At 71.9% G+C, this 57,671-nt stretch carries 47 protein-coding genes (2 of these 47 only partly in view); 16 read left to right on the top strand and 31 right to left on the bottom strand.

The annotated features are described in order from the left end of the window. From topA to WHN02_RS06860, 6 genes are all read right to left on the bottom strand, one after another. Positions 1 to 2,329: the 5' portion of a type I DNA topoisomerase gene (gene topA / locus WHN02_RS06885; RefSeq protein ID WP_434742569.1), read on the bottom strand. 524 nt of this gene lie to the left of the window's left edge; the window shows 2,329 of its 2,853 coding nt (coding positions 1-2,329); its start codon is at positions 2,327 to 2,329; its stop codon lies off the left edge, out of view. 364 nt (positions 2,330 to 2,693) lie between these two features. Then, entirely contained in the window at positions 2,694 to 3,422 is a 729-nt protein-coding gene (locus WHN02_RS06880; RefSeq protein WP_434743850.1) for a hypothetical protein, read from the bottom strand. After that, positions 3,419 to 3,958 (bottom strand): hypothetical protein, encoded by a 540-nt coding sequence (locus WHN02_RS06875; RefSeq protein WP_350894310.1) that lies wholly within the window; start codon positions 3,956 to 3,958, stop codon positions 3,419 to 3,421. The genes WHN02_RS06880 and WHN02_RS06875 overlap by 4 nt, the downstream gene beginning before the upstream one ends. A gap of 108 nt (positions 3,959 to 4,066) precedes the next feature. Then, complete coding sequence (locus tag WHN02_RS06870) at positions 4,067 to 6,451, bottom strand: sodium-translocating pyrophosphatase (protein WP_434742568.1); 2,385 nt, start codon at positions 6,449 to 6,451, stop codon at positions 4,067 to 4,069. Between the two features lie 317 nt (positions 6,452 to 6,768). Then, the gene (locus WHN02_RS06865; RefSeq protein ID WP_434742567.1) at positions 6,769 to 7,206 is read right to left on the bottom strand and encodes an ATP-binding protein; all 438 of its coding nucleotides are present in this window, start codon (positions 7,204 to 7,206) and stop codon (positions 6,769 to 6,771) included. Further along, entirely contained in the window at positions 7,203 to 7,559 is a 357-nt protein-coding gene (locus WHN02_RS06860; RefSeq protein ID WP_434742566.1) for an STAS domain-containing protein, read from the bottom strand. The genes WHN02_RS06865 and WHN02_RS06860 overlap by 4 nt, the downstream gene beginning before the upstream one ends. Positions 7,560 to 7,722: 163 nt before the next feature. Here WHN02_RS06860 and WHN02_RS06855 point away from each other — a divergent pair, with 163 nt between their 5' ends. From WHN02_RS06855 to WHN02_RS06845, 3 genes are all read left to right on the top strand, one after another. Next, on the top strand, positions 7,723 to 10,272 hold the full coding sequence (locus WHN02_RS06855; RefSeq protein WP_434742565.1) for a DEAD/DEAH box helicase: 2,550 nt from the start codon (positions 7,723 to 7,725) through the stop codon (positions 10,270 to 10,272). A gap of 101 nt (positions 10,273 to 10,373) precedes the next feature. Then, positions 10,374 to 10,583, top strand: coding sequence for a hypothetical protein (locus tag WHN02_RS06850; protein WP_434742564.1), 210 nt, complete (start codon positions 10,374 to 10,376; stop codon positions 10,581 to 10,583). Positions 10,584 to 10,833: 250 nt separating this feature from the next. Beyond that, positions 10,834 to 11,412: a hypothetical protein gene (locus tag WHN02_RS06845; RefSeq protein WP_434742563.1), complete on the top strand. Its 579-nt coding sequence runs from the start codon at positions 10,834 to 10,836 to the stop codon at positions 11,410 to 11,412. A gap of 193 nt (positions 11,413 to 11,605) precedes the next feature. Here the strand turns inward: WHN02_RS06845 and WHN02_RS06840 are convergent, their stop codons facing one another. The 5 genes from WHN02_RS06840 to WHN02_RS06820 form a co-directional block, all read right to left on the bottom strand. Next, positions 11,606 to 12,094 (bottom strand): Rv3654c family TadE-like protein, encoded by a 489-nt coding sequence (locus WHN02_RS06840; RefSeq protein WP_434742562.1) that lies wholly within the window; start codon positions 12,092 to 12,094, stop codon positions 11,606 to 11,608. Next, a complete protein-coding gene (locus WHN02_RS06835; protein WP_434742561.1) occupies positions 12,091 to 12,450 on the bottom strand; it encodes a TadE family type IV pilus minor pilin in 360 nt (119 codons plus the stop codon). Before WHN02_RS06835 ends, WHN02_RS06840 begins: the two co-directional genes overlap by 4 nt. Positions 12,451 to 12,494: 44 nt before the next feature. Further along, complete coding sequence (locus tag WHN02_RS06830; protein WP_350894319.1) at positions 12,495 to 12,662, bottom strand: DUF4244 domain-containing protein; 168 nt, start codon at positions 12,660 to 12,662, stop codon at positions 12,495 to 12,497. Between the two features lie 24 nt (positions 12,663 to 12,686). Beyond that, positions 12,687 to 13,268: a type II secretion system F family protein gene (locus tag WHN02_RS06825; RefSeq protein ID WP_434743849.1), complete on the bottom strand. Its 582-nt coding sequence runs from the start codon at positions 13,266 to 13,268 to the stop codon at positions 12,687 to 12,689. A gap of 263 nt (positions 13,269 to 13,531) precedes the next feature. Beyond that, positions 13,532 to 14,359 (bottom strand): hypothetical protein, encoded by an 828-nt coding sequence (locus tag WHN02_RS06820; RefSeq protein WP_434742560.1) that lies wholly within the window; start codon positions 14,357 to 14,359, stop codon positions 13,532 to 13,534. Positions 14,360 to 14,565: 206 nt separating this feature from the next. Between WHN02_RS06820 and WHN02_RS06815 the strand changes: the two genes are divergently transcribed. Next, the gene (locus WHN02_RS06815) at positions 14,566 to 14,856 is read left to right on the top strand and encodes a hypothetical protein (RefSeq protein WP_434742559.1); all 291 of its coding nucleotides are present in this window, start codon (positions 14,566 to 14,568) and stop codon (positions 14,854 to 14,856) included. 279 nt (positions 14,857 to 15,135) lie between these two features. Here WHN02_RS06815 and WHN02_RS06810 read toward each other — a convergent pair whose 3' ends face one another. Together WHN02_RS06810 and ssd are read right to left on the bottom strand one after the other, a co-directional pair. After that, positions 15,136 to 16,341 (bottom strand): TadA family conjugal transfer-associated ATPase, encoded by a 1,206-nt coding sequence (locus WHN02_RS06810; RefSeq protein ID WP_434742558.1) that lies wholly within the window; start codon positions 16,339 to 16,341, stop codon positions 15,136 to 15,138. After that, the gene (ssd, locus tag WHN02_RS06805; protein ID WP_434743848.1) at positions 16,341 to 17,396 is read right to left on the bottom strand and encodes a septum site-determining protein Ssd; all 1,056 of its coding nucleotides are present in this window, start codon (positions 17,394 to 17,396) and stop codon (positions 16,341 to 16,343) included. Before ssd ends, WHN02_RS06810 begins: the two co-directional genes overlap by 1 nt. 395 nt (positions 17,397 to 17,791) lie before the next feature. Between ssd and WHN02_RS06800 the strand changes: the two genes are divergently transcribed. After that, complete coding sequence (locus WHN02_RS06800) at positions 17,792 to 18,733, top strand: hypothetical protein (RefSeq protein WP_434742557.1); 942 nt, start codon at positions 17,792 to 17,794, stop codon at positions 18,731 to 18,733. Positions 18,734 to 18,773: 40 nt separating this feature from the next. Here WHN02_RS06800 and WHN02_RS06795 read toward each other — a convergent pair whose 3' ends face one another. Then, positions 18,774 to 21,038, bottom strand: a complete 2,265-nt coding sequence (locus WHN02_RS06795; RefSeq protein WP_434742556.1) for a hypothetical protein — start codon at positions 21,036 to 21,038, stop codon at positions 18,774 to 18,776. Positions 21,039 to 22,078: 1,040 nt separating this feature from the next. Here WHN02_RS06795 and WHN02_RS06790 point away from each other — a divergent pair. Then, positions 22,079 to 22,882, top strand: a complete 804-nt coding sequence (locus WHN02_RS06790; protein ID WP_350894324.1) for an HAD family hydrolase — start codon at positions 22,079 to 22,081, stop codon at positions 22,880 to 22,882. Between the two features lie 37 nt (positions 22,883 to 22,919). Here the strand turns inward: WHN02_RS06790 and WHN02_RS06785 are convergent, their stop codons facing one another. Then, positions 22,920 to 23,666 carry an oxidoreductase gene (locus tag WHN02_RS06785; protein ID WP_434742555.1) on the bottom strand — a complete coding sequence of 249 codons (747 nt, stop codon included), beginning with the start codon at positions 23,664 to 23,666 and terminating at the stop codon, positions 22,920 to 22,922. Positions 23,667 to 23,967: 301 nt separating this feature from the next. On the opposite strand from WHN02_RS06785, the gene acs reads away from it, so the two are divergent. The 3 genes from acs to WHN02_RS06770 all read left to right on the top strand — a co-directional run bounded on the left by acs (position 23,968) and on the right by WHN02_RS06770 (position 29,833). Continuing rightward, positions 23,968 to 25,959: an acetate--CoA ligase gene (gene acs / locus WHN02_RS06780; protein WP_434742554.1), complete on the top strand. Its 1,992-nt coding sequence runs from the start codon at positions 23,968 to 23,970 to the stop codon at positions 25,957 to 25,959. A gap of 339 nt (positions 25,960 to 26,298) precedes the next feature. Then, positions 26,299 to 28,734 (top strand): immune inhibitor A domain-containing protein, encoded by a 2,436-nt coding sequence (locus WHN02_RS06775; RefSeq protein WP_434743847.1) that lies wholly within the window; start codon positions 26,299 to 26,301, stop codon positions 28,732 to 28,734. 166 nt (positions 28,735 to 28,900) lie between these two features. Further along, positions 28,901 to 29,833, top strand: a complete 933-nt coding sequence (locus WHN02_RS06770) for an alpha/beta fold hydrolase (RefSeq protein ID WP_434742553.1) — start codon at positions 28,901 to 28,903, stop codon at positions 29,831 to 29,833. Between the two features lie 32 nt (positions 29,834 to 29,865). Here WHN02_RS06770 and WHN02_RS06765 read toward each other — a convergent pair whose 3' ends face one another. Beyond that, entirely contained in the window at positions 29,866 to 30,231 is a 366-nt protein-coding gene (locus tag WHN02_RS06765; RefSeq protein ID WP_434743846.1) for a hypothetical protein, read from the bottom strand. Further along, positions 30,228 to 33,983, bottom strand: a complete 3,756-nt coding sequence (locus tag WHN02_RS06760; protein WP_434742552.1) for an SseB family protein — start codon at positions 33,981 to 33,983, stop codon at positions 30,228 to 30,230. The genes WHN02_RS06765 and WHN02_RS06760 overlap by 4 nt, the downstream gene beginning before the upstream one ends. Before the next feature lie 153 nt (positions 33,984 to 34,136). Here WHN02_RS06760 and mycP point away from each other — a divergent pair, with 153 nt between their 5' ends. Beyond that, entirely contained in the window at positions 34,137 to 35,399 is a 1,263-nt protein-coding gene (mycP, locus tag WHN02_RS06755) for a type VII secretion-associated serine protease mycosin (protein ID WP_434742551.1), read from the top strand. A gap of 93 nt (positions 35,400 to 35,492) precedes the next feature. Here the strand turns inward: mycP and WHN02_RS06750 are convergent, their stop codons facing one another. Together WHN02_RS06750 and WHN02_RS06745 are read right to left on the bottom strand one after the other, a co-directional pair. Then, positions 35,493 to 35,786, bottom strand: a complete 294-nt coding sequence (locus tag WHN02_RS06750; RefSeq protein WP_434742550.1) for a WXG100 family type VII secretion target — start codon at positions 35,784 to 35,786, stop codon at positions 35,493 to 35,495. Positions 35,787 to 35,833: 47 nt separating this feature from the next. Further along, positions 35,834 to 36,154, bottom strand: coding sequence for a WXG100 family type VII secretion target (locus WHN02_RS06745; protein ID WP_434742549.1), 321 nt, complete (start codon positions 36,152 to 36,154; stop codon positions 35,834 to 35,836). A 263-nt stretch (positions 36,155 to 36,417) separates the two neighbouring features. Between WHN02_RS06745 and eccE the strand changes: the two genes are divergently transcribed. The 4 genes from eccE (at position 36,418) to rarD (ending at position 40,226) form a co-directional block, all read left to right on the top strand. Beyond that, on the top strand, positions 36,418 to 38,226 hold the full coding sequence (eccE, locus tag WHN02_RS06740) for a type VII secretion protein EccE (RefSeq protein ID WP_434742548.1): 1,809 nt from the start codon (positions 36,418 to 36,420) through the stop codon (positions 38,224 to 38,226). Positions 38,227 to 38,281: 55 nt separating this feature from the next. Then, positions 38,282 to 38,665 (top strand): phage holin family protein, encoded by a 384-nt coding sequence (locus tag WHN02_RS06735; RefSeq protein ID WP_350894333.1) that lies wholly within the window; start codon positions 38,282 to 38,284, stop codon positions 38,663 to 38,665. Between the two features lie 107 nt (positions 38,666 to 38,772). After that, a complete protein-coding gene (locus WHN02_RS06730) occupies positions 38,773 to 39,261 on the top strand; it encodes a GNAT family N-acetyltransferase (RefSeq protein ID WP_434742547.1) in 489 nt (162 codons plus the stop codon). Then, the gene (gene rarD / locus WHN02_RS06725) at positions 39,258 to 40,226 is read left to right on the top strand and encodes an EamA family transporter RarD (protein WP_434742546.1); all 969 of its coding nucleotides are present in this window, start codon (positions 39,258 to 39,260) and stop codon (positions 40,224 to 40,226) included. The genes WHN02_RS06730 and rarD overlap by 4 nt, the downstream gene beginning before the upstream one ends. Here rarD and WHN02_RS06720 read toward each other — a convergent pair. Continuing rightward, a complete protein-coding gene (locus WHN02_RS06720) occupies positions 40,219 to 40,908 on the bottom strand; it encodes an anti-sigma factor family protein (protein ID WP_434742545.1) in 690 nt (229 codons plus the stop codon). The two genes, rarD and WHN02_RS06720, sit on opposite strands and share 8 nt — an antisense overlap. After that, positions 40,905 to 41,399 carry a sigma-70 family RNA polymerase sigma factor gene (locus tag WHN02_RS06715; protein WP_434743845.1) on the bottom strand — a complete coding sequence of 165 codons (495 nt, stop codon included), beginning with the start codon at positions 41,397 to 41,399 and terminating at the stop codon, positions 40,905 to 40,907. The genes WHN02_RS06720 and WHN02_RS06715 overlap by 4 nt, the downstream gene beginning before the upstream one ends. 238 nt (positions 41,400 to 41,637) lie before the next feature. Here WHN02_RS06715 and WHN02_RS06710 point away from each other — a divergent pair, with 238 nt between their 5' ends. Next, positions 41,638 to 43,782 (top strand): PhoX family protein, encoded by a 2,145-nt coding sequence (locus tag WHN02_RS06710; protein ID WP_434742544.1) that lies wholly within the window; start codon positions 41,638 to 41,640, stop codon positions 43,780 to 43,782. Between the two features lie 118 nt (positions 43,783 to 43,900). On the opposite strand, the gene WHN02_RS06705 is transcribed toward WHN02_RS06710, so the two are convergent. Further along, a complete protein-coding gene (locus WHN02_RS06705) occupies positions 43,901 to 44,680 on the bottom strand; it encodes an IclR family transcriptional regulator (protein WP_434742543.1) in 780 nt (259 codons plus the stop codon). 153 nt (positions 44,681 to 44,833) lie between these two features. Here WHN02_RS06705 and WHN02_RS06700 point away from each other — a divergent pair, with 153 nt between their 5' ends. After that, positions 44,834 to 46,195, top strand: a complete 1,362-nt coding sequence (locus WHN02_RS06700) for an MFS transporter (RefSeq protein WP_434742542.1) — start codon at positions 44,834 to 44,836, stop codon at positions 46,193 to 46,195. Here the strand turns inward: WHN02_RS06700 and WHN02_RS06695 are convergent. The 9 genes from WHN02_RS06695 to WHN02_RS06655 all read right to left on the bottom strand — a co-directional run. Then, positions 46,093 to 47,178 carry a polyprenyl synthetase family protein gene (locus WHN02_RS06695; protein WP_434742541.1) on the bottom strand — a complete coding sequence of 362 codons (1,086 nt, stop codon included), beginning with the start codon at positions 47,176 to 47,178 and terminating at the stop codon, positions 46,093 to 46,095. The two genes, WHN02_RS06700 and WHN02_RS06695, sit on opposite strands and share 103 nt — an antisense overlap. A 103-nt stretch (positions 47,179 to 47,281) precedes the next feature. Next, on the bottom strand, positions 47,282 to 48,856 hold the full coding sequence (gene nuoN, locus WHN02_RS06690; RefSeq protein ID WP_434742540.1) for an NADH-quinone oxidoreductase subunit NuoN: 1,575 nt from the start codon (positions 48,854 to 48,856) through the stop codon (positions 47,282 to 47,284). A 52-nt stretch (positions 48,857 to 48,908) separates the two neighbouring features. Beyond that, positions 48,909 to 50,441: an NADH-quinone oxidoreductase subunit M gene (locus WHN02_RS06685; RefSeq protein ID WP_434742539.1), complete on the bottom strand. Its 1,533-nt coding sequence runs from the start codon at positions 50,439 to 50,441 to the stop codon at positions 48,909 to 48,911. Positions 50,442 to 50,505: 64 nt separating this feature from the next. After that, the gene (nuoL, locus tag WHN02_RS06680) at positions 50,506 to 52,458 is read right to left on the bottom strand and encodes an NADH-quinone oxidoreductase subunit L (RefSeq protein WP_434743844.1); all 1,953 of its coding nucleotides are present in this window, start codon (positions 52,456 to 52,458) and stop codon (positions 50,506 to 50,508) included. 20 nt (positions 52,459 to 52,478) lie between these two features. Next, a complete protein-coding gene (nuoK, locus tag WHN02_RS06675) occupies positions 52,479 to 52,796 on the bottom strand; it encodes an NADH-quinone oxidoreductase subunit NuoK (protein WP_350894341.1) in 318 nt (105 codons plus the stop codon). Between the two features lie 40 nt (positions 52,797 to 52,836). Further along, positions 52,837 to 53,607 carry an NADH-quinone oxidoreductase subunit J gene (locus WHN02_RS06670; RefSeq protein WP_434742538.1) on the bottom strand — a complete coding sequence of 257 codons (771 nt, stop codon included), beginning with the start codon at positions 53,605 to 53,607 and terminating at the stop codon, positions 52,837 to 52,839. After that, positions 53,604 to 54,269, bottom strand: coding sequence for an NADH-quinone oxidoreductase subunit NuoI (gene nuoI, locus WHN02_RS06665; protein ID WP_434742537.1), 666 nt, complete (start codon positions 54,267 to 54,269; stop codon positions 53,604 to 53,606). Before nuoI ends, WHN02_RS06670 begins: the two co-directional genes overlap by 4 nt. 1 nt (position 54,270) lies before the next feature. Beyond that, complete coding sequence (gene nuoH / locus WHN02_RS06660; protein ID WP_350894344.1) at positions 54,271 to 55,623, bottom strand: NADH-quinone oxidoreductase subunit NuoH; 1,353 nt, start codon at positions 55,621 to 55,623, stop codon at positions 54,271 to 54,273. After that, positions 55,620 to 57,671: the 3' portion of an NADH-quinone oxidoreductase subunit G gene (locus WHN02_RS06655; protein ID WP_434742536.1), read on the bottom strand. The gene runs 390 nt beyond the window's last position; 2,052 of the gene's 2,442 nt are visible here — the last part of the coding sequence; its start codon lies off the right edge, out of view — the gene reads right to left on this strand; its stop codon occupies positions 55,620 to 55,622. The genes nuoH and WHN02_RS06655 overlap by 4 nt, the downstream gene beginning before the upstream one ends.

Raw genomic sequence — 57,671 nt, 5'->3', positions numbered from 1 at the left:
ACCTGCCGTTGTTGGCGAGCACCTCGGCACCGTCGGGTGCCACGCCCACCACTCGGGGGAGGGTGAGCAGCTTCAACGCCTGGTCGAAGGTGAGCGAGTCGGGCGACTGGGAGCGCAGCAGGGACGACTTGCGTTCGCCGCTGGAGACGTACGGGCCGAACCGGCCGGACTTGAGCACGATCGGCTCCCCGGTGGCCGGGTCGTCGCCGAGCTTGCGCTCGCCGCTGCCGCCGAGGAACAGCTCGTGCACCTTCTCCCGGGTCAGTTCGTCGGGGGCCAGCCCCTCGGGAATCGGTGCCCGGTCGCCGGGGGTACCGCCCTCCTCGCCCTCGGCGGGGGCGGCCGGCTGTGCGCCCGGCACCTCCCGTTGCAGGTAGGGGCCGTACCGGCCGACCCGGACCACCACCTCGCGGCCCTCGTCGTCGGTGAAGAGCGGGATCGAGTTGACGCTGCGGGCGTCGATCTCGCTGAGGTTCTCGGTGACCAGCTTCTTCAGCCCACCGGACCGGGCGATGGCCTGGTCACCGGCGCCGTTGCTGCTGCCGAAGTAGAACGAGGTGAGGAAGTCGACGGCGGCGTGGTCGCCTCCGGCGATCTCGTCCAGCTCGTTCTCCATGCTGGCGGTGAAGTCGTAGTCGATCAGGCGGGGGTAGTGCCGTTCCATCAGCCCGATCACCGCGAACGCCAGGAACGACGGGATCATAGCCTGACCGCGCTTGACGACGTACCCGCGGTCCTGGATGGTCTGCATGATCGAGGCGTACGTGGAGGGACGACCGATGCCCAGCTCCTCCAGGGCCTTGACCAGCGACGCCTCCGTGTACCGGGAGGGCGGCTGGGTGTGGTGTTCCTGGGCGGCCAACTCGTCGGCGGTCAGCGGCTGGTCCTTGACGAGGTTGGGCAGACGACGCTCGGCGTCCTCGGCCTCGGCGTTCTCGTCGTCGCTGGACTCGACGTACGCGCGCAGGAAGCCCGGGTCGGTGATGGTCTTGCCGGTGGCCCCGAAGTCCGCCTCCTCGTCGGCGGAGGAGACGGCCCGGATCCGGACCGAGACGCTGGAGCCGACCGCGTCGGTCATCTGCGAGGCGATGGTCCGCCGCCAGATCAGCTCGTAGAGCTTGAACTCCTCGACTGACAGTTCCTTGGCGACCTCGCCCGGGGTGCGGAAGTTGTCCCCGGCGGGACGGATCGCCTCGTGCGCCTCCTGGGCGTTCTTGACCTTGCCCGTGTAGCGGCGCGGCTCCGGCGGCACGCTGCGCTCGCCGTACAGCTCGACGATCTGCCGGCGGGCCGCCGCGATGGCGGTCTCCGACAGGTTCACCGAGTCGGTACGCATGTAGGTGATGTAGCCGTTCTCGTAGAGCCGCTGCGCGGTACGCATCGTCTGCTGGGACGAGAACCGCAGCTTGCGGGCCGCCTCCTGCTGGAGGGTGGAGGTGATGAACGGGGCGTACGGGCGACGCCGGTAGGGCTTCTCCTCGACCCGGGTGACAGTGAACGGCCGCCCCTGGAGACGGGCGGCCAGCCCCCGGGCACCACCGGCGTCCAGGTGGACCACCCCGGCGCCGGGCTTGACCCGGCCGGTGGTCGGCTCGAAGTCCTTGCCGCTGGCGATCCGGTCGCCGTTGAGCGCGACGAGTGTGGCGTTGAAGGTACGCGGACCGTCACCGGTGGGGGCGACGGCGAGGGTGGCCAGGATGTCCCAGTACTCGGCGGTGCGGAAGGCCATCCGCTGCCGTTCCCGCTCGACCACGATCCGGGTCGCCACGGACTGCACCCGGCCCGCCGAGAGCCTCGGCATGACCTTCTTCCACAGCACCGGGGAGACCTCGTAGCCGTAGAGCCGGTCGAGGATCCGCCGCGCCTCCTGGGCGTCGACCAGGTCCCTGTCGATCTCCCGGGGGTTGGCCACCGCAGCCTGGATCGCCGGCTTGGTGATCTCGTGGAAGACCATCCGCTTGACCGGCACCTTGGGCTTGAGGGTCTCCACCAGGTGCCAGGCGATCGCCTCGCCCTCGCGGTCCTCGTCAGTGGCCAGGAAGATCTCGTCGACCTCCTTGGCCAGCTTGGTCAGCTTGCTGATCTGCTGGCGGCGGTCCGCAGAGACCACGTAGAGCGCGTGGAACCCGTTGTCCACGTCGACCCCGAGCCGGGCCCAGGACTCGCCCTTGTACTTCGCGGGCACGTCGGCGGCGTTGCGCGGCAGGTCGCGGACGTGACCGAAGCTGGCCTCCACGACGTACCCCGGGCCGAGGTAGCCCGAGATCGTCTTGGCCTTCGCCGGTGACTCGACGATGACCAGACGGGTGGTCTTGGCGTTGCTCGGCACGTTACTCCCCGACCTCACTCCTGCTCGTGGCCCGCCGGCCGGTCGGCCGTGGACCCGCCTCCGGGCCCCGCCGTTCCACCGGTCGGCTCGGACGTCCAACGTAACGCGTGGTCCGCTTCTCGGGTTTCGCGGGCGGCGGCGTTCCGCCACTGGCGTGGCGGGCGACGCCGGTCACGGGCCGGTCGTCCCGAACGGCGCCACCGTACACCGTGGGTAGGCCACCGGGTGGGTGACCGTGACGAAGCCGGCCCCCCGGCCGAGCGACCACCTGCCCATCTTCTGCCGAAAAGCGACCAGGGAGCTGTCCTTGATACGACAGCAGCCAACCACGACCGCGACCACCATCACAGCACGAATCGCCCGATCAGGCGGGACGTCGGGCGGGTGGGGCCGGCCAGTGGGTCGGCGGGGTCGTCGACGGCGGGTCACCGACCAGCTCGACCAGGCGGGCCAGTCGACGTCGACCGACGATCCGGTACGCCGGTCCGCCCGCCGCCCCGTCGAGGAGCACTGCGGGCAGACCCAGCGCCGCCAACGCCGCCCCGATCGGCTCCCACGTCGACTCGTCGGGGCTGAGGCCGAGCAGGAACCCGGCCGGTTCGGCGCTGCCCGAGGCGGCCGACCAGAGCCGCAGCCGTCGACCGTCGAGGTGGAACCCGGCGGGTGGACGCTGCACACCCGCGCGCAGCCAGGCGGTGGCCAACGGTGCCAGGGTGCTCGCATACGAGGTCCGTACCAGGTAGCGGCCGTCGGCGGTCGGCTCCCAGGTCGCGGCGATCCCACGTCTGGCGAACTCGGCCACCAGCACGTGCACCCGCCAGGCGGCGTCGAGCACCACCGACAACCGGGCGGTGCCGCCCATCCGCACCACCTCGCCCGACCCGGCGAGCAGTCCGGCCAGGTCGGACACCGAGGGTTCCGCCGCCTCCGCGCCGAACAGCGACAACTGCCGCCCCGGGTCGACAGCACGGTTCACAGCTCGGTCGCCGGGCGGGTCGACAGCACGGTCGACCGCCGGGTCCGCAGCTAGGTCGACCGCCGGGTCCGCAGTTCGGTCGTCGGCCTGGTCGACAGCACGGTCCGGCGGGGTCAGCGACACTCCGGGACCTCGTCGAAGGCTTCTTTGAGCTCTTCGGAGTGGAGTCGGCTGGTGTCCAGGGCACTGGCGTCGTAGTCCTGGTTGAGCTTGGCGACGGCGGCGCGGACCCCGTCGTAGAAGGCGGGCGGCTCGCCGGTGTTCAGCCCGTCGATGTTGTCCCGGGCCCGGCCGTACGCGTCCCGGACCTTGCCCAGGGTGGCCTGGAAGGCGGCGGCGACCTCGGCCCCCTGGTCGGCCTGGGGCACCCCGGCCTCGGCGACCTTCCGGCGGGCGGTCTCGCTGGCCTGTTCCGCCCCGGAGAAGAGGCGCACCAGGTTCTCCTTTGCTTGGGCCGGGGTGGTCTGGGCGGTCATCTGCTGCTGGGTGCTGCTGGTCAGCCTGCTGATCTCCGCCCGCCACGGGGCGAGGGCCGCGCAGACCGTCGACGCCCAGGCCCGCGCTCCGGGGCCGACCGCGCAACCGGCGGCGATCAGCAGTGTGGCCAGGACAGCCGTCATCTTCACGGCGGGGCTCGCCCGGCAGGTACGCATGCGATGCAGGGTACGGCCTCCGGCGCGGCCCGCCCCCGGTCAGGTTTGCCGACGTACCGGGCTCGGGACCCCGACCGGTGATCACGGTCGGGGTCCCGAGGACCAGCCTCAGGCGGTGACCCGCTCCGGTCGCTGGTCCGGACGTTCGGCACCGCCGCCGTCCGGGTCGGCGTCGGACATGGCGACCCCCTTGCGCTTGCTGAAGACCACCGCCGCGACGATGATCAACGTGGCCGCCACCGCGACGCCGATGCGCAGCGGGGTGTTCCGGTCGTCCCCGACGCTCCACGCCACCACAGCCGGGGCGATCAGCAGCGAGACCAGGTTCATCACCTTGATCAGCGGGTTGATGGCCGGTCCGGCGGTGTCCTTGAACGGGTCGCCGACGGTGTCGCCGATGACCGTCGCGGAGTGTGCCTCGGATCCCTTGCCACCGTACGCGCCGTCCTCGACCATCTTCTTGGCGTTGTCCCAGGCACCACCGGAGTTGGCCAGGAAGACAGCCATCAGGGTGCCGGCACCGATCGCCCCGGCCAGGTACGACGCCAGGGCACCCGGGCCGAGGCCGAAGCCGACGGCGATCGGGGCGAGGATGGCGAGCAGACCGGGGGTCATCAGCTCACGCTGGGCGTCCCGGGTGCAGATGTCGACGACCTTGCCGTACTCGGGGCGCTGGGTGCCGTCCATGATCCCGGGCAGCTCACGGAACTGTCGGCGGACCTCCATCACCACGGCACCGGCGCTACGGGAGACCGCGTTGACGGCGAGCCCGGAGAAGAGGAACACCACCGCCGCACCGATGATCAGGCCGACCAGGTTGTTCGGGTTCGCCACGTTCAGCGAGTTGAGGATCTCGGTGCCGACGTCGGCGACGCCCGCGTCCGCGTACGCGGTGCGCAGCGTGTCGGTGTACGACCCGAACAGGGCGGTGGCCGCCAACACGGCGGTGGCGATCGCGATGCCCTTGGTGATCGCCTTGGTGGTGTTGCCGACCGCGTCGAGTTCGGTGAGCGTCCGGGCCCCGTGCTCGTCGATGTCCCCGGACATCTCCGCGACACCCTGGGCGTTGTCGGAGATGGGGCCGAAGGTGTCCATCGCGACGATCACGCCGACGGTGGTGAGCAGGCCGGTCCCGGCCAGCGCCACAGCGAACAGCGAGAGGGTGATCGACCCGCCGCCGAGCAGGAACGCGCCGAAGACCCCGGCACCGATCAGCAGCGCCGAGTAGACGGCCGACTCCAGGCCGACGCTGATGCCGGCCAGGATGACCGTCGCCGCACCGGTCTGCGAACTCTTGCCGATGTCCTGCACCGGCCGCCGGGTGGTCTCGGTGAAGTAGCCGGTCAGCGCCTGGATCGCGGCGGCCAGCACGATACCGATGATGACCGCGCCGATGACGGTCCCGCGCGGGCCGAACGGCGGGTCGCCGCCGTCGAGGCTCAGCGTCGTCCGCCACTGCTCACCGAGCTGGGCGGCCCAGGACGGCTGGAGGTACGCGAACGACACGATGGCCACCAGCACGGCGGAGATCACCGCGGAGAGGTAGAAGGCCCTGTTGATCGCGGTCAGCCCGTTGCGGTCCGAGGCGCGCAGCCGGGTGATGAAGACCCCGATGATCGCGACCAGGACCCCGATGGTGGAGATGATCAGCGGCAGGACCAGGCCGTCGTTGCCGAACGCGGCCCGGCCGAGGATGAGCGCGGCGACCAGGGTGACCGCGTACGACTCGAAGAGGTCGGCGGCCATCCCGGCGCAGTCGCCGACGTTGTCACCGACGTTGTCGGCGATGGTGGCGGCGTTCCGCGGGTCGTCCTCGGGGATGCCCTGCTCCACCTTGCCGACCAGGTCGGCGCCGACGTCGGCGGCCTTGGTGAAGATGCCGCCGCCGACCCGCATGAACATGGCCAGCAGCGCGGCGCCGAAACCGAAGCCCTCCAGGACGGTGGGCGCGTCACCCCGGTACAGCAGGACGACCAGGGCCGCACCGACCAGGCCGAGGCCGACGGTGAGGAAGCCGACCACGCCACCGGTCCGGAAGGCGATCTTCATGGCCGCCTCGCGGCCGCCCTCCCGTTCCCGGGCGGCGGCGGCGACCCGCAGGTTCGCCCGGGTGGCCAGCCACATCCCGGCACCGCCGATGAATGCGCTGAACAACGCACCGACCACGAAGAACGCCGACCGGCCGAGCTTGACGAGGGTCTCGCTGCCGGCGGTGTCGTGCACCGGCAGCAGGAAGAGCAGGATCACCGCGACGACCACGAAGATGGCCAGTGTCCTGAACTGTCGCAGGAGGTACGCCGAGGCGCCCTCCTGGACGGCCCCGGAGATCTCCTGCATGTTTGTGGTGCCGGTGCCGGCTGCCAGGACCGTTCTGGTCAGGGTGGCGGCGAAGACGAGTGCCACCAGCGCGACGACCGCGGCGATGACGACGTACGTCAGATTGGCACCGGTGAGGGAGAGCTCGCCACCCTGGGCGGCCAGAGTCCCGGACATCCATGTCCTCCTGAACCGTGCACGCGCGCGGCGGGTGGAGACGCACCGGCCCGCGCCCTGAATGCGGAAACGCAAGCCCGCTGACCTGTGACGACAGGGACAGCGACGAGCACCCATTCCCGCTGGCTGCGGGGCGGATCACTTGCTGACAACCCGGGTACTGTAGCCCTCCGTCGTGTTGGAGGTCACACCGAGGGGGCACCCACAGGTGATGATCTTCATCGCTGTGTTACGAGAGGTTTTCTGATATAGGGGTCACCACGACGACACAGACCGTGTTCGACGAACGAACACGGTCTGTGGGGGAGAATGAAAGGTCAGCGGGTGACCGGCCACACCATCCGTACCTCGGTGCCGACACCCTCCTCGACCGGGCGTACCTGGAGGTCCTCGACGAAACCGGCGAGCAGGGCGAAGCCCACACCGGTGGTCAGCGCCTCGTCGGTGAGGGACTCGTTCGCCAACTCGTCCGGCGGAAGGGCGGTGAGCCCGATGCTCGCCTCGATCGGAGCCCGGTCCATCACCCGGACCGCGTACGACCCGTCGTCGGACATCTCCACCCGGACCGGATCGGGCAACCCGTACTGCCGGTGCAGGGCGACAGCCCGGGTGCAGGCCTCACCGATGGCCAGCCGCACCTCGTCCAGCAGGTCCTCGCGTACCCCCGCCCGCCGGGCCACCGCGACCCCGACCAGACGGGCGGTGCGGACGTGCACCGGGGCGGGCGAGAAGGAGAGCTTGACCGTGGCCATCACGCGCCGGCGCCGGTCGAGTCGGCCTCGACCGCCGCCTCGACCGTCGGGAGCAGGGGGAAGACCTGGTCCAGCGCGGTGATCCGGAAGATCTTGAGCAGCGGCTCCTTGTCACAGACCAGGGCGAACGAGCCGCCGGTCGACCGCAGCCGCTTGAGCGCACCGACCAGCACCCCGAGGCCGGTCGAGTCGAGGAAGTCCACCCGACCCAGGTCGACGACGACCCGGTGGGCACCACCGTCGATCAACTCCAGGAGTCGCTCCCGAAGTCGGGGTGCGGTGTAGACGTCCACCTCGCCGCCGACGGACAGCACCGTGTGCTCCCCCACGGAGTGGGTCGCCAGCGACAGCTCCATCGGTCCTCCTCGCAGAAGTCGTAAACTCCCTTGGGCATCTAACCATCCCCGCCGCGCTCGGGCCCGCCGAGCATCGGCTGATCACTCCCATACCCACCGGCCCCCACTCCGTACCCCGGGGTCCGTGGGTCGATCTCCGAACACCAGTGCGAGAGTGCAGGACGTGACCTCCGCAGCTACCCGAGCCGGCCGCGAACGGGCGCCGGTGACGGCGCCCGCCGACCTGCTGCGCCGACTGCGGTCCCGCAACGCCACCGACCCGGTCACCCATGTCGAGCAGGTGCCCGCCCGCGCCGGGACGCCCGTGACCTGGCCCGACTGGGTTCCCGAGGAGCTGCGGGAGGCGCTGCGCCGACGCGGGGTCGAGGCCCCCTGGCGACACCAGGCCGAGGCGGCGCAGCTGGCGTACGACGGACGGCACGTGGTGGTCGCCACCGGCACCGCCTCCGGGAAGTCCCTGGCCTACCTGCTGCCGGCGCTCTCCACCCTGCTCGCCGACCCCCGGGCCACAGTCCTCTACCTGGCCCCCACCAAGGCCCTCGCCGCCGACCAGCTCCGCGCCGTCACCTCGCTGGAGCTGGAGGGGATCCGCCCCGCCTGCTACGACGGCGACACGCCCCGGGCCGAACGGGAGTGGATCCGTCGACACTCACGCCTCGTCCTGACCAACCCGGACATGCTGCACCACGGCCTCCTGCCCGGCCACGCCCAGTGGTCCGGTTTCCTCCGCCGGCTGACCTACGTGATCGTCGACGAGTGCCACACCTACCGGGGTGTCTTCGGCTCCCACGTGGCACACGTGCTGCGCCGGCTGCGACGCCGGTGCGCGGCGTCCGGGCGTACCCCCGGATCCGGTCGGATCCCCGAGGCGCGCGGTGCCGCCGCCCTCCCCCGACAGGGCGGCGGACCGGACCGGGGACCGGTGTTCCTGCTGGCCTCGGCGACCTCCGGCGACCCGGCGACCACCGCGGAACGGCTCACCGGGCTGCCGACGACAGCGGTGACCGAGGACGCCTCACCGCGCGGCGGGGTCACCTTCGCCCTCTGGGAGCCGCCCCTGCTGCCGGCGGAGCCCGCCGACGCCACCGCCGGGGCCGACCTCACCCAGGTCCGCCGGTCGGCGCTGCGGGAGACCGCCGACCTGCTCGCCGACACGGTCGCCGAGGGGGTACGCACCCTCGCCTTCGTCCGGTCCCGCCGAGGTGCCGAGGTCGTCGCCGCCCACGCCCGCCGGTCCCTCGACGAGGCGGTACCCGGGTTGGGCCGCCGGGTCGCCGCCTACCGGGCCGGCTACCTGCGCGAGGAGCGACGCGAACTGGAACGGGCCCTGCTCGACGGTGACCTGCTCGGACTGGCCTCCACGAACGCCCTGGAACTCGGCGTCGACCTGGTCGGCCTGGACGCGGTGGTCATCTGCGGGTGGCCCGGCACCCGGGCGTCGCTCTGGCAGCAGGCCGGTCGGGCCGGCCGCTCCGGCCAGGAGGCGCTGGCGGTCCTCGTCGCCCGCGACGACCCGCTCGACACCTACCTCGTGCACCACCCGGAGGCCCTGTTCGGGCGGCCCGTCGAGGCGACGGTCCTCGACCCGGCCAACCCGTACGTGCTGGCACCGCAGCTCGCCTGCGCCGCCGCCGAGGCCCCGCTCACCCCCGCCGACCTGGAACTGTTCGGGACCGGGGCGAAGGAGGCGGTGGACTCCCTGGTCGCCACCGGTGCCCTGCGGGCCCGGCCCACCGGGTGGTACTGGCGGCACCGGGAACGCCCCGAGGTGGACCTCCGGGGCGAGGGAGGAGCCCCCGTCTGCGTGGTCGAGTCGGCCACCGGGCGGCTCCTCGGCACCGTCGACGGCTCGTCGTCGCACTTCCTGCTCCACCCCGGCGCTGTCTACCTGCACCAGGGCGTGTCGTACGTGGTCGACGAACTGGACCTGGCCGACGGGTGTGCGCTGGTGCACCCGGAGGAGCCGGACTGGTCCACCCACGCCCGGGACGTCACCTCGCTGTCGGTGGCGTCGGTCAGGTCGTACGTGGACGCCGGGCCGGTCGGGCTCTTCCTCGGCGAGGTGGACGTGACCAGCCAGGTGGTGTCGTACCAGCGACGACGGATCGCCTCCGGCGAAGTGATCGACACCCGACCGCTGGACCTGCCGACCCGGGAACTGCGGACCGTGGCGGTCTGGTTCACCGTCTCACCGCAGGCGTTGGCCGCCGCCGGAGTCGACCCGCCCGACGTCCCGGGTGCACTGCACGCCGCCGAGCACGCCGCGATCGGGTTGCTGCCCCTGATCGCCACCTGCGACAGGTGGGACATCGGCGGGCTCTCGACGGCCGTCCACGCCGACACCGAGGCACCGACGGTCTTCGTCTACGACGGGCACCCCGGCGGGGCGGGTTTCGCCGAGCGGGCGTACGGCACGGCTGACGCCTGGTTGCGGGCCACCCGGGAGGCGATCGCCGAGTGCGGGTGCGAGTCCGGGTGCCCGTCCTGCGTCCAGTCCCCGAAGTGCGGCAACGGCAACAACCCGCTGGCCAAGTCGGAGGCGGTGCAGGTCCTCGACGTGGTCCTGGCCAACCTGTCCGACGCTCTCCGGCCCGTGGGGGACGCTGTCCGGCCGGCGGAGGACGCCCTTCGGCCGGTGGAAGACACCCTTCGACCGGTGGGAGACGGCCTTCGACCGGAAGGAGACGGCCTTCGACCGGTGGGGCAGGAATAGATCCGGGCCCAGCTGGGAATTGAGCCCGTGGGAGCGCTTCCATCGAAGATCGCGCACCCCTGACCATCGCTGACCCGCTGTCTTGCGCCGGAGGAGGAGCCGTGGCCGACACCATCGCCGAGACCGTCGACCTGCTCTACACGATCGACCAGGAACACCTCACCCCCGACCAGCAGATCGCGCTCGGTGCCGCGATGGCGGCGCTGGCCCAGGCGGAACGACTGGACCAGATCAGCGAGCGGCTCCGCAGCATCCACCAGGTCCTCAACACCTTCGTCATGCGGGCCGGGGTCGACAGCGGACGCTGCTGACACCCCAGGGCGGTGGTCACGTCACGGCCTCGCGGTGGTCGGGGGCCTCGCGGCCGGTCGGGGCCCCCGGGTGCTCGCGACCTGCGAGCGGCCTCGCGGGTGGTCGCGGCCTCGCGGGTGGTCAGGGCCTCGGGGTGTCGCGGCCTCCGAGTGGTCAGGGCCTCGGGGTGGTCAGGGCCTCGGGTGTCGTGGGGCAACCGTGGTCGCCGAGCTGTGCAAGACTCCGGCGCACCCTTCGGAGGAGACGTTCATGCAGCCTGACTTCTTGCAGAGCCAACACCAGTTCCACATCCGCCAGCGCATCCGGATGATGGTCAACCAGTACGAGGTGCACTCCGTCGGCCCCGACGGCGGTGAGGGCGGGCTGCTCGCGTTCGCGCAGCAGAAGCGGCTCGCCTTCAAGGAACAGGTGACCCTGTACACCGACGACACCAAGCAGCAGCCCCTGCTCGGGTTCAAGGCCCGGCAGCGGCTCGACCTCGCCGCCACGTACGACGTCACCGACGCCGGCGGCACTCCGATCGGCCTGTTCCGCAAGGACTTCGCCCAGTCCCTGCTCCGCTCGACCTGGCACGTCGAGCAGCCCGGCCTGCCCGCCGTCACCGGTCAGGAGCGGAGCATGCCGGTGGCGGTGCTGCGACGCTTCGTCGACTCGCTCTCCTGGCTGCCGTACCACTTCGACTTCGTCGCCGACGGCCAGCCGGTCTTCTCGGTGATCAAGAAGTGGGGCCTGCGCGACAGGTACGTGGTGGAGATCCAGCACCCGCAGATCGACCGCCGCCTGGTGATCGCCATGGCGATCGCGCTGGACGCGTTGCAGGGCCGCTGACCGCGCCGGGCCGGGTTGCCTCGCGTGCCGGCGGGGCACCCCGGCCCTCCGGGTTCGGCCACTCCCGGGCCGGAGGGCCGAGTGCTCGGTCGCGAATTGAAGGGTGCAGCACGCGCGGGGTCCGGCCGGAGCAGTCGGGTTGCACCGGCCGACCGCGACGCCCGGCCCGCCCTGCGAGCGCAGGGCACCGGGGTCAGGCGCGTACCGGCCCGGCGCGGGCGGTCGTCGTCACCGTCCGGGTCAGACCGGGTAGCGCGGTCACCGTGACCTCCGCCGTCACCTGCACGTCCAGCCCGTCGACCCGGCAGTCGGCCAGCCGCCCGCCGTTCGCCTCGGCCAGCGCCGAGGCGCGCAGGCAGGCCACCTCCGGTCCCTGGGCGACGGTCGCGGCCCCGGCGAGCGCCGCGAAGTCCGCCGCGATCCCGGCCCGTTGCCGGGCCATCGCGGCGGTGGCGACCGCCGCCCCGAAGGTCCCGCAGACGACCAGGACCAGTCCGGCGGCGAGCACACAGACGGTCGCCCCACCCCGGTCACCACCCCTCCCGGAAGCCGCCTCCGAACGGCCGCCGGGCGACGCCTCGGAACGGCTGTCGCGCCTGCCGGTCGGTGCCTCGGAACGGCCGCCGGGCGACGTCGGGGGGCGGTCGACGGTCGGAGGGCGGCCAGGGTGGTCTGCGGTCATGGGGAGACCTCCGGGACACCGGGTTCGACGGCGGCGACCGCTGTCGCCGTCACGGTGAGCCTGGGTAGGCGGGCACCGAGGGTCCGGACCGGGGCGTGGACCGTCGCGGTCGCCACGTCGGCGTCGACCTCGACTGTGACCCGGGCACCGATCGGGGCGACACCCGCCCCCGCCGCCTCACCGTCGCCACCCCGGGCGGCGGCGAGTGCCGCCTCCCGGGCAGCGTTCGTGCAGGTGGCTTTCGTGGTCACCGCTTCGACGGCGGTGAGCCCGGTCAGCAGGAGCAGCAGGAGCGCCGGCAGGCCGGCTGCCAGTTCGGCGGTGAAGGAACCCCGGTCCCCGGTCACTGACGACACGACGCGCGGTACGGGTCGACGCGTACCGGCCTGCCGGCGCCGGATCACTGCAGGGCCCGGTCGATGACCCCGCCCAGCGCCGCCTGCACGCTGTCGGAGGTCAGCACCTTGAGCAGCAGACCGGCGAAGGCCACTGCGGCCAGGGTTCCCACTGCGTACTCTGCGGTGTTCATTCCGGCGTCCCCGCGCAGGCGGGCGGCGATTCTGCGCATGTCGTTCCCTTCTCGAAGGATTCCTCAGAGGACGTCGCCGAGGACGGCGACGATCACCGGCACCAGACCGGCAAGAATGAAGGCCGGCAGGAAGCACAGCCCGAGGGGCAGGACGATCAGCACGCCGGCCCGTCGGGCCGACGCCTCCACGGCCACGGATCGGTCGGCGCGCAGGTCGTCGGCGAGCCGGGTGAAGGCACCGGTCAGTGCTGCTCCGCTGGTCGAGGAACGGACGGCGGCGGCGACGAGCCGTTCGGCACCCGGGATCGGGGACAGGTACGCCCACGCCTCGTCGGGTTCGCCGCCGAGCAGCAGCGTCCGACCGACCCGGCCGAGCCGCTCGCCCAGGGGACCGCCGAGCGCCTCTGCCACTGCCAGCACCGACCGGTCCACCGGGGCACCGGCCCGTAACACCGCCGCCAACAGGTCCGCCGCGAGCGGCAGGTCGGCGACCTCCTGAATCCGTCGCCGACGAACCGCCGGTGGCTCGATCCGACGGAGCAGACGGTCGAGGAGGAGCGCCGTGGGCAGCGCACCCAGCCAGCCCAGCCATCCACCGACGAGTACCGCCACGGCCAGCCCGCCGAGGAGGGCGGCCAGCCGGATCCGGTCGGGCGGCCCCGTCCACGCGTACGGAGGTCGGGCAGGGGGACCGGCACCGGCCGGTGGTTCTCCCCGACTGACCTGTCGGCTGGTGCGGCTGCCCCGACCGGTGGCCACCACACTGCTCGGACCGCCGGTGGCCACCGCACTGCTCGGACCGCCGGTGGCCACCACGCGGAGGCGACGCAGGCGGCGCAGCGGACGTCGGAGGGAGACCACTGCCAGTACGGTCACCAGCAGACCGGCCGTGCCGAGGAGAACTGCCGTCACCGGGGGCACCAACCGGCCCTCCCCGGCAACGCGGTGAGCCGGTCTGCCCAGGCCAGGCCGACGGCCTGAAGTGCGACGGCGGCGAGCGTGCAGGCCGCCCCGATCGGCGTGTGCAGCAGGATCGCCACCGGGTCGACTCCGATGCCGTACCCGAGTCCGATGCCGCCGAGTGGCAGGGCGGCGAGCAGCCAGGCGGTCGCCCTCGCCCCTGCGGCCTGGGCCGCCGCCGAAGCCAGCCCCCGGTCACCGACCCGGGTGTCCGCCTCGACCCGTTCGAGGAGTTCGGCCAGGGGTGCGCCGGTCTGTTCGGCGAGGCGTACGGCGGCGGCCGCCAACTGCTCGATCCGGTCGGTGTCGTCGGAGCTGTCGTCGCCGTCGGGGCGCAGGGAAACCGGGACGGGGAGGCCGGCCCGGAGGTCGGCGGCGAGACCGCAGAGCTGGTCCAGGCGGCGTCGGCGGTCCCGCTCCGCCCGCCGGGTGGCCTGCTGTCGCAGCAGGGCCCGCATCCCGAGGAGGCCGTAGCCGGCGGCGGCCGCCGCCGCTACCGGACCGGCCAGCAGCAGACCGGTTCCGGCGGCGACGAGACCGGTGACCAGCATGGTCTGGCGCGGCGAGTCGACGACCCCACCGACGGCCCGGGTCAGCCGGGGACGCCAACCGGTCCCGGCTGGACCGTCGACGGCCTCCCTCGCAGGTGGGGCGTTGCCCCTCGTGGGTGGGGCGTTGCCGGACGGCGGCCCGGCGGGCGCGGACGACCGGGCAGGTCGGCGGCGGACGGGTTCGGGGGTGGCTGCGTCGGCCCGCCGGTTCCGGGCGACCGGCACCAGGCGCGGAGCTACCGATGACAGGGGCGGAGCTACCGGCACCAGGCGCGGAGCCACCGGTGACAGGGGCGGAGCAGCCAGCGGCGGGGGCGAGCCGACCGGTGTCGGGCTCGGGTCGACAGGTGGCAAGGTCGGGGCGGCCGGGGGCACAGTCGGGGCGCGTCGGGCGGCCGGGCTGGAGGTACGGGCCGCCGAGGTGAGCGAGGGTGCGGGTCCTCCGCCGACCGGCGACCCTGGTGGTGGGGTGGTCGGCGGGGAGAGCGGGACACCGGGCCACACCCCCACGGACGGTGGCCGACGCGAGTCCCGCCGGTCGGGTGGCCGGGACGGCCCGGAGCGGCCGGGGCGGCGCGGACCGGGTGCTCCGGGGCGACCGAGCGGACCCGTCCCACCGATGGGGCCGGCTGAGGAGACGGGTGGGGCGACGCGGTGCCCCGGCTGCGGGGGCCGACCAGCCGGTGACGGCGGTGGAGCGGCCGGTACGGGTGGTGGGGTGACCGGCGTGGACCCTAAGGCGGCCGGTGCGGGGTTCGGTGGAACGACAGGTGCGGGGTTCGATGGGTCCGGGTCCGGGTCTAGGTCCCGGTCCCGGTCGGGATCGAGGGGCGGAGTCCGGCGCAGCTCGGTGACCCAGGTGACGAGGGGGTCCGACGCCTCACGCGCGGAAGGGGTGGCCTCGGGGGCCGATGTCGTCCGGGACCGGCCCCGGACGATCGCCCAGGTCGGCAGGGTCACCGCCAGGAGCAGCACCACCGCCACCGCCCAACCTCCGGTGGTCATGCCGACCCCTGCCCGCCGGACACGCCGAGCACCGTCGGGACCGGCACCTCCCGCGACCGAAGGAGTGTGGCGAGCGCTTCGGCCGCCGGGCCGGGCCCGTGCCCGCGTACCCAGGCGGGGACCGTGGTGACCAGCCGTTCCGGGTGCTGCGGGAGGAGCAGGCAGACCGACTCCAGGAGTCGTCCCCGGGCACCTCGGCGGACCTGGAGGACCACCTGGAGTGCGGCGGCGACCTGGGCGTGCAGCGCCGCCCGGGGCAGCCCGCCGAGCAGCCCGAGCGCCTCCAGCCGGGCCGGGACGTCGACCGGGGCGTTGGCGTGCAGGGTGCCGGCCCCGCCGTCGTGGCCGGTGTTCAGTGCCGCCAGCAGGTCGACCACCTCGGCGCCCCGGCACTCCCCCACCACCAGCCGGTCCGGCCGCATCCGCAGGGCCTGCCGGACCAGGTCGCTCAACCCGACGGCCCCGGTGCCCTCCACGTTGGAGGTCCGGGCCTGAAGGCCGACGACGTGGGGGTGCACGGGATGCAGCTCGGCGGCGTCCTCCACCAGGACGATCCGTTCGGTCGACGGCACCAGGCCGAGCAGGGTGTTGAGCAGTGTGGTCTTACCCGAACCGGTCCCGCCGATGACCAGGTAGGCGAGGCGGGCCGCGACGACGGCGGCCAGCACCGGCACCACCGGGGCGGGGACGGTTCCCTGGCGGACCAGTTCGTCGAGGGTGAACGGCCGTTGCCGGAAGGTCCGCAGGGACAGGTACGGCCCGTCGGTAGCCACCGGTGGCAGGACCGCGTGCAGGCGGGTGCCGTCGGGCAGTCGGGCGTCGGCGTACGGGGCACTGTCGTCGAGGCGTCGTCCGGCACCGGCGGCGAGCCGTTGGGCCAACCGCCGTACGTCGTCGACGGTGCCCACCGGCACCGCCACCTGTTGCAGCCCTCGTCCCCGGTCCACCCAGACCCGAGTTCCATTCACGAGTACGTCTGTCACCTCGGAGTCGGAGAGCAGCGGGGCGAGCGGTCCGGCCCCGACCAGGTCGTCGTGCACCCGATCGGCGATCCGCAGCAACGCCGTGTCGCCGAGGACGGCGGCTGCGGGTTCGGCGCGTACCGCTGAGACGACGGCGGCGGCGGTCACCGGGGTGGCGTCGGCGGCGAACCGTTGGCGCACCCGGGCGGAGAGGGCCTGCGGGTCGGGACGCCCGCTCATCAGGCCACCCCCGCCGCCGTCGACTGGCCGGTCACCTCGGCGACGAGCCGTCGACACAGGACCGCGAGCGGTCCCCGTCCGGCGGCAGCCGGCGCCTCGCCCCGTTCCAGGCCTCGGCTGAGCGCCGGCTCGGGGCGGAGGGTCCCGGCCAGGGGCAGGCCGAGCACCTTCGCGATCTCGGCCGACTTCAGGCGGCCGGGTGCCGGACCGCGCACGATCACCGACAGGCTGGCGCAGTGTGGAGCGGCGACGGCTACCACCCGGGCCGCTGCGGCGGTGGCCCGCAGTTCCGCCGGAACGACCAGGTACGCCTGGTCGGTGGACTGGAGGGCGATCACGGCGGCGTCGTCGAGTTGCCGGGGCAGGTCGACGACCACGTACTCCCGCCCCCGTCGAGCCGCGTCGAGGGCGGTGGCCATCGCCGGGGCGGGAAGGTTGAGCAGCTCACCCCGATCCCAGGAGAGGACCACCAGGTCTCCCCGGCTGGGCAGGGCACCCACCAGGGTCGGCGGGTCGACCCGCCCGTCTGCGTCGGTGAGTGCCGGCCACCGCAGTCCGGCCAGCTGTTCCCAACCGAGGACCAGGTCCAGCCCGCCGCCGAGCGGATCGGCGTCGATCAGGAGGGTCCGCAGACGCGCCCGGGCGGCGGTCACCGCCAGCCCACCGGCGAGGACGCTCGCCCCGGCACCACCCCGCCCGCCGAGCACGGCGACGACCTGACCGGTCGTGTGGGCCTGGCCCGGCGCACACTCGGCGAGCCGGTCGACGAGCCACGGTTCGGCGGTGGGCAGGGTGGCGACGTGCTCGGCACCGACCAGTTCGGCGACCTCCCATCCGGGGTCGAGTTCACCGGTGCGGCCGACGAGCACCAGCCGGGGTCGGCGGGGCAGCCGGGCCCGTAGGCAGGCCTGCGCCTGGTCGCTGCCGACCAGGACCAGTGGGGCGGGCTGCCAGCGGGCCCGGGCAGCCGCCGGGTCGGCGGCGACGTCGACCTCGGTGCCACCTGCGGCGGCGAGCCGCAGCAGGTTGTCGAGGAGGTCACCGTCGCCGGTCACGACCAGTGGTCGCCGGGACGGCGCAGCGGTGGTACGGGGCGGCATCGCGGCCTCCAGCGGGTACGGGTGACAGGAGCCCCACCCTGACGCCGGAGTCGGTCACGTCGCCGCCCGCCGATGCCCGCCTGTGGATAACTTCGTCGGCTGTGGACAACAACCACGACGGCAGTGGATCTGGTATGACGCTGAGTCGTCGCTTAGGATCACCAGGCCAGGGCCGTGGCCGACCTCGCCGCCCCTGACCACACGTTCAGCTTCTTCGAGCCGGCCCTGACGACGCAGGGCGGCACACCGGATAATCGGGATCGGGGTTCATGGCGGATTCACCGCACGACGCTCACGCCGACTCGCACCCACCACACGATGACCGGACTCCGGTCCGGGGCAGCCACCCGGTGCCTCGGATCCCGCCGTCGCTGTTCCTGCCCCCGGCCCCCGGGCCCCGGGCCTTCCTGACCGCCGCCCCGGCCCGAGCCGTCGAGCCGCGCCCCCACCTGCCCGTACCCGTGATTCCGGCGCCGGCCCTGCCGCCCCGACCGATCCAGTCACCCGCCCCCCTGGTCCGGCTCACAGTCGACACCATCGAGTCGCCGGTGGTCACCGCGTCCGGGCCGGGTGGCGGTCCCACCGGGAAACCGGCGGGGGCCGAGTCGGAGCGGGGTGGCCTGGACCTGGTGCCGGCGCTGGTGGCCGTCGGGTTGCTCGCCGCCGTGGCGATCGGGCTGCTGCCCTTCGTCACCGCCCCGAAGCCGTCGGACGCCCCACCGGCCTCCGACTCGCCGATCGCCATCGTCGGCACCCAGTCCCTCGCCCCGACGACGATGGCGGCAGAGCCGTCGTACCCGCCCGTCGACTCGGCGCGCGCACCGTCGCTGTCCACCCGGGCCCCGCAGCCGTCCCCCACCCCGTCCGCGTCGCCCACCACCCGGCCTGCTGTCGAGTCGGCTGCGGCGTCGCCCTCCGCGACCCGGGAGGAGGCACCGCCGACCACCCGGCCGCCGGTGAGCACCAGCCCGAGACCGTCGGCCACGACCAGGCCGCCGGCATCTTCGAAACCCGAGCTCGCGGCCCTGTCACCGCTGCGGGAACGGTCACTGCGCTCGGTCGACGGCGGCCAGGTGACGTACGTCGAGTTCGTCAACCGACGGCACCAACCGGTACGCATCTTCTGGCTGGACCACGGTGGGAACCGGCGGTACTACGAGACCATCGAACCGGGACAGACCCACCGGCAGCACACCTTCGTCGGGCATCCCTGGCTGGTCACCAACCGGCACGGATGGGGGTTGGTCTGCTTCGAGCCGGGGCGGACGACCTCCGTCGCGATCATCCGCTGACCGTGGTGGCCCGGGTCGGACGACCCGGGCCACCGTCGTCCTACCGGAACCGGAAGTACTCCCAGTCACTCGTCGACGTCGAGTTCCGGGTGGTCGCGGTGAGCGTGGCCCGCACCCGGTACTTGACCCCGGTCGCCCGGGAACCCGTCCAGGTGTAGGTGACCTGGCTCGACGAGTTCACAGTCCGGCACTTGCCGCTGGTCACCGTCTTCCACTTGCCCGACCGGTGCGCCTGCACCGTGTACTTCACGCAGGCACCCTTGTTGTTCGGCGACACCCACGTCTTGGTCACCGGGTTCGACTTCTTCTGGAAGACCCGGTACGAACCCGACTTGGTGTAGGACGGCTTCACCACCGACGAGGTCATCATCGCCTTCGACGTGATCGTCCGGGAGGCCGACGCCGGCGCGTACCGGTGGTCGCCGGTGAAGGTCGCGGAGAAGACCGTACGCCGGTTCACGAGCATCGTGGTGGTCAGCTTTCCGGCGGAGTTCACCTTCCCGCACTTGAGCTGGAACTTGGACTCCCCGTGCTGCTGGGCGTGCAGACAGACCGACCGGTTGGTGTACGTCGTACCCAACTGGGCGGTGACCGTAGCCTTCCCGCCGAAGGAGTGGTCGGCGGCGTTCGTGGTGACCTTCAACGACGTGGCGGCCCGAGACACCTGCACCGTCGCCGACCCACTCGACCCCGCGTACCGCCGGTTCCCGGTGAGGGCGACGGTGTAGGTGTTGGCACCACCGACCGGCGGGGTGTCGGTGAAGGAGAAGGTCCCGTTCGCGGCAGCGGAAACGCTCGGCAGGGTACCGCTACCCGCCGCGTCCTTGCGTACCACTGTCAGGGTCCACGGCCTGGGCGGAGCCGAACCGACCCAGGCCAGTTGCCCGGTGACCGTCATCTTCGCGGCCCGGGTGGCCGACGAAGGTGCGGTGAGCTTGACCGAGGAGTTGGCACCGTCCACCCAGAGCTTCGCCGAACCGGTGGCGGCCACCCGGGTCGGGCTGCCCGGGTAGGTGACCGAGTAGGTGTGCGGCCCGCTGTCGGTCGGCACGTCGGAGACGACGAACCCACCCCCGGCATCGGTGGTGACATCCGGCAGGTGGTGGACCGTGGTCCCGGCCTGCCGGGTCACCCGCACGGTCTGCCGTCCGGGGGCCGCCTCCCCGTCGAAGGAGAGGGTGCCTCGCACCGACACCGAACCGTCCGGGTTCCCGACGGGCGTCGACACTCCGAGGGAGCTGCCTCCCCTGGTGTAATCGGACAAGACCCACAGCCGCCAACGCTCGCCGTCACGGGTGACCGCGTACAGGGTGCCGTCCGGACCGGCAGCGAGGCCGTACCGTTGGAGAGGCGACTGGGCAGGGAACTCGTACCGGTGCACCAGGGAGCCGTCCAGCCGCTGCACCTGGACCACCGAATGCCCGTCGGTGTAGCCGACGACGACGAGCGAGCCGTCCGGTGAGGTCGTCACGGCCGTCGCCATCCGCCCCGAGGGGTGCACACTCACCGGCGACAGGTCAGCCGTCGAGAATCCGACATGGTTCGTGGCCATCTGCATGTGACCACTGGTGTCGTGACGGGTGCAGGCGAGGAAGACCCGGGTGGCGTCCGGCAGCAGAGCCGCCGAGTGCAGACCGTCGCAGCTGCTCGCGGGAAGACCCACCAGCTTCTCCGGCGTACCCGACGAGACGTCGTGCAGGGTCACCCGGGACGGGAGGTACACGGCACCGGAGGTCGGGTCCCCGGTGAGGAGCAGGTTCGGGTCGCCCGGACTGGTCCGCAGCAGAGGCTCCCGATAATGCGTGCCCTCCAGTGGAAGCCCGAAAGTCATCTCGGGCGATTCGGTACGCACGTCGAGCGATCCCAGCAGACCCCGCCCGGACGAACACCCGTACCCGAAGTACAGCTTCTCTCCCGCCCACGCCAGCCAGGTCGGGCAGACCGAACGTCCCAGCGGGTACCGAGCGGTCTCGGTCAGGGTCCGGGTCGACAACGCGACGATGGTGTCGGAATCCCTGAGGGCGACGTACAGCGTCGTCGCGTCGGGGCTCAACGCCATGCCCCGGGCGTCCGGCATCGAGACCTGCCGGGCGGAGCCACCGGACAGGTCGGTGACCCGGACCCCGGAACCCATCGACCCGGTGCTGAAGTACAACTGACGGTTCGTCGAGTCGACGACCATCTCCCAGAACCCCTCGACACCGAGGTCGACCGCCCGCTCGGACGGCACCGTACGGCTCTGGGCGGCGGCACCGGGACCCGGCGCCGCGACTGTGACGACTGTGGCGGCAAGTGCCGCGATCATGACACGTGCGATCGGTTTGACCCGCACGTTCACCCCCACCTCTGTGGTCGAAGGTCGGCGCAGGTATGCCGATCCGCACAGAGGATAGGGCTACAGAGTGGAGCCACCCGCCCCGGGATGATCATGAACAGCCGGAGGTCTTCTGGTCGGACACCGATGGAGGACCCCTGGTCATCCACTCGACGAGAACCACTCCCCATCGATGCGATGACAAAAACCACCAAAGGGACGCCCCCGGCCCCCGAGGCAGGTGTACACCCGGATCACCAAGCGTGATCACCTGCCGTACCGGACGCCCAGACCCACCGACCAGCCAAGGTCATGCGGGCCGAGACTGGACCTTCGGGAATAGTCTGAAACGGATTCCCGACCTACTCGGCCTGGAGGGCTCATGGGCCGCTTGGCTCGCGGCGTAGACGCCTCGAAGTTCTGCCAGGGCACCTCCATCGTCCACGAGACCGAGGTCGTCGAATGCACGCTCGACAGCACATGCGTGCGGCCCACGAGCTTCCACCCCAAGGGCTTCCGGCCATGCGAGCGCGACGGCTGCGACCTCTGCCCATCGGGACCAGACTGGGCACACTGACCCGACGATGGCCACGGAGTGGGGCACGACCGGACTTCGCTGACGATTCGCTGACTTCGGCGCGGAAGCGGGTCCCGCTGACCATGCTTCGGGGCCGGTAGCTGGGCGGAAGCGCTCTCCGCGTAAGGGACGACCCCCGTCGGGGGGTGACGGGGGTCGTCGGGTGGTTCGGCTCCGGGGGGGTTGAGCCGAACCTGCTCGGTAGTCACGGGGGGTGCGACCACCGAGGGCCTGGGCCGGGGCGGGAACCCGGAAACTTGTCTTGCGGACAAGCATGCCTGAGCACGGCGTACACGTCGAGTGGCGTTACCTCCACTCCCTGCGAATTCCCACTCGCTCAGTGTGACGACGGTCACTGGTCAGGGTGATATTCTGACTCCTTTCCGCACTTCCTGGTCGGCATCCCACCCCGGACCGCCGCCGAGGCTCGACGATCGGGCTAGACTTTCGCGCCGTGGGCCGAGGTGCCGCTTTTTTCGATCTGGACAAGACCGTCATCGCCAAGTCGAGCGCGTTGGCGTTCGGTCGGCCGTTCTACCGGGACGGGCTGATCACTCGCCGTGACGTGGTCAAGTCGGCGTACGCGCAGCTGATGTTCCGGCTGGGCGGGACCGACGAGCAGACGATGGCCCGGACCCGGGACTATCTGGCCACCCTCTGCAAGGGCTGGCAGGTGGACCAGGTCCGTCAGATCGTCGCGGAGACCCTGCACGAGCTCATCAACCCCTACGTGTACGCCGAGGCCGCCGCCCTGATCGAGGAGCACCAGGCCGCCGGACGGGACGTGGTGCTGGTTTCCGCCTCCGGTGAGGAGATGGTCCGGCCCATCGGGGCGCTGCTCGGCATCACCGACGTCATCGCCACCCGGATGGCTGTCGAGGACGGCCGGTACAGCGGTGAGGTGGAGTTCTACGCGGCCGGGGCGAGCAAGGTCGACGGGGTCCGTGAACTCGCCGCCGAGCGGGGGTACGACCTGGCCGACTCGTACGCCTACTCGGACTCGTACAGTGATCGGCCTTTGTTGGAGTGCGTGGGTCACCCGACGGTCGTCAATCCGGACCGGGCGTTGCGCAGGCTGGCCGCCGAGTGCGAGTGGCCGGTGTTGGAGTTCCGCAACCCGGTGCCGGTCGGTCGTCGGCTGCGGGACCGGCCCGCCGTTCCGGTGGCTGCGGCGGCGCTCGGCGTCGGGGTCGGCGTGGCGATCGGGATCGCCTGGTACGGGCGGCACCGCCGCACCAAGGTCGCCTCCGCCTCCTGACCCGCCTCCACGGGTGGGGCCGCTGCCGCACCGTCGCTCAGGCGGCGGCGAGGACCTCGTCGCCGATCTGGGTGAGCTGGTCGGCTCCGACCTCGACGGCCGTCAGGCAGTGTCGCAGCCAGGATCGCAGGCCGTCCGGGGTACCGGTGGCGAAGGCACCTGCCGCGCCGACGTACTCCGGTTCCCGTTCGGCGTGGCCGACGTCGACGGGGAGCAGGCCACGCGGGTCGAACCCGCTGGCGATCAGGACGAGCCGGGCGGCGGCCCGGGCCACCACCGGGGCGGGACCGGGGAACGGCCGCAGCGCCAGCAGCTCGCCGTGCACCACGGCGGCCAGGACCAGGGGGTCGACCGAGGTCCCGCCGGTGACCAGGGCGGCCAGGCCGTCCAGTCGGGCACCGACGACCGGGTCGGCGACCGGACGCCCCAGATCCTCTGCGGGTACGACGTCGCGCGCGGCGAGCACGTGCAGCTTGGCCAGCACCTGTCGGGGTGCCGTCGGCCACCGCTCGGCCAGCCCGGGGACGGCCCCGGCGACCCGGAGGGCGCCCTGGAGGACCGGGTCGGTGACGGTGCCCGCCCGGACCGCCTCCCGCTCGTGGGCCTGCCCCTGGAGGGCGGCGCTGGCCACGGCGGACCGCAGGCTCACCTCGGCGACGACCTGGCCGCCGTGCCGGCGCAGGGCGCGGTGCCAGAGGGCCTTGTCGAACCGGTCGCGGGCCCGGGCGACGGCGGGGGCGATGTCGGCGAGTTCGAGCAGCGGGGCGAGCGGGTCGGCGGTCACCCCGCCACGCTAGCGAAACCCCCGACCAGGCCGCCCGGACACCCGCGCGCACCCGCGACTGGATCGGGCCGGCCCCTGGGCACCCGCGCCCACCCCGGACGGGATCCGGCCGTCCCGTCGCAGCCGGGAGGGAGAGGCGGTGAGGGGACGTACGGGTCGACGGGGAACCCTTCCCTACAGCTCGGCGCGGGGTGGGGGCCGCTCGGCGCGACTGACGGCGTACGGGTCGCCCGACAGGGGGTACCCGGTTAACCTCAGCGTCATCGAGACCCAGGTCACGTCGGCGGAGAAGGAGTAGGGCATGAGTGGTGAGGCACTGGCCAACCTGCTGAACGAGACGAGGCAGTTCCCGCCGCCGGCCGAACTCGCCGCGCACGCCAACGTGACCGCCGGGGCGTACGAGGAGGCGGCCACCGACCGGTTGGCCTTCTGGGCCCGCCAGGCCGAGCGGCTGACCTGGTCGAAGCCGTGGGACACGGTGTTGGACTGGTCGAACCCGCCGTTCGCGAAGTGGTTCGTGGGCGGGCAGCTGAACGTGGCGTACAACTGCCTTGATCGGCATGTCGAGGCGGGCCGGGGCGACAAGGTGGCGATCCACTGGGAGGGCGAGCCGGGTGACACCCGGACCCTGACCTACGCGGACCTGCACCGGCTGACCTGTCAGGCGGCGAACGCGCTGACCGCGTTGGGGGTGGGCGCCGGTGACCGGGTGGCGATCTACCTGCCGATGGTGCCGGAGGCGGCGGTGGCGATGTTGGCCTGCGCCCGGATCGGTGCCACGCACAGCGTGGTCTTCGGTGGCTTCTCGGCCGACTCGTTGAGCAACCGGATCCAGGACGCCTCGGCCAAGGTGGTGATCACCGCCGACGGCGGCTACCGGCGGGGGAAGCCGTCGGCGTTGAAGCCGACGGTGGACGAGGCGGTGGAGAGGTGCCCGTCGGTGGAGGCGGTGCTGGTGTTGCGCCGTACCGGTGAGGAGGTGGCCTGGACGGCGAAGGACCACTGGTGGCACGAGACCGTGGAGACCGCTTCGGCTGAGCACGCGGCGCAGCCCTTCGACGCCGAGCACCCGCTGTTCATCCTCTACACCAGTGGCACGACGGCCCGGCCGAAGGGCATCCTGCACACCACCGGTGGCTACCTGACCCAGACGTCGTACACCACGCACGCGGTCTTCGACCTGAAGCCGGAGACGGACGTGTACTGGTGCACCGCCGACATCGGCTGGGTCACCGGGCACTCGTACATCGTGTACGGCCCGCTGAGCAACGGCGCCACCCAGGTGATGTACGAGGGCACCCCGGACACCCCGCACAAGGGCCGGTTCTGGGAGATCGTCGACAGGTACGGGGTGACGGTCCTGTACACCGCGCCGACCCTGATCCGGACGATGATGAAGTGGGGCGAGGAGGTCCCGGCCGGCTACGACCTGTCCTCGCTGCGCCTGCTGGGCAGCGTCGGCGAGCCGATCAACCCCGAGGCGTGGATGTGGTACCGGCAGTACGTGGGGCGGGGTGAGCTGCCGATCGTGGACACCTGGTGGCAGACGGAGACCGGGGCGATGATGATCTCCCCGTTGCCGGGGGTGACGGCCGCGAAGCCGGGCAGCGCGATGGGTGCCCTGCCAGGGGTGGTCGCCGACGTGGTGGACGACCAGGGTCAGTCGGTGCCCGACGGCGGGGGCGGCTACCTGGTGCTGCGGGAGCCGTGGCCGTCGATGCTGCGGACGATCTGGGGTGACGACAACCGGTTCGTCGAGACGTACTGGTCCCGGTTCGGCGCGGGGGTGGGCGCCGGCGACGAGTGGGTCTACTTCGCCGGGGACGGGGCGAAGAAGGACGGCGACGGTCATCTCTGGCTGCTCGGTCGGGTGGACGACGTGATGCTGGTGTCGGGGCACAACATCTCCACCACCGAGGTGGAGTCGGCCCTGGTCAGTCACCCGTCGGTGGCGGAGGCGGCGGTGGTCGGGGCGACCGACCCGACGACCGGTCAGGCCATCGTGGCGTTCGCCATCCCCCGGGGGAGCGCGGAGATCTCCGGGGAGGCGGGTGAGCAGCTGATCGTCGAGTTACGTAACCACGTGGCGAGGACGTTGGGGCCGATCGCCAAGCCCCGGCAGATCATGTTGGTGCCGGAGCTGCCCAAGACCCGGTCCGGCAAGATCATGCGCCGGTTGCTGCGGGACGTGGCGGAGAACCGGTCGCTCGGCGACGTGACGACGTTGCAGGACTCCTCGGTGATGGAGCTGATCTCCTCGGGGATGCAGGGCGGCAAGTCGGACGACGACTGACGAATCTCCGATCCCGGCCATACCAGCAGGTGAGTGGCGGTCCGTACCCGGACCGCCACTCATCGCTTTTGCGGGAAATCCGAAATCCCCGTTTCGGCCGACGCAGAGTCAGGTGACCGACACCGCGCGTCCACCCGTGCTGCCGCCTGGGCAGATGTGACGGAGGGCGACCGGGCGCCCAAATTCTTGCAACAAATCGACGTGTCCTTCTTCCCACGCGTCCCACCGGTGTCTATGTTCACCATGAGTCCCATGACTGGGATCAATTTCCACCGGCCCCGTACCACCCCCGTGGGGCCGGTTCCCTCACACCGGAGGTACCACGTGCGCAAAGTCGCAGTGGGTCTGCTCGGGCTCTCGCTGACGGCGACAGGACTGGTCGCGACGACGTCCGCGAGCGCCGCGCCGCAGCCGGAGTCGCCGGTGGCCGCCCAGTCGGCCGCTGAGCCCGCTCACGCCGAGCACGACCTGCCCAACCCGTTGGAGGACAAGCGCCGCGCCCTGCGCCAGAAGGGACTCACCGACGTCCTGACCGGCCGGGCCGAGGCCCAACGGATCAACGGCAGCACCGTCGTGAAGGTCGGCGAGGCCGCCGTCAGTCCGACCGGCCCCGCGGCCCGTTCCGCCCGGGTGGGCGGTGGCAAGAACAAGGACCAGTACGTCGAGCTGTCCCGGGAGCAGACCGACCAGATCTTCGTGATCCTGGCCGAGTTCGGCAACGACAGGCACCCTGACTACCCGGACAAGGACACCGACCCCGGCACGCCGGGGCCGATCAAGTTCGACGGTCCGTTGCACAACGAGATCCCGGAGCCGGACCGTACGGTGGACAACTCCACCGTCTGGCAGGCCGACTACGACCAGGCGCACTTCGAGAAGCTCTACTTCGGCACCGACCGTGGGGACGAGTCGCTCAAGCAGTACTACGAGGCCCAGTCCTCGGGTCGCTACAGCGTCGAGGGGACCGTCACCAACTGGGTGAAGGTCAAGTACAACGAGGCCCGGTACGGCCGCTCCAGCGACCCGAAGGCCGACGACGACCCGACCGGCGACCCGGCGGTCTGCTCCGACATCGTCTGCGACAACGTCTGGGACCTGGTCCGGGACGCCGCCAACCAGTGGGTCGTCGACCAGAAGGCCCAGGGCCGCACCGACGCCCAGATCGCCGCGGACGTCAAGGCGATGGACAAGTGGGACCGGTACGACCACGACAGCGACGGCAACTTCAACGAGCCGGACGGCTACATCGACCACTTCCAGATCGTGCACGCCGGCGGCGACATGGCCGACGGTGACCCGATCCAGGGCGAGGACGCCATCTGGAGCCACAGGTGGTACGCCTACAACACCCAGATGGGTCAGACCGGTCCGCCGAACTTCCCGGCCGGTGGCACGCAGATCGGCAACACCGGCGTCTGGATCGGTGACTACACCATCCAGCCGGAGAACGGTGGCCGCAGCGTCTTCTACCACGAGTACGGCCACGACCTCGGTCTGCCGGACGACTACAACGTCCTCAGCGGCGGGGACAACAACAACGAGCACTGGACGCTGATGGCGCAGAGCCGCCTGGGCGGCAAGAACGACGGCGGCATCGGCGAGCGCGGTGGCGACCTCGGGGCGTGGAACAAACTCCAGCTCGGGTGGCTCGACTACGAGGTGGTCGTGGCCGGCGAGAAGCGCACCCTGAAGCTCGGCCCGCAGGAGTACAACTCCGACAAGCCGCAGGCCGCGGTGGTGGTCCTGCCGAAGCGGGAGTACACCTTCGACAACGGTGCGCCGTTCGAGGGGACCAAGCAGTTCTTCTCCGGCAACGACGACGACCTGAACACCAGCATGACCCGGACGGTGGACCTCACCGGGAAGTCGTCGGCGGCCCTGACCTTCAAGGGCCGGTACGAGATCGAGGAGAACTACGACTACCTGTTCATCGAGGGCTCGGTGGACGGTGGGGCCACCTGGACCACCCTGCCGGGCACCATCGACGGCACGGCGATCCCGCCGATCTCCAACTCGGACCCGCGTCCGGCGATCGACGGCAGCACCGGTGGCGAGTGGGTCGACGTCGCCGTCCCGCTGGACTTCGCCGCCGGTCAGGTGGCTCAGGTCCGGCTCCGGTACCAGACCGACGGTGGCGTCTCCGCCGGCGGCTTCTACGGTGACGCCTTCACCGTGGTCGCCGACGGCCAGGTGATCGCCGACGACGGTGCCGAGGACGGCCCGGGTGACTGGACGCTGCGGGGCTTCAGCATCGCCGAGGAGACCTACACCCGGCTGTTCGACAACTTCTACATCGCCGGACACCGGTCGTACGTCTCGTACGACAAGTACCTCAAGACCGGCCCGTACTTCTTCGGGTACGCCAACACCAAGCCCGACTGGGTGGACCACTACGCGTACCAGGAGGGTCTGCTGATCTCGTACTGGAACACCCGGTGGGCGGACAACGACACCTTCGCCCACCCGGGTGAGGGCCGGAACCTGATCATCGACTCCCGGCCCAAGCCGATCAGCAACCTGACCGGCCAGCCGTGGCGGGCCCGGATCCAGGTGTACGACGCCCCGTTCAGCCTGCGCAAGGCCGACTCGTTCACCCTGCACCTGAACAGCCAGCCGCAGTACATCCGGGGCCAGGCGGCGCAGCCGCTCTTCGACGACACGAAGAAGTACTGGTACGCGGAGCTGCCGAACCACGGCGTCAAGCTCCCCGCCACCGGGACGAAGATCCGGGTCGTGGAGGAGGACGGCACCTCGCTGAAGGTCCGGTTCTCCTGATCGATCGATCAGTCGCACCATCGCCGCCCGGGCAGGTCACCCTGCCCGGGCGGTGCCCGTGTACGCCCTGGTCGCAGGGGTCCCGGGGCACCCGGTCGGAGACGCCTGCGGCACCGGCGGGTCGGGTGGCCCCGGCCGACGGCGGCGGGGTCCTAGGCTGTCAGGCATGACCGAGCAGCGTGGCGGCCCCTTCGACGAGTCCTGCGTGCTGACCCCCGGGCCGTGGACCCACCGGTTCGTCGGGGCCAACGGCAGCCGGTTCCACGTCGTCGAGGCCGGCGCGGGCCCGCTGGTGCTCTTCCTGCACGGCTTCCCCGAACACTGGTGGGCCTGGCACGAGATGCTCCCGGCGGTCGCCGACGCCGGTTTCCGGGCGGTCGCCGTCGACCTGCGCGGCTACGGGGCCAGCGACAAACCACCCCGGGGGTACGACGGCTACACCCTCGCCGCCGACATCGCCGGGCTGATCCGGGGCATGGGGGAACGCTCCGCGACGGTCGTCGGCACCGGGGCCGGGGGGCAGATCGGGTGGACCGCCGCCTCGTTCCACCCCACCCTCGTACGCCGACTGGTGGTCCTCGGGGCACCGCACCCGTTGCGCCTCCGCGCGGCGATCTTCGCCGATCCACGCGGACAGTTCGCCGCCTCCACCCCGGCGCTGAAGTTCCAGCTCCCCCGGTACGAACACGTCCTGACCCGCGACGACGCCGCCGAGGTGGAGGCGACCCTGCGTCGGTGGGGCGGGCCACGCTGGGTCTCCGGCCCGGACTTCCCGGCGTACGCCCGGCAGTGCCGGGACGCGATGCAGATCCCCCAGGCGGCGTTCTGCGCCATGGAGGGCTACCGGTGGGCCTTCCGTTCGGTGCTGCGCCTACACGGGTACCGGTTCGTCAAGCTGATGCAGCGGCCCCTGGTCACCCCCACCCTGCAACTGCACGGGGCACTCGACGAGGCGTCGCTACCGCGTACCGCCCAGGGTTCCGGCCGGTACGTCACCGCCCCGTACGAGTGGCGGCTCCTCGACGACGTGGGTCACTTCCCGCACCTCGAAGCCCCCGACCTGGTCCTCGGCGAGATCCTGCGCTGGGCGAAGTCCTGACCGTTGGTGGCGACGACCGGCTTCCGGGGTGGTCAGAGCCGCTGCTCCCGCAGGTCGGCGACCTCGGTCGTCGGTGCCCAACCCTGGTAGACACCGAACTCGAACGCCTCCAGCCCCATCGCCTGGGCCACCGGCCACCTGCCGCCCGTGTACTCCACCCGCAGCCATCCGTCGTGCTCGGCCAGGACGATGAACGGCTGCCCCTGCCAGGTGCAGGTGGTACGCACGTACACCAGATCCTCGACCTCGCGGACGGGCAGCACCCGGACGTAGCGCCCCGGGCGGATCTCCTCGAACCCGTCCCCCGGTTCGGGCTGGTACAGCCGGACCTCGTCCCCGTCCGGGCTGGCCTGGTACTCCCGGTCCCGCCACCGGGCGACGTAACCGTCACGCATCAGGAGTCACCGACCTGACGCCAGCGCAGCGCGTCGGTGTCCAGGGTGGCCACCAGGTGCTCGGTGCCGGTGGAGCTGATCCGCCACAGCTGAGCCCCGTACGGCAACCGGGCGCTGTCCACCTTGAACTCGGCGATCACGTCGCTGCTCTCCCCGGGTGCGAACCCGTTGCCCCGGAACGGGGGGCGCTCGATCACCCAGCCCTCCATCGCCCGCATCGCGTCCTCGTTCTGCCCGCCGTACGGGATCCGGTAGAGGCTGGGGCGGTGCGCCGGCCAGCGCAGGACGTAGATCTCGTCGGCGTCCCTGGCGAACGGCGAGTCGGGGTAGGCCAGTCCGAGCGCCTCGTGCAGGCGGGCCGGGGTGTTCAGGTGGGCCAGTTCGCTCGCCCGGTGCACGAACCCCGACACCCGGTCGTAGCCCCGCTCCAGGTAGTAGGCGAGCTGACTGGGTGCGACGGCCTTCTGCATCACCACCGGCAGGTTGGCGTCGACCGTCGGTGGGGTGTTCCGGGGGCGTACGGCCGGTTCGGCGGCACCACCGGCGGTCGGCGGTTCCTCGACGTCGGCACCGAGGCCCACCTCGGCGGCCCAGTTCGCCAACCCGACGATCTGTTCCCCGGGCAGCTTCGCCCCGATCGGGGTGCCCGGGTTGACGGCGAAGAGCCAGTCCTCGTCCGGCCATGCCCTGATCAGCTGGACGAACTTCACCAGCACCGTGTCGACGGTGACGGTGTGGTGGTCGGCCAGGCGCTCCGGCGAGGTGTGCACCACCACGTACGTCTCGCCGTCGAGGCGCTCGGTGCGCCAGACGAAACCCGGGTCGCCGGGGCGACTCCCCGCCGCCGACTCGGGCGCGACAGGCAGGAGGACCCGGGCGAGGAGCAGGGTGGAGAGGAAGCTGTCGGTGCTGCCGCTGCCGGCGGCGGTGAGCAGGTCCTGCTCGACCGCGTTCGCCGGCCGGAAGTCCGGCTCCGGCGTCGCCTCCGGCTCGGCTGCCTCGTCCGGTGCAATGACAGCAGTCGGGACGTCCGAATCGATGACAGCTGTCGGGTCGTCCGATGCGATGACGCTGGTCGGGACGTCCGAATCGATGGCAGCCGTCGCGTCGTCCGACGCGATGACAGCGGTCGGGTCGTCCGGGGTCGGTGTGGGTGCGTCCCGGTCGGCGTCGGCGCGGTCCTCCGCCGGCTTCGGGGACTCCGGGGACGGGGTCGCCGGCTCGGGCGGGAAGTCCGGGGCCACTACGGCGGTCCCCGGTTCCTCGGCGCCGGTGAAGGCGACGATCGGACGGTCCGGGGTCGGATCGGTTCCCGCCGTCGAGGGGGTCTGCGCGGCACCGGGTCCGGTGTCGAGATCGGGCAGTTCCCGGGCCTCGATCACGGTGCCCTCGATCACGATCGGGGAGGGCGGACGGCGAGGGGTGGGCACGTCGAAGGCCGGTTCGGCGACCGAGGCCGGTTCCGAGCGGGTCTCCTGCGCCTCGGCCAGGTCGGTGGTGGGCGGATCCACCGTCGGGACCCGCGCCGTCTCCTCGTGCGGGGTGGCGATCCGTACGGTCGCCTGGTCCGCCGGGGTGGCATCGGCTACGCCGTCGGGGGCGACGATCCGTACGGTCGCCTGGTCCGTGGGCGCAGCCGCCGGGGTGGCCGGGGGTTCGACGGACGCCTGTGGGGCGGACGCCTCGTCGGCGGGACCGAGGTTGCTGGGGTCGAGGTGGGCGGCCTTCAGGTCGGCCAGGTCGCGGGCGGAGAACCGGGGACCGGGAGTGTCCTGACCGGCGGTGCCCGACGACGGGGTGTCCCGCTGCGCGTCGTCCCGGTCGAAGGTGCTCCGGTGTGGAGTGCTCCGGTTCGGCTCGGTGCGGTAGGCGGCACCGAGATCCCGCGTGGGCTCGGCCACCCCGGCACCCGCCGCCGCACCCGTCGACGCACCGGCCGCCGTCGACGCACCAGCCGACGCCGACGGACCGGTCCCTGCGGTAAAGGCCGCCGCCGACGGGTCGGTCCCCACCGCACCGGCCGCCGCCGACGGGTCCGCCCCAGCTGCACCGGTCGTCGAGGACAGGCCGGTCGCCGACGCGCGCTGCGGTGGTGGCACCCCGGCCGCCCGTCGCCGGACCGAGGCCGGTTCCCAGAAACTGGTCGACCCGCTGTTGCCGGTGGTCGCCGCCCGGAGTTCGGGGTGTTCCGCCAGCGGCGTACCCGAGGCTGCGGGGGGCTGTGGGCTGCGGTTCTGCCCCTCGGCGGAGGGCGGGGCATCGGCCCGCGGCCAGGCGGCCGGCAACGCCCGGGTGGCCTCGTCGGCCGGGCCGGGGCCGGGACGCTGCGCCGACAGCGGGCGGGTGGCGTCCTCCGCCGGGCCGGGTCCGGGCCGTCGAGCCGACATCGGGCGGGTGGGCTCGTCGGCCGGGCCGGGTCGCTGCGCCGACAGGGGCCGGGTCGCCTCGTCGGCGGGGATCCCACCCCGGTATGCGCGGGTGGCGTCCGGGTCGACCGGACGCCGGGCGGCGAGCGGCATCGCCCGGGTGGGTTCGCCCACCTCCCCACCGACGCCGGGTGACCGGCTGGCCTCCGGGTGCCCGGATCCGAACTGGAGAGCGCGGGTGGCCTCGGCGGCGGTCGACGGCCGGAGCGCCTGGGTGGGCTCGGCAGGCGACGGGCGGAGCGCCTGGGTCGCCTCCTCCGCCCTCGGCGTCGGGCTCGCCGGGTGGGGGGCCTCCTCGCCGGGGGAACGCAGTGCCCTGGTGGCCTCCGGGTCCGTGCCGAACTGGAAGGCGGGAGCGTGGTGTTCGGCGGCCGATCCGGCCGGTCGGCGGCTCGGGAAGGGCTGCCCGCCGAGCCCGCCACGCGTCGGCGGGGTGGCCCGCAGGCCCGGCCGGGACGGGTCGACAGGCGGTTCACGACGGGGTGCCGGCTCGAAGAGGGAGGGCTCGGCGGCAGCGGGACGAGGTGTGGCCGGGGAGGTCGGTGCGTTCGGCGAACCCGGCCTGGTCAGCCAACCGTTGGCCGCAGCGGTACGCCCGGTGTCGGTAGGCGGTGTCGCCGGAGGCGCCGGGGAGGTCGGCGGTGGCGCGGCCGACCCCGTCGGTGAAGTCACCGGTGGGGGTGGGGGTGTCGCGGGGGGCGGTGGGAACTGCTCACCGCCGGCCGGGGTGGCCCCCGGTGCCCCGTTCGGATAGGTGGTGGGACCGGCGGCGGGCCGGTGCGGCCCGAACGGTGCGGTCTCGGCCCGGTCCGGTGTCGCCGGTGGTGGATACCCGGCGGGGCGGGGCGGGGCGTCACGTTCCGGTGGGGCGGGGGTGTTGCGCGCCCGGGCCAGGGACTCCACCCGTTCGAGCCGGGCGCGGGCGCCCATGGTGCGGCCCGGCAACCGGACGTCGCCCCGGGAGAGCTGGGCGACGAACCAGGCCGGCAGGTAGCCCTCGATGGGCAGCCCCGGGTTCACCGCCAGCCACCACTCGTGGTTGGGCCAGCCGGAGGCCAGGTCGGCGTAGGCGGTGCGACGGCTGGACCCGGCGTTCTCGCCGAGGCTGGCGCGCAGCGCGGCGGCGGAGGTGAAGGCGAGCACGTGGGTGCGTCCGCCGGTGGTCCAGGTCCCCCAACCCGCTGCGGTCCGGTTGGCGAGCGACTGCGCCGACACCGGTAACAGCAGGTCGGTGCGGGCCAGGATCCGGAAGTAGAGCTCCTGGTCCTGGGCGCGCAGCGCGTCCCGCATGGCCACCTCGGCATCGGTGGCCGGCTCCCATCCGGTCACGGCCACCTCTCCTCCCTGGCACGGGCCATAGCTATCGCCTACAACCTACAAGGTAGTAACAAGATCACAATCCCACGGTTGGCACCGGTCCGCGCCTCGACCTGCCGAGCGATAACATCCTGTTCCGGTGCCGACACGAGGCGGAGGCGATCGATGTCCCGGTGCCCGGTTCTCCCGGTTCCGGCACGCCTGGTCGGCCTGGCAGGCCTGGCCACGGCCCTGACGATCGCCGTCGCCGGCCCGGCGGGTGCGACCCCTGTCACTTCCGCCGTCGGTCCGGCGCTCGCGCAACGGACGGCGCCGGGCTGCGCGTCGCCGCCCGCGCCCGCCCGCCCGGTCGCCGAGGCACCGTGGCCGCACCTGAGGTACGTCCCCGACCGGCTCGCCCCGCTCGCCACCGGTGCCGGTGTGACGGTCGCAGTGATCGACTCCGGGGTGGACCGGCGGCATCCCCAACTGGCCGGACGGGTCCTCGACGGCAGTGACTTCCTCGACCGTCCGGGCGACGGCACCCGAGACTGCGCCGGCCACGGGACGGGGGTGGCCAGCATCATCGCCGCCTCCCCACGGCCCGGGATCGCCTTCCGGGGGCTGGCCCCCGAGGCCCGGATCCTGCCGGTCCGGGTCAGCGAGCAGCAGGTGGTCGACGGGCAGGAGTCGGGCCGTACGGTCGAGGCGGCCGAGTTCGCCAAAGCGATCCGGTGGGCGGTGGACCGGGGTGCTCAGGTGCTCAACCTCTCCGTGGTCCTGTACGCCGATGATCCGGCGGTACGGGAGGCGGTGGCCCACGCCGTCGACCGGGACGTGGTCGTGGTGGCCGCCGCCGGCAACCTGCACGGCAGCGGGGATCCGGTGCCCTATCCGGCGGCGTACGAGGGGGTCCTCGGGGTGGGTGCGCTCACCCCGGCCGGTTCCCGCGCCGACTTCTCCCAGACCGGGCCGTACGTGGACCTGGTGGCACCGGGCAGTGAGGTGCTGCTTGCCGTACCCGGGGAGGGCCACCGGAGCGCGGACGGCACCAGTTACGCCACCCCGTTCGTGGCGGCGACGGCCGCGCTGGTGCGGCAGTACCGGCCGGACCTGACCGGGGTCGAGGTGGCCCGCCGGATCGTCGCCACCGTCGACCCGGCGCCGGGTGGTTCGGCGGACGGGTACGGCGCGGGCGTGTTGAACCCGTACCGCGCGATCGCCGAGACCGCACTGTCACAGCACCCGTCCGGGTCCCCGGCAGCGGGCCTGCCGGACGACCGGGCCGACCCGGAGGCGGTGGCGCGCCAGGCCCGGCGGGCGAGGGCCGAGGACCGGGCGACACTGATCGCCTCGGTCGCGGCGGCGGTGGTGACTGTCGCCGTCCTGACCGCGTTGGTGCTGCCGAGAGGGGTACGACGCCGGTGGCGCCCCGCCGGATCGGCCTGACCACGACCCGGTTCCACCCGCAGATCGGGGACAGTCGGTGGTGGTGGGCGGTGGTGGCACCCGCACGCCGGTGGACCGGTACCACCATCTCCGTCACTGGAAGAGGTTGACGTTGCGCTTCTCGGTGTTGAGGTAGTCCGCTGCGGAGTCGTCCACAGCGATCTTGATGTCGCGCAGCATCGCCTGGAGGTCCTGCGAGGCGGTCCGCCACCGGGACTGGCGGACCTGGTAGGCCTGCTGCGCGTCACCGGCCCAGGTGGCGACCAGCGGAGCGGCGTCCCGTTCCAACTGCCCGAGCTGCGATTCGAGCGTGTTCAACGCCCGCTGGATGTCCGCCCCCGCCTGCTGCAACGCGGCGAAGTTGACGACAAGCACACCATTGTCCATCGACGTTCCCCTTCTCGATTCCGGGCCGGTTCCTACGCGTACGGTGCTCAGAGGGGGAGCTGGATGCCGCCACGGTTGGTGCCGGACACCCGGCCCGCCGCTTCGGCGTCGGCGACGTCGTACTGCCGACCGGCGGTACGGATCGCCTGGGCGGTCTCCCGCAGCGCCCGCTGCAACGCCGCCTGGTCCTGCCCCCACTGCTGCTTGACCTGCTCGAACGACCGGCCACCGGCACCACGCCAGGCCTGTTGCAGAACCTGGAGTTGGGCCATCAGGCCGGTGAGCATGCTCTGCAACGACTGGTCCACCTGCTCGAACTTCGCGGCGGTCGACTGCATCACCGCAGCTTCCGACTGGGTCTGGGACACCCGGAGGTCACCTCGTCTCATCGGTCCTGGCCGATCCACCCGGCCCGCCCCGGTGGGGACGCACCATCTGCCCGAGTCGACGGCCGGGTGCGGATCGGTACGATTTCGTCGCTGACGGTAGTCGCCCGATGGTGGTTCTGCTACCCCCCACCGCCCCCTGTGGACAACCGTACGGTCGATGGGCAACGCAGCGCACGCGTGCGCTCTACGATGGGCGACGTCGACGAGCCCCACCCCTACGAGTGACCGGCACAGGAGGAGCGGTGACGGTTACCACCACCGGCCCGTCCGCCGACCGGGTCACCGCGCCCCGACCGGCGTCGGCCGCGCCCCGGTGGACGGTCACGGGTCGCCTGTCGGCGGTCGGCGTACGGGCCGGACAGGTGGTGGCCGCGCAGGTGGCGGTGGCCCTGCCGGTCGCTGCCCTCGGTCGGGGGGCCGGGTCGACGGCGGTGGCGGTGGTCGGTGCCGTCCTCCTGCTGACCGGGGCCTGGATCCGGGTCCGGGGTCGGTGGCTGTTCGAGTGGCTCGGCGTGGCGTGGGGTCACCTCGCCCGACGTCGGGCGGCCGGTTCGGGCGGCCTGCTCGACCGGGTCGCCCCCGGTGCGACGATCCAGGCCGCCGAACCGGCGGGCCACCCCGGGGCCGTGGTGGACGACCCCACCGGCCTGGCGGTCCTGCTGGAGCTGGGTGATCCGGGTGACCTGCTGGGGCGGGGCCGACAGCAGGTGCCCTCGCCGTCGGAGTTGCTGCCCCCGCCGACCGCACCCGGTCCGCCGGTGCGGGTCCAACTCCTGCTCGGTGGTGCCCCGGCCCCGGCCGTGGGCACCGGGGCGGGGGCGGCGGCCACGTCGTACCGCCAGTTGACCGACGGCCGGCTGCCCGCGTGGGGGCGGGCGGTCCTGGTGGTCCGGGTGCTGCGTACCGACGGCTTCTCGGACGAGGAGCTGCGACGCCGCCTCGCGGGCCTGGTCCGACGGACCGTCCGCCGACTCGGCCCGGTCTCCGCCCGCCCTCTCGGGGAGCACGCCGCACTCCGGGTCCTCGCCGAGTACGCCCACCACGACGCCGACCCGCCGGTGCAGGAGACCTGGAAGTCGGTGCGGACGGGTCCACTGTCGCAGGCCACCTTCCGGCTGCGCCGGTGGCCGACCGACTGCCGAGGGCTGATCCCCCGGCTGCTCGCCCTGCCCGCCGCGTCGACCACGGTGTCCCTCTCCGCCGGCCCGTCGACCGGCACCGATCCACCGGCGGTGCAGCTGACCGTACGGCTGGCCGGGTGGAATCCGGCCGAGTTGGCCGGGGCGGGGCAGGCGCTGCACCGGCTGGTGACCGGCACCGGCGGGGAGGTCAGCCGACTGGACGGGGAACACCTCCCCGGGTTGGCCGCCACCCTGCCGCTGGCGCTGCCCACCGCCTACCCGTCCACAGGGGGGCCGGAACCGGCGGACCTGGAACCGGCCCTCGACGAGGCGGGTCTGATGGTCGGAGCCAACCGGCACGGTGGGGCGCTGACGGTTCGGCTGTTCCGGCCGGAGCCCACCAGGATCGTGCTGGTCGGTGGGGTCCGGGCAGCTCAGCTGCTGCTCCTGCGGGCGATGGCCGCCGGTGCCCGGGTGGCGGTCCAGACCGCCAGACCCCGCAGCTGGGAGCCCTTCGCCCGGGGCGTCGGTACGCCCGGCGCGGCGATCCCACTGCTGCCGCCGGGTCGGCAGGTGGCCGGTGACCCCGCCACCGCCCTGCGTCCGCTGTTGGTGGTGGTGGACGCCGGTCGGATGCCCGCCGCCTTCGGCCCGGGTACGCCCTGGCAGACGGTCCTGGTCGTCCGGGACGAATTGACCCCGACCGACGTGGACCTGCTGGGCCGGGCGGATCTGGCCGTGTTGCAGCCGTTGACAGCCGACGAGGCGGCCCTGGCCGGGACGGCGTTGGGACTGGGCGGGTCGGCAGGGTGGTTGACCCGGATCCGTGCGGACATGGTGGCGGTGGTGAACCGACGCGCGCTGCGGTGGGCCCTGCTCTCGCCCACCCCGATCGAGTCACAGCTGATCGGCCGCCCCACCCGCCGGTGACCGGGCGGGGACGACGAGTACCCGACTCGGGGCCGACCGTGGCACCATGCCCGCCATGGATTCGCTGAAAGGTCCTCTGATCAGGCTCGGTTCCACAGTCGTCGCCTTCTGGTTGGCGACGCTGCTGATCCCGGGCATCGACCTACAGTCCGCCTCGGCGATCGAGACGGTGGTCACGCTGACGATCGTGTCGGTCATCTTCGGGGTGGTCAACGCGGTGCTCCAGCCGATCATCAAAGTGGTCGGTTGCGGGTTCTACCTGCTCACCCTCGGCCTCATCGCGCTGGTGGTGAACGGTCTGCTCTTCATGCTCACCGGTTGGATCGCCGGGAAGGCCGGGCTGCCGTTCGAGGTGGAGGGCTTCTGGCCGGCGGTACTGGGTGCGCTCTTCGTCGGCGTGGTCACCTGGATCCTCGGGGCGATCCTCGACCGGGACTGACCTCCGGAGGGCAGGTCGGGGCCGGTTCGCGGCCCCGACCCCCGACCGTCGTCCGGTGGGCGGAAACTCGCTGGTGGGGTGGGGCCGCGCTCCGGTTGGGTGAGCGGGTGACCGAACTGATCCGCGCGGACGGCTACCGACTCGACACCGATCCGGAGCGCCTCGACCTGGACCTGGTCCACCACTGGCTCGCCACCGACGCGTACTGGGCGGTGGGGCGGGACCGGGAGACGGTGCGCCGGGCCTTCGCCGGCTCGATCCCGTTCGGGGTCTACCGCCCGGGGGACCACCGCCAGGTGGCGGTGGCCCGGGCGGTGACCGACGGGGCGGTCTTCGGCTATCTCTGCGACGTCTACGTCGACCGCGCCGAGCGGGGTCGGGGGTTGGGCACCTGGCTCGCCGGGGCGGTCCGCGACCACCTCGCCGACCTGGGGGTACGCCGACTCCTGCTGGCCACCCTCGACGCCCAGGGGGTGTACGCGAAGCTCGGTTTCGGCCCTGTCGCACCCGGTGTGTGGATGGAACTCGACAGGCGGGTGAAGCCAGTCACCGATAAGGAACCAGAACCCGCCTCGCCCCTTACAGTCACGGAGTGACCGAACTTCGCCTGGGCTACCTGTACGGGGCGGCCGCGTACCTCTGCTGGGGTTTCTTCCCCCTGTACTGGCGACTGCTGCGCCCGACCGGCCCGCTGGAGGTGCTCGCCCACCGGATCGTCTGGTCGGTGCTCTTCGTCGCCCTGCTGCTGGCCGCCCTGCGCAACCTCGGGTTCCTGAGGTCGTTGCTGCGCCGACCCCGCACCCTCGCGGGAATCTTCCTGGCGGCGGTGCTGATCGCCGTCAACTGGGGCACCTACATCTTCGGGGTGGACACCGAGCGGGTGGTGGAGACGGCCCTCGGGTACTTCATCACCCCGCTGGTGGCGGTGCTGTTCGGGGTGACACTGCTCGGGGAGCGGCTCCGGTGGGTCCAGTGGGCGGCCCTGGGGCTCGGCGGGGTGGCCGTGACGGTGCTGACCGTGGACTACGGGCGCCCGCCCTACCTGGCCCTGCTCCTGGCCGGCAGCTTCGCCACGTACGGGCTGGTCAAGAAGCGGCTCGGGGTTCCGGCCGCCGAGGGGCTGCTGGTGGAGTCGGCGGCGCTGGCCCTGCCCGCCCTGGGCTACCTGGGGTGGCTGTCCCTCACCAGCGGGACGACCTTCGGCCGGGTCTCCACCGGGCACACGGTCCTGCTGGTGTTGGCCGGGGTGGTCACCGCCATCCCGTTGTTGCTCTTCGCCGGGGCGGCGAACCGGCTGCCGCTGAGCACCCTCGGCCTGTTGCAGTACTTCGCCCCGATCCTCCAGCTCGGCATCGGGGTGCTCGTCTTCCACGAGCCGATGCCACCGGCCCGGCTGGCCGGGTTCGTCCTGGTCTGGGCCGCGCTCGTCGCCTTCACGGTGGACGCGGTACGGCACGCCCGGCGGCAGCGGATCGCCGCCCCCGATCCGCTGCCCGCGCCCCGGCACACCTGGATCGACGGGTCACCCGGATCGCCGCCGAGCTCGGCGCGGGTCACCTGATGTCGTAGCCGAGCACCGCGGTCCCGTCCGCCCGGAGCAGTTCCAGCCGGACCAGTTCCGCCCCGGTGAACCGGGTCGCCCCGGAGATCCGCAGGTCGTCGCCGGGGGCGGCGAGCCACGAGCCGATCTGCTCCTGCGCGCCGTCCGGCCCGTACGCCACCAGCCGGAAGGTGAACGCCTTCCCGTGGCCGGCGTTCGGGTCGTACCCGCAGCGCATGGTGACCTCGGTGCCCCAGCCCTTGGCGGTCAACCCGACCTCGGCGGAGACCGGGACCGTCCCGGCCACCGGCTGCATGGCCACCATCCGGATCTCCGAGGGGGGTGCCTCGGTCTCCTGGAGGAAGGTCGCCGCGCCGAAGCCGACCACCAGGGCCAGGGAGGCGGCGACCAGCCCGGTGCCCGCGTGCCGCCAACGGTTGCGCCGCCGCTCGCCACGTCTGCGCCGCTGGGCGGAGTCCAGGAGCGAGGGCACCCGGGACGGCTCCGACGGCGGGGGCAGGAACTGGTCGACGGCGTTCGGGTCGAGTCGGCTGAGCAGGCCGGGCAGGACCGCGATCTCGGCGACCGACTCCCGGCAGGCCGAGCAGCGGGACAGGTGCCGCTCGTACGCCGCCCGTTCCCCCGGCGGCAGTGCCCCCAGCACGTACGCGCCGTCGTCGAAGGCGAATTCGCACCCGGTCATCCGGTCACTCCCATCTCAGCCAGGACCAACCGTAGTGAGCGCAGCGCGTAGTGGGTGCGGGACTTGACGGTGCCGGGCGGGACTCCGAGACGGGAGGCGGCCTCGGTCACCGACCGCCCCTGGTAGAAGCACTCGACCAGGACCTCCCGGTGGGTGGGGCTGAGTCGGTTCAACGCCTCGGCGACCGTCCAGGCCTCCACCGCACGCTCCGTCTCGTCGACCGCCGGGGGCGGCTCGGGCAGTTCGTCGGTGTACACCTCACCGATGCGGCTGGACCGCCGACGCCAGGCGTCGATCGCCAGGTTACGGGCGGTGGTGAACAGCCAGGCCCGTACCGAACCGCGCTGCGGGTCCAGCGAGTCGGGGTGCCGCCAGGCCCGCAGCAGGGTCTCCTGCACCAGGTCCTCGGCGCGTTGGCGGTCCCCGTTCACCAGCCGCAGTGCGTGCGCGAAGAGCGCCTCCGCGTGTTCGTCGTGCAGCGCGCGGAGCAGGTGGGCGTCGTGGTCGCTGATGGTCGTCTCCTCGCTCCGACGAGTGCCCAGGTGCGGTCGCCGGGGAGTACGTGCCACGAACCGATTCGGTTCAGCCCAGCTCAGACGGGCTCGGCGGAGGGTGTTCACATCTGGTTCACGCCGAGGCTGACGCCCGCTCATCGGCCCGTGGAAATGTCCGGCCGGCGTAGAGCGGACCCCCCTTCCCGGAGCGCTTCGACCCTCTCAGGAGGTACCCATGAGCGAGCCTCGTCGGCTGCTCCCCCTGCTGGGCACCCGTCGCCACGGCAGCCGTACCGCCATGACCTGCCTGTACCGCTGCGGCAACGCCTGTGACCACCCGGCACCCAACCGGTCCGACAACCCGTACTTCGCCGACCTGGTCGACGCCGAGGTCACCCGCCGGGGCGTGGTCCGGGCCGGGGCGGCCGGTGCCCTGGTCCTCGGCGTCGGTGGCGCGCCGGCCGGGACGACCCCGGCCGCCGCCGCCCCGGCCGCACCCCAGGGCACCGCCGCTCCGGGCGGCTCCCCGGTCCCGCCGGGGTTCGGTGACTTCACCGCACCCGCCCGCCACACCGGCAGCGGCGCGCTGACCTTCAGGCCGATCCCGCCGAACCGGCTCGACTCCCTCGTCGTCCCGAACGGGTACGACCACAGCGTGCTGATCCGCTGGGGTGACCCGGTGCTGCCCGACGCCCCCGGGTTCGACCTGGGCCGACAGACCGCCGCCCGGCAGTCCAAGCAGTTCGGCTACAACAACGACTACGTCGGGGTGCTCCCGCTGGACCGGCAGGGGCGCCGCGCCCTGCTCGTGGTCAACCACGAGTACACGAACGAGGACCTGATGTTCCCCGGGTTCACCACCTTCGAGGCGATGTCGGTGGAGCAGGTCCGGGTGACGATGGCCGCGCACGGAATGTCGGTGGTGGAGATCGAGCGGGTCGACGGCACCGGGCGGTGGCGGGTGGTCACCAGGGGCCGTCGGCCGTACAACCGTCGGGTCACCGCCCACCAGACCCGGTTCGACCTGACCGGCCCGGCGGCCGGTTCGCCGTGGCTGCGTACCGCCGCCGACCAGCGCGGCCGGGTGGTCGTCGGCACGCTGAACAACTGCGCCGGTGGGACGACCCCGTGGGGCACCGTGCTCTCCGGCGAGGAGAACTTCAACCAGTACTTCGTCGGCGGGGACCAGGTGCCCGCGCAGGACCAGCCGAGGCTCGCCCGGTACGGCATCACCACCACCGCCCGGTATCCCACCGGCAGCCGCAGGTGGGAGCGGGCCGACGAGCGGTTCGACCTGTCGAAGCACCCGAACGAGGCGAACCGGTTCGGGTGGATCGTCGAGATCGACCCGTTCGACCCGGAGAGCCGTCCGCGCAAGCACACCGCGCTGGGTCGGTTCAAGCACGAGGGGGCGAACGTCATCGTCGCCCGCAGCGGGCACGTGGTGGCGTACATGGGCGACGACGAGCGCTTCGACTACCTCTACAAGTTCGTCTCGGACCGGAAGTACCGCAGTGGTGACTCCTGGGCGGCCCGTCGGCACAACCTGAGCCTGTTGGAGTCGGGCACCCTCTACGTCGCGCGGCTGGGGCAGACCAGCGCCGGGGAGATCGACGGATCGGGTCGGCTCCCCTCCGACGGGGCGTTCGACGGCCGGGGAGAGTGGATCAGGCTGGTCTCCGGCGACCGGTCGTACGTGGACGGGATGACCGCCGCCGAGGTGCTGGTCTTCACCCGCCTCGCCGCCGACCGGGTGGGTGCCACCAAGATGGACCGCCCCGAGGACGTCGAGCCGAGTCTGCGTACCGGCAAGGTGTACGTCGCGTTGACGAACAACAGTGAGCGGGGCGCGGCCGGCAAGCCGGCCGCCGACGAGGCCAACCCGCGCGTCGGCAACCGGCACGGGCAGATCCTGGAGCTGGTCGAGGACGCGGGGGACAACACCGCACGGACCTTCGGGTGGTCGCTGCCGATCGTCTGCGGTGACCCGGCCGACCCGTCGACCTACTTCGCCGGCTACGACAAGGCGAAGGTGTCGCCGATCTCCTGCCCTGACAACGTCGCCTTCGACGCCGCCGGCAACCTCTGGATCTCCACCGACGGCAACGCCCTGGGCAGCAACGACGGCCTCTTCGCCACCGCAGTGGAGGGTCCGGAGCGGGGCCACCTCAAGCAGTTCCTCACGGTCCCGATCGGGGCGGAGACCTGCGGGCCGCTCATCACCGGCGACAACCGCTCGGTCTTCGTGGCCGTCCAGCACCCGGGCGAGCTGCCCGGGGCGTCGGTGGACGCCCCGGCGTCCACCTGGCCGGACGGGGACGTCGCCAAGCCGGGCGTGGTGGTCGCCTGGCGCCTCGACGGAGGGCCGATCGGCAGCTGAGGCCCACGTCGCGGTCCGGTTCGTCGCAGTCGACGCGGCGTCGGTCCGCCACCGTAGACGAGGCCCACGTCGCGGTCCGGTTCGCCACAGTCGACGGCGGACCGGACCCGGCGGGCCGTCACTCCGCGGTGAGGCCCTCGGCGATGGCCCGCGCCACAGTCAGCAGCTTGGCCCGGACCACCCGGGCCGAGGTCATCATCTCGCCGGCGGGCAGGGCGCAGGCCAGCACGACCCGGCGTTCCATGTCCTTGTCCGGGGCGACCAGCACCGCCGCACAGGCCACCCCCTGGCGGAACTGGCCCAACTCCAGCTGCATCCCCCGCCGGTCCCCGGCGGCCAGGTCGGCCTCGAACGCCTCGGGGCTGGTCAGGGTCGCCGAGGTGAACGGCCGCATGCCGTACTCCCTGAGGTACCGGAACCGCTGTTCGGCGGTGAGCGTGGCCAGCAGGGCCTTGCCGAGGGCGGTGGCGTGGGCGCCCTCGTCGAAGCCCGGGACCAGGTCCTCCAGGTACGGCGACCGGGGTCCCTCGGCGACCGCCGTGATCGCCACCTGACCGCCGACGAACCGGCCCAGGTAGTGGCTGTAGCCGGTGTCCAGGGCCGCCCGGCGCAGGGCCTCCCCGACCGCGGGTGGGCCACGGAAGGCGGTGACCAGCTCGCGGTACCGGTCGGCCACCTCCAACCCGACGATGTACGTGCCGTCCTCGCGTCGGATCACGTAACCCTCGTAGGCCAGGGTCCGAACGAGGTGGTACGTCGTCGCCACAGTCAGTTCGCAGCGTCGGGCGATCTGCTTGACGGTGAGCCCGCGCGGGGCACGACCGACCGCCTCGAGCACTCGTAGCGCGCGGGACACACTCCGGATGAGATCCGAAGGCTCTGCCAGGGGGTCGCGCACAACCACCTCCGACGCCGGGGACTTACACCATATGAAAAACCGGCCATTATCGAAATGCCTGTTCGGTCGAGGATGCCAGATCAGGTCGACTGTGTGTGCACCGGTGACGACGATCCGTTGCCCGAAAGCCTCTCGGGTTAGGTTGTCCAGATCATGCCCGACACCCTCACGCGCACCGCCCCCGCCCGCCCCGTACGGGCCAGCGCGGCAGCCGTCGCCGTCACCATCGCCTGTGTCCTGCCGGTCTTCCTGGTCGGCGGACTCGCCGTCCAGATGGGCCGCGACCTCGGCTTCTCCCCCGCCGGCCTGGGTCTGGCCGTGTCGGTGTACTTCGGAGTCAGCGCCCTGGCCTCGGTCCCCTCCGGCGCGCTGGTCGAGCGGTACGGCTCGGTCGTCGGCGCCCGGCTCGGAATCCTGATCTCCGCCGGATCGCTGCTGGCAATCGCCCTAGTGGCTCGTTCGTTCCCGATGCTGGTGGCGCTGCTGGGGCTCAGTGCCGCCGCGAACGCGCTCGGTCAACTGGCCAGCAACTCGTCGTTGGCTCGGCACGTACCCCCACGCCGACAGGGCCTGTCCTTCGGGGTGAAGCAGGCAGCCATCCCGATCTCCACCCTGCTGGCCGGTGCGGCGGTGCCCACCATCGCGTTGACAGTCGGGTGGCGGTGGGCCTTCGTGGCTGCGGCGGTGGCCGCGTTGGCGGCGCTGGGCACCGTCACCGCCGCCGACGCGGCCCCACCCCGTCGGGCCGGTACGGCCCGGGGCGGACACGTCTCGACGGGTCTGGTCGTCGTCGGGGTGGCCGCCGCCCTCGCCTCGGGGGCGGCGAACGCCCTGGGCACCTTCGTGGTCGACGCCTCGGTGGTCCGTGGCCTCGACCCCGGCCTGGCCGGGCTCACCCTCACCCTCGGCAGCGCTGTCGGTGTCGCCGCCCGGATCGGGGCGGGCTGGCTCGCCGACCGGCGCAGCACCGGCCACCTCGCGGTGGTCGCCGGCATGTCGGCGGTCGGTGCCGTCGGACTGGCGCTGCTCGCGGTGGCCAGTCCGCTCGCCCTGGTGGCGGGGGTGGTGCTGGGGTTCGGCCTGGGCTGGTCCTGGCCCGGGTTGGTGAACTTCGCGGTGGTCCGGCTGCACCCGCAGGCCCCGGCCGCCGCCACCTCCATCACCCAGACCGGGGTGTACGCCGGCGGCAGTGTCGGCCCGCTCGTCCTCGGCCTGGTCGCCCACCGATGGGGCTATCCCACCATGTGGTACGGCGCGTCCGCCGCGATGCTCCTGGCGGCACTGCTCATGGTGGTCGCCTATCGGCTACTCGCCCGGACCCGCACCCCGGACGGTGCCGGCGACGACAGCATGGCGACGGGAAGGCAGGCGCAGGACGGCCCCAGGGGGCCGAGGAAGCCGGTGGCCGGAGGTCAGCTGGTGCGGTCGGCGACGAAGTCGCAGAGCGACTCCAACGCCCGGCGGGCCGGATGGTCGGGCAGGGGGGCGAGGTGGCTGCGGGCGTCCTCGGCGTAGCTGCGGACGGTCTCCCGCGCCCGCTTGAGCGCCGGGCTCTCCCGCAGCAGACCGAGCGCCTCGGCGTGCAGGGCGTCGTCGGTGATCGGGCCGGTGGCCAGGATCTCCCGCAGCCGTACCGAGGCCGCGTCGGAGTCGTCGGAGGCCGACGCGTACAGCACCGGCAGGGTGGGGACCCCCTCCCGGAGGTCGGTGCCGGGGGTCTTGCCCGACTGGGCCGACTCCGAGGAGATGTCGAGCAGGTCGTCGGAGAGCTGGAAGGCCACCCCGATGATCTCGCCGTACCCGGCGAGGGCCTCGGTGTGCTCCGGGGCCGCAGTGCCGAACATCCCGCCGAAGCGGGCCGACGTGGCGATCAGGGAACCGGTCTTCTCGGCGATCACGTCCAGGTAGTGGTCCACCGGGTCGACGCCGTCACGGGGTCCGACGGTCTCGGCGATCTGCCCGTGCACCAGGCGGGCGAAGGTCCGCGCCTGGAGGCGTACCGCCTCCGGACCGAGGTCGGCGGCGATGTCCGCAGCCCGGGCGAAGAGGTAGTCGCCGACCAGGATCGCCACCGAGTTCGTCCAGCGGGAGTTGGCGCTCGGCGCTCCCCGCCGGACAGCCGCCTCGTCCATCACGTCGTCGTGGTACAGGGTGGCCAGGTGGGTGAGCTCCATCACCACGGCGGCCGGCACGACCTGCGCCCCGGCCGGGTCCCCGAACTGGGCACCGAGCGCCACGAGGAGGGGGCGGAACCGCTTTCCGCCGGCCTCGACCAGGTGCCGGGCCGCCTCGGTGACGAACGGATCCGCGCTCGCCACGCTGCTGCGCAGCTCGGCCTCGACCGAGTCGAGCACGCCCAGCACCGAGGCCTCGACGCGGGCATCGGCGATGCTGAGGCCGAGCGCGCCGAACTGACTCGTGCTCGACCGACTCCGACGACCGCCGGAGCCGGTGGCACCTGAACGCTCGCCAGCCGGATTCACCACGTCTCCAACCATGCCACACGCTCTCTACCTGCTCCGGTTCGGGGATCCCATCGGCGAGACGGAGAACGGGGCCGAAGCGCCTCAGCGCCCGGCCCCGTTCAGATGGTCGACCCGGTCAACGGACGAACTCGGCCGCCCCGTTCGCGAGGTCGAGCAGCGGGCCGGGAGCCACGCCGAGGACCAGGGTGGCGGCCACCCCGATCATCAGCGCCGCCGCGGTCAGTCCACCCGGTACGGCGACCGTCGGGGTGCTGTCACCCGGCTCGGAGAGCCACATCATCACCACGACCCGCAGGTACGGGAAGGCCAACACCATGCTGGTCAGCACACCGGCGATCACCAGCCACACCTGGTCGGCGGCGAGCGCCGGACCGAAGACCGCGAACTTGCTGATGAAACCGCTGGTCAGCGGGATACCGGCGAACGCCAGGAGGATGAACGTGAAGATCCCGGCGTAGAACGGCGACCGCTTGCCCAGTCCGGCCCACCGGGACAGGTGGGTCGCCTCCCCGTCGGCGTCCCGGACCAGGGTCACCACCGCGAACGCGGCCAGCACCGAGAAGCCGTACGCGACGAGGTAGAACATCGTCCCGGACAGCCCGTCCCGGGTCGGCGCCAGGACCCCCACCAGCAGGTAGCCGGCGTTCGCGATCGACGAGTACGCCAGCAGCCGCTTGATGTCGGTCTGGGTCACCGCGAGCACCGCGCCGACGAGCATGGTCAGCACCGCGATCGCCCCGAGGACCGGGGTGAAGTCCCAGGCGGCGTCGGCGAAGGCGACGTGGAAGACCCGCAGGAGGGCCCCGAAGGCGGCGACCTTGGTGCAGGCGGCCATGAAGCCGGTGATCGGCGTCGGTGCGCCCTGGTACACGTCCGGGGTCCAGACGTGGAACGGGGCCGCCGCCGCCTTGAACAGCAGGCCGATGGCGATCAGCGCCATACCGGCGAAGAGCAGCACGTCGCTGGCGGGCGACTCGCTCACCGCGGCGTTGATGGTGGCGAAGTCGACCCCGGCGCCCCGGTCCGGCATCCCGGCGGTGAAGCCGTACACCAGTGCCACACCGAACAGGAAGAACGCGGAGGCGTACGCACCGAGCAGGAAGTACTTCATCGCCGCTTCCTGGCTCAGCAGCCGCCGACGGCGGGCCAACGCGCAGAGCAGGTACAGCGGGAGGGAGAAGACCTCCAACGCGATGAACATGGTCAGCAGGTCGTTCGCCGCCACGAAGATCAGCATGCCGCCGATCGCGAAGGTGGTCAGCGGGTAGATCTCGGTGGCCCCGGCCCGCCCCTGCGCCTGCCGCCGGTCCTCCGGCGACTCGGCGGTGACCGCCGCCTGGGCGACGAAGGCACCGCCGCGCTCCACCGACCGCTCCCCGATCAGGAGCAGGGCCATCGCGGAGAGGACCAGGATGGCCCCCTGGAGGAAGAGCGTCGGCCCATCCACCGCCACCGCTCCACCGATGGTGATGACCCGGTCGTCGCCGTTCATGATCCGCAGGTCCGCGTTGCGGATCACCATCACCAACGCACCCAGGACCGAGGCCAGCGCCAGGACCAGCTGGGTGGTGTGCCGGTGCGGCCGGGGCACGAAGGCCTCGACGAGCACGCCGATGACGGCGGCTCCCATCAGGATCAGGATCGGAGCCAGCGCCGTGTAGTCGATCGACGGCAGCGTGAGCTCATTCATCGGGCAGTCCTTTCATCCGCGACTGCGGAGCTCGCCAGCTCGGTCGGCAGGCTCACCGGGAGGCCTCCTGGACGCCGCCGACCGTCGGAGCGGGGTCGCTGCGGCCGATGTCGGTCATTGTCGCCTGGACGGCGGGGTTGATCACGTCGGTGACCGGCTTCGGGTAGAAGCCGAGCAGCACGATCAGGGCGATCAGCGGGGCGACGACGACCTTCTCCCGCAGGTTCAGGTCCTTGCGCATGGCCTCGACCTCGGTGAGTGCCGGGTTGAGGGTGCCCTGGGTGGTGCGCTGCACCATCCACAGCACGTACGCCGCCGCCAGGATGATGCCCAGGGTGGCGATCACCGCGACCGGCTTGTTCACCGTGAAGGTGCCGATCAGCACCAGGAACTCGGAGACGAACGGTGCGGTGCCGGGCAGGGCCAGCGAGGCCAGACCGGCGAAGAAGAGCACCCCGGCCAGGACCGGGACCAGCTTGCCGGCCCCACCGAAGTCACTGATCAACGCCGAGCCGCGCCGGGTCACCAGCATCCCCACCACCAGGAAGAGCAGACCGGTGGCGAGACCGTGGTTGAGCATGTACAGCACCGCCCCGGTGCCCGCCTGCGTGGTGAAGGCGAAGATGCCGACCCCGATGAACCCGAAGTGGGCGATCGAGGTGTACGCCACCAGCCGCTTGAGGTCGTTCTGACCGACGGCCAGGAGCGCTGCGTAGATGATGCCGATCACGCCCAGCGCCAACGCGTACGGGGCGAACCACTTGGCCGCGTCGGGGAACAGCGGCAGGCAGTAGCGCAGGATGCCGAACGTACCGACCTTGTCCAGGACACCGACGAGCAGCGCGGCGGAACCGGCCGGGGCCGCGCCACCGGCGTCGGGCAACCAGGTGTGGAACGGGAAGAACGGTGCCTTGATCGCGAAGGCGATGAAGAAGCCCAGGAAGAGCCAGCGCTCGGTTCCGGTGGTGATGTCCACCTGGCTCAGCGCCACCCAGTCGAAGGTCTTGCCGCCGACCACCCAGAGCCCGATCACCGCGGCGAGCATGAACAACCCGCCGACGAGTGAGTAGAGGAAGAACTTGACCGCCGCGTACTGCCGCTGGTGGCCGCCGTAGCTGCCGATCAGGAAGTACATCGGGACCAGCATGACCTCGAAGAACACGTAGAACAGGAAGATGTCGGCGGCGGCGAAGACGCCGATCATCGTGCATTCGAGGACGAGCAGCAGCGCGAAGTAGACGGGCACCGACCGCTTCGACGCCTCGGCGTCGTGCCAGGAGGCCAGGATCACCAACGGCACCAGGATGGTGATCAGCATCAGCATGACGAGCGCGATGCCGTCGGCGGCGAAGGTGAAGTTCACCCCCCAGGTGGGGATCCACGGGTACGACTCGCGGAACTGGAACCGGTCACCGTCGGCCTGGAAGGTGACCCACATGACCACCGACAGCACCAGCACGAGCAGCGACCAGCCGAGCGCCACCTGCTTGGCCAGGTTCGGCCGGCTGCGCGGCAGGAAGGCCACGACCAGGGCGCCGACCAGCGGCGCCACGGTCAGCACCGAGAGGAACGGGAAGTTGGACATTATGCGGCCTTACCTCCGTCGTCACAGCGTGGTCCGCCGGCGGGGGCCGCCGGGTTGAGGTCGATCACGCCAACCACCCCGCCTGTACGGCCAGGAACGCCGCCACCACCAGCAACGCGCCGGCGAGGATGGACGTCGCGTACGACCGGACGAAACCGGTCTGCAGTCGCCGGAGCCGGGCCGATCCGCCCCCGATGCCGGCGGCGAGGCCGTTGACCAGGCCGTCGATGCCACGGTTGTCGAGGTACACCAGGGCCCGGGTGAGGAAGATGCCGGGCTTCTCGAAGACCGCCACGTTGACGGCGTCGGTGTACAGGTTCTTCCGGGCGGCGGTGACCACCACCCCGGCGGGCTCCGGCTCGGTGGCGGTGCCGTTGCGGAACAGGAACCAGGCCAGCCCGACGCCGAGTGCGGTGACCACCAGCGAGATCACGGTGACCGCGAAGTGCGACAGGACGGCGTCGTGGTGCTCCTCCGCGCCACCGAGTCCGGCGGTCGCGGTCAGCCAGTCCGGCACCGAGGTGGAGAGCAGGAAACCGGCACCGATCGAGCCGATCGCCAGCAGGATCAGCGGAACCGTCATCAGCGGCGGGGACTCGTGCGGGTGCTCGATCTCCTCGGTCCACCGCTTCGGGCCGTGGAAGGTCAGCCAGTAGAGCCGGGTCATGTAGAACGCGGTCAGTCCGGCACCGAGGACCGCCGCCCCGCCGAAGAGCCAGGACGTCCAGTCCCCCCGGGCGAAGGCCGCCGCGATGATCGGTTCCTTCGAGAAGAAGCCGGAGAACGGGAACATGCCGATGATGGCGAGCCAGCCCGCCATGAAGGTCAACCAGGTGATCTTCATGTACTTGCGGAGGCCACCGAACCGGCGGATGTCCACCTGGTCGTTCATGCCGTGCATGACCGACCCGGCCCCGAGGAACATGTTGGCCTTGAAGAACCCGTGGGCCAGGAGGTGGACGATGGCCAGGGCGTAGGCCGCCCCGCCGAGCCCGACCCCGAGGAACATGTAGCCGATCTGGCTGACCGTCGACCAGGCCAGGATCCGCTTGATGTCGTCCTTGGCGCACCCGATGATGCAGCCGATCAGCAGGGTGAGGGCACCGACGCTGACCACCACGAGCTGCAGGGTGGAGTTCGCCGAGAAGATCGGGTTGGACCGGGCGATCAGGTAGACCCCGGCGGTGACCATGGTCGCCGCGTGGATCAGGGCCGAGACCGGGGTCGGGCCCTCCATCGCGTCCGGGAGCCAGGCCTGCAGCGGGAACTGGCCGGACTTACCGGCCGCACCGAGCAGCAGGAGCAGCCCCATCACCAGCACCGTGGTCGCGGTGAGACCGCCGACGGAGGTGAACACCTCGTCGTACTGGGTGGTGCCCAACGTCGCGAACATCATGAAGATCGCGATGGCCAGACCGGCGTCGCCGACCCGGTTCATCAGGAAGGCCTTCTTGCCGGCCGTGGCGGCGGCGGGCCGCTCGGTCCAGAAGGAGATCAGCAGGTACGACGCCAGACCGACGCCCTCCCAGCCGAAGTAGAGCATCACGTAGTTGTTGCCGAGCACCAGCAGGAGCATGGCGGCGACGAAGAGGTTGAAGTACGCGAAGAACCGTCGCCGGCCCGCGTCGTGCGCCATGTACTCGACCGCGTACAGGTGGATCAGGAAGCCCACACCGGTGATCAGCAGGACGAAGACAGCGGCGAGCGGGTCGAAGAGCAGACCGAAGTCGACGCGGAAGTCGCCGACCACGATGAAGTCCCAGAGACTGCGCTCGACGGACTTGTTCTCCAACCCACGGAGTTGGAAGAAGAAGGTGAGGCCGAGGACGAAGGCGGCGCCGACGGCGGCCACCCCGAGCCAGTGCCCCCACCTGTCGGCCCGACGGCCGAGCAGCAGCAGGATCGCCGCGCTGAGCAGCGGAATCGCCACCAGCAGCCACACGTTGCCCAGCAGGCCGTCGGCCGGAGCGTAGGCGACGGTTCCGGCCGGCTCGGCCGCCTGGGCGTACGTCAGAATTTGCTCCACCGGTGGGCCCCTCAGTACTTCAGCAGGTTGGCGTCGTCGACGCTGGCCGAGCGACGGGTGCGGAAGATCGACATGATGATCGCGAGCCCGACCACGACCTCGGCCGCCGCCACCACCATCACGAAGAACGCCATGATCTGGCCGTTCAGGTCACCGTTGATCCGGCTGAAGGTGACGAGCGCCAGGTTGGCCGCGTTCAGCATCAGCTCGACGCACATGAACAGCACGATGGCGTTACGCCGGACGAGCACCCCGACCGCACCGATGGTGAACAGGATCGAGGCGAGCACCAGGTAGTAGTTCGGCTCGACCGAAAAGAAGCCTTCCATCAGCAGGCGGCCTTTCCGTTGGCGACTGCGGGGAGTGCGCTCACTTCTCGGTCCCCTTCGGCGTGTTCTCCTCGGACGTCAACTCGCGCACCGGAAGGATGTCCGGGGTGCTCCGGTCGCTCAGCTTGCCGTCGGGCAGGCGGGCCGGGGTGGCCACCGAGGACGAGGTGGCGAAGACGCCGGGGCCGGGCTTCGGCCCGGGGTAGTTGCCCGGGGCGAACCGGGCCTTCATGGTGGCCACCTGGTCGCGCTTGTCCTCCTTGCGCCGCTCCAGGTGGGCCAGGAGCATCCCGCCGATGGTGGCGGTGATCAGCAGCGCCGCCGTCAGCTCGAACGCGAAGACGTAGTCGGTGTAGAGCAGGCGCGCGATGTTCTGGACGTTGCCGCCCTCGTTGGCCTGGTCCAACCCGACCGGTACGCCCCCGGCGGTGGCCCGGTACACCCCGCTGCCCAGCAGCAGGGCGAACCCGATGCCCAGCCCGATGGCGGCGACCCGCTGCCCGCGCAGGACCTCGATCAGCGAGTCGGTGGAGTCCCTACCGACGAGCATCAGGACGAACAGGAAGAGCATCATGATCGCGCCGGTGTAGACGATGATCTGCGTCATCCCGATGAACGGCCCGGCCTGCAGGACGTAGAAGACGCCCAGGCAGAGCATCGTCAGCACCAGCCAGAGCGCGGAGTGCACGGCGTTGCGGGCCAGCACCATCCCGAACGCCCCGAGCAGCGCCAGCGGGGCGAGGATCCAGAAGGTCACCGCCTCGCCGCCGGAGACCGAGGCCGAGGCGGCGAGCACGGTCTGCGTGGTCATTCCTTGTCTCCCTTGCCGGATGCGGCCCCGTCGGGCTTGCCGGATGCGGCCCGGTCGGCGGCCTGCTCGGCACCGGGGAAGGTCACCCCGGGGTGCTCCTCCAACCGGTAACGCCCCGGACCCATCGGCGAGCTCTCCGCCCCGGCCGAGGTGCCCGGGTTGGTCAGCGCGCCGACGTAGTAGTCCTTCTCGCTGTCGCCCAGCCGCATCGGGTGCGGCGGCTGCTCCATCCCCGGCAGCAGCGGCGCGAGCAACTGCTCCTTGGTGAAGATCAGATCCTGGCGGTTGTCCCGGGCCAGCTCGTACTCGTTGCTCATGGTCAGCGAACGGGTCGGGCAGGCCTCGATGCAGAGCCCGCAGAAGATGCAGCGGGCGTAGTTGATCTGGTAGATGCTGGCGTACCGCTCACCCGGGGAGAAGCGCTGCTCCTCGGAGTTGTCGCCACCCTCCACGTAGATCGCGTCGGCCGGGCAGGCCCAGGCGCACAGCTCGCACCCGATGCACTTCTCCAGCCCGTCCGGGTGCCGGTTGAGGATGTGCCGCCCGTGGTAGCGCGGCGCCGAGACCGGCGGCTTGAACGGGTAGTCGGTGGTGACGACCTTCCTGAACATGTGCGAGAAGGTGACCCCGAACCCCTTGAACGTTCCGGTGATCGCGCCCACGTCACACCTCCTGAGAGTCCGGGGCGGCGGCGACGTTGGCCGGCTCCCGCTCGGCGACCACACGCTTGGTGCGCGGGCTCGGTGGTACCTGCAGGTCCATCGGGGGCAGCGGGAAGCTGCCGTGTGGCCGGTTGTCGACCTGTTCCTGAAGTGTCGGCTTCGGCTCGTACCGACGGCTCGGCCAGAAGATCGCGGCGATCATCAGCAGCCCGGCGACCACGCCGTAGGCGATCAGCTTGTCGGTCCGCTCCCAACCCTGGGTCTTCAGGAAGGCGGCCAGCCCGACGATCCAGACCAGGTTGACCGGGATCAGGACCTTCCAGCCCAGCCGCATGAACTGGTCGTACCGCATCCGGGGCAGGGTTCCCCGCAGCCAGACGAAGACGAAGACCAGGGCCACGACCTTGCCGAAGAACCAGAGCATCGGCCACCAGCCGGAGTTCGCCCCCGACCAGATCGTGATCGGCCAGGGGGCGTGCCACCCGCCGAGGAAGAGCGTCACCGTGAACGCCGACATGGTCACCATGGCGACGTACTCGCTGAGCATGAAGAGCGCGAACTTCAGCGAGCTGTACTCGGTCATGAAGCCCGCGACCAGCTCCGACTCCGCCTCCGGCAGGTCGAACGGGGCCCGGTTGGTCTCACCGACGATCGAGATGAAGAAGATGACGAAGCTCGGGAAGAGCAGCAGCGCGTACCAGCCGGGCATCGGGACGCTGAGGCCGAAGAACTCGACGTTCGGGCCGCTGCCCTGGGCGGAGACGATCTCGCTGGTCGACATGGTGCCAGAGAGCATGAACACGGCCACGATCGACAGACCCAGCGACACCTCGTACGAGATCAGCTGGGCGCTGGAGCGCAGCGCGCCGAGGACCGGGTACGGCGACCCGGAGGCCCAGCCGCCCAGCACGATGCCGTAGACCGCCAGCGACGACAGCGCCAGCACCACCAGGACCGCCACCGGCACGTCGGTGACCTGCAACGGCGTCTGGTGGCCGAAGATGCTCACCATCGGGCCGAACGGGATCACCGAGAGCGCGGTGACCGCGCAGACCACCGAGATGACCGGGGCGAAGAAGTAGACGACCTTGTCCGCCGACCTCGGGAGGATGTCCTCCTTGAAGGCCATCTTCAGGCCGTCGGCGAGGGTCTGGAGCAGACCGAACGGACCGGTCTGGTTGGGACCGGGCCGGACCTGCATGAAGCCCACCACGCGCCGCTCGAACCAGACCCCCAGCAGGGTGGCCAGTACGGCGAAGACGAAGGCGAAGACGATCTTGATCAGGACCAGCCACCACGGATCCTTGCCGAAGTCGGCCAGGGTCGGGTCCTGCGCCAGATAGAGCGCGTTCACTGCACGCCCCTTTCGTTGGCCGGGACGGAGATCCGTACCACCGCGCCGGACGTCGCACCGAGGCTGCGCCGGACGGTCGAACCAGGAGAGTTGGTCGGCAGCCAGACCACGCCGTCCGGCATCTCGGTGATCGCCGCCGGCAGGGTCAACGCCCCCCGGTCGGTGCCCACCGTCACCGGGTCACCGTCGGCGACGCCGAGCGCCTCCGCGGTGCCCTTGCCGAGCCGGACCACCGGCGGACGCGAGGTCCCGCCCAGGTGCTCGTCACCGTCGGTGAGGCTGCCCAGGTCCAGCAGCTGGTGCCAGGTGGCCAGGACCGCCTCCCCGGCACCGGGCTCCGGCACCCGTGCCGCCTCCACCAGCGGCGGACCCGGCCGGTCGAGCCGGGTCTGCGGCAGCCCACCCAGCTCCCGGCGGACGCTGAGCACGTCCCCGGTGCCGAGCCGGACGTCGAGCTGCGCGGCGAGGGCGTCGAGCACCCGACCGTCGGGCATCGCCGTGGTGTCCAGCACCGCGTCGAAGGTGCGCAGCCGACCCTCCCAGTCCAGGAAGCTGCCGGACTTCTCCACCACCGGGGCGACCGGGAAGACCACGTCCGCCCGGCGAGCCACCGCGGTGAGGCGCTGCTCCAGGCTGACCAGGAACGGCACCGCGTCCAGGGCCTGCTCGGCGCGGCGCGGGTCGGCCAGGTCGCTCGGGTCGACACCGGCCACCACCAGCGCGCCGACCTGCTCGTTCAGAACGGCGGTGAGGATGCCGTCGGTGTCCCGACCGGCCTGGCTGGGGATCACCCCGGCCGGGATGTCCCAGGCCTCGCCCAGCTCGGCGCGGGCGGCCGGCTCGGTGACCAGGCGGCCACCGGGAAGGAGGTTCGGCAGGCAGCCGGCGTCGACGGCGCCCCGGTCCCCCGCCCGCCGGGGCACCCAGGCGAGCTTCGCCCCGGTACGCCGGACCACGTCGGCCGCCGCCGACAGGCCACCGGGCACCTGGCCCAGCCGCTCGCCGACGATGAGGATCGCACCCGGGGTGCCGAGCGCCTCGGCGACCGTGTCGTGCTCGGCGAGCACGCTGGCCTCCTCGCCCGGGACCACCCGGGCCAGCTTGGCCCCGAGCTTCTCCAGGCCACGGGTGGCGAACGGGGCGATCGCGTAGACCTTCAGCTTCTTCTTCAGGTACGCCTTGCGCATCCGGAGGAAGAGGATCGGGCACTCCTCCTCCGGCTCCAACCCGACCAGAACCACGGCCGGGGCGTTCTCCACGTCGGCGTAGGTGACGTCGGTGACCCCGGCGACGTTGCTGGCCAGGAAGTCGGCCTCCTCGCGGGAGACCGGCCGGGCCCGGAAGTCGATGTCGTTGGTGTTCAGGGCGACCCGGGCGAACTTCGCGTACGCGTAGGCGTCCTCGACGGTCAGCCGACCACCGGTCAGCACCCCGATGCCCCGGGCACCGTCGCGAGCCTCCCGCAGCCCGTCGGCGGCCACCGCGAAGGCCTCGCTCCAGGACGCCTCGCGCAGCTCACCGGTCTGCTTGTCGCGTACCAGCGGGGTGGTGAGCCGGTCGGCGGCCCGGGCGTACTGGAAGCCCCACCGCCCCTTGTCGCAGTTCCACTCCTCGTTGACCTGCGGGTCGTCACCGGCCAACCGGCGCAGGACCTTGCCCCGCCGCCAGTCGGTGCGCTGGGCGCAACCGGCCGAGCAGTGCTCGCAGACGCTCGGGGTGGAGACCAGGTCGAAGGGGCGGGCCCGGAACCGGTACTGGGCGCCGGTCAGCGCCCCCACCGGGCAGATCTGCACGGTGTTCCCGGAGAAGTACGAGTTGAAGGGGACGTCACCGGCGTCGCCCTCCTCGCCGTACGCCTCGTCCCGGTAGATGTTGATCTCCTCGGCGGACGACCGGCCCATCAGGTCGATGAACTTGTCGCCCGCGATCTCCTCGGAGAACCGGGTGCAGCGCTGGCAGAGCACGCACCGCTCCCGGTCCAGCAGCACCTGACTGCTGATCGGCAGCGGCTTGGGGTACTCCCGCTTGTGCTCGTGGAACCGGGAGTC

The sequence above is a fragment of the Micromonospora sp. SH-82 genome (genome assembly GCF_051132485.1).
GTDB lineage: Bacteria > Actinomycetota > Actinomycetes > Mycobacteriales > Micromonosporaceae > Micromonospora.
Note: the sequence above shows the minus strand (reverse complement) of the source record. Positions and strands in the feature narration are given on the sequence as shown.

Excerpts from the sequence above, each read along its gene's own strand:
- WHN02_RS06845 (WP_434742563.1), top strand. The coding sequence starts at position 10,834 with ATGCAGCCTGACTTCTTGCAGAGCCAACACCAGTTCCACATCCGCCAG.
- mycP (WP_434742551.1), top strand. The coding sequence starts at position 34,137 with ATGTCCCGGTGCCCGGTTCTCCCGGTTCCGGCACGCCTGGTCGGCCTG.
- WHN02_RS06860 (WP_434742566.1), bottom strand. The coding sequence starts at position 7,559 with ATGGAGCTGTCGCTGGCGACCCACTCCGTGGGGGAGCACACGGTGCTG.
- WHN02_RS06670 (WP_434742538.1), bottom strand. The coding sequence starts at position 53,607 with ATGACCACGCAGACCGTGCTCGCCGCCTCGGCCTCGGTCTCCGGCGGC.
- WHN02_RS06870 (WP_434742568.1), bottom strand. The coding sequence starts at position 6,451 with ATGTCCGGGACTCTGGCCGCCCAGGGTGGCGAGCTCTCCCTCACCGGT.
- WHN02_RS06875 (WP_350894310.1), bottom strand. The coding sequence starts at position 3,958 with ATGCGTACCTGCCGGGCGAGCCCCGCCGTGAAGATGACGGCTGTCCTG.
- WHN02_RS06840 (WP_434742562.1), bottom strand. The coding sequence starts at position 12,094 with ATGACCGCAGACCACCCTGGCCGCCCTCCGACCGTCGACCGCCCCCCG.
- WHN02_RS06810 (WP_434742558.1), bottom strand. The coding sequence starts at position 16,341 with ATGAGCGGGCGTCCCGACCCGCAGGCCCTCTCCGCCCGGGTGCGCCAA.
- WHN02_RS06700 (WP_434742542.1), top strand. The coding sequence starts at position 44,834 with ATGCCCGACACCCTCACGCGCACCGCCCCCGCCCGCCCCGTACGGGCC.
- WHN02_RS06830 (WP_350894319.1), bottom strand. The coding sequence starts at position 12,662 with ATGCGCAGAATCGCCGCCCGCCTGCGCGGGGACGCCGGAATGAACACC.
- nuoN (WP_434742540.1), bottom strand. The coding sequence starts at position 48,856 with ATGAATGAGCTCACGCTGCCGTCGATCGACTACACGGCGCTGGCTCCG.
- WHN02_RS06695 (WP_434742541.1), bottom strand. The coding sequence starts at position 47,178 with ATGGTTGGAGACGTGGTGAATCCGGCTGGCGAGCGTTCAGGTGCCACC.
- WHN02_RS06735 (WP_350894333.1), top strand. The coding sequence starts at position 38,282 with ATGGATTCGCTGAAAGGTCCTCTGATCAGGCTCGGTTCCACAGTCGTC.
- WHN02_RS06720 (WP_434742545.1), bottom strand. The coding sequence starts at position 40,908 with ATGACCGGGTGCGAATTCGCCTTCGACGACGGCGCGTACGTGCTGGGG.
- WHN02_RS06770 (WP_434742553.1), top strand. The coding sequence starts at position 28,901 with ATGACCGAGCAGCGTGGCGGCCCCTTCGACGAGTCCTGCGTGCTGACC.
- nuoK (WP_350894341.1), bottom strand. The coding sequence starts at position 52,796 with ATGGAAGGCTTCTTTTCGGTCGAGCCGAACTACTACCTGGTGCTCGCC.
- acs (WP_434742554.1), top strand. The coding sequence starts at position 23,968 with ATGAGTGGTGAGGCACTGGCCAACCTGCTGAACGAGACGAGGCAGTTC.
- WHN02_RS06685 (WP_434742539.1), bottom strand. The coding sequence starts at position 50,441 with ATGTCCAACTTCCCGTTCCTCTCGGTGCTGACCGTGGCGCCGCTGGTC.
- WHN02_RS06750 (WP_434742550.1), bottom strand. The coding sequence starts at position 35,786 with ATGGACAATGGTGTGCTTGTCGTCAACTTCGCCGCGTTGCAGCAGGCG.
- WHN02_RS06710 (WP_434742544.1), top strand. The coding sequence starts at position 41,638 with ATGAGCGAGCCTCGTCGGCTGCTCCCCCTGCTGGGCACCCGTCGCCAC.
- WHN02_RS06795 (WP_434742556.1), bottom strand. The coding sequence starts at position 21,038 with ATGATCGCGGCACTTGCCGCCACAGTCGTCACAGTCGCGGCGCCGGGT.